A 57671-nucleotide genomic window follows, 5' to 3' on the forward strand; every position below is an offset into this window, starting at 1 on the left:
TGACCGCGGATGAATTGGGTTTGGCTTTCGGACGTCAAACTGTGATACATGGGGCGCTCGCCTCTGGTGGACTCACGCATCGTGTTGTAGAGGAAGCCCAACGACTACGAGGCGTGCGCAAAAACGAGACTGGCAAGGGTCAGTCGAAAGGATAGACGAGCTAGATGAGCGATAGTGACGGCAAGAAAACATTGGGTCTGCGCGGTGGCGCACGTCCGGGGAACGTAAAGCAGAGCTTTAGCCACGGGCGGACCAAGAACGTTGTGGTCGAAACCAAGCGCAAGCGCGTTGTGGTGCCCAAGCCGGGTGCCGGAAAGAGCGGATCGAGCGGGGCTCCGGTAGGGGATCCTTCGAAACGCCCTGCCGGGATCACGGATGCCGAAATGGATCGCCGCCTGAAGGCCGTGCAGGCCGCGAAGGCCCGGGAGGCCGAGGAGGCCGCCGCCCGCGAAGCCGAGGAGAAAGCGCGCGCCGAGGAGCGTGAGCGCCGCCGGGCCGAGCAGGAAGAGAAAGAGCGCGAGGAAAAGGAACGCGAAGAAGCACTTCGCGCCAAGGCCGAGGAAGACGCACAGAAGAAGCGTGACGCGGAAGCCGCTGCCGAAGCGGCTGCGGCTGCGCCTTCGGAGCCTGCCGTCGCACGCAATCAGAACGCCAAGGCAGCGCCCGCGCAGACCCCCCGCAAACCGGAGCGGGACCGCGAGGAGACCAGCAAGAAGAACCGTGGCAGCGACAACCGCCGCTCGGGCAAGCTGACGGTTAACCAGGCGCTTACCGGCGGCGAAGGCGGCCGCCAGCGGTCCATGGCCGCGATGAAGCGCAAGCAGGAACGCGCCCGGCAGAAGGCCATGGGCGGCCCTGTCGAGCGGGAAAAGGTCGTGCGCGACGTTCAGTTGCCCGAGGCCATCATGGTATCCGAACTTGCCGGGCGCATGTCGGAAAAGGTCGGTGCCGTGGTCAAGGCGCTCATGCAGAACGGCATGATGGTGACGCAGAACGAAACCATCGACGCGGATACTGCCGAGCTGATCATCGAAGAATTCGGCCACAAGGTTGTGCGCGTATCCGACGCCGACGTGGAAGACGTGATCAAGGAGATCGAGGACAAGGCAGAAGACCTTGAGCCGCGTCCGCCGGTCATCACGATCATGGGTCACGTCGACCACGGGAAGACATCCTTGCTGGATGCGATCCGCAACGCCAAGGTCGTGGCGGGCGAAGCCGGTGGGATCACGCAGCACATCGGCGCCTATCAGGTGACCACCGACACCGGTGCGGTGCTGTCGTTCCTCGACACGCCCGGTCACGCGGCCTTTACATCGATGCGGTCTCGCGGGGCGCAGGTGACGGACATCGTCGTCCTTGTTGTCGCCGCGGACGATGCGGTGATGCCGCAGACGATCGAAGCGATCAACCACGCGAAGGCGGCCAAGGTGCCGATGATCGTGGCGATCAACAAGATCGACAAGCCAGCGGCGAACCCGGACAAGGTGCGCACCGACCTGCTGCAACACGAGGTCATCGTGGAGAAGCTGTCGGGCGACGTGCAGGACGTGGAAGTCTCCGCAACGACGGGCCAGGGTCTGGACGAATTGCTGGAAGCCATCGCGCTGCAGGCGGAAATCCTCGAACTCAAGGCCAACCCCAACCGCGCCGCGGTTGGTGCCGTGATCGAAGCACAGCTCGATGTGGGTCGCGGCCCGGTGGCGACGGTTCTGATCCAGACCGGGACATTGCGCCAGGGTGACATCTTTGTCGTGGGCGAGCAGTACGGCAAGGTCCGCGCGTTGATCAACGATGCCGGCGAACGCGTCAAAGAGGCGGGGCCGTCGGTGCCTGTCGAGGTTCTTGGCCTGAACGGCACACCCGAAGCGGGCGACGTGCTGAACGTGACGGAGACCGAGGCGCAGGCGCGCGAGATCGCGGCGTACCGCGAGAAAGCCGCGAAAGACAAACGCGCCGCAGCCGGTGCCGCCACGACGCTCGAACAGCTCATGGCGAACGCCAAGGCGAACGAGGACGTGAGCGAACTGCCGATCCTGCTGAAGGCGGACGTCCAAGGCTCCGCCGAGGCGATCGTCCAGGCGATGGAAAAGATCGGCAACGAAGAAGTGCGCGTGCGCGTCCTGCACTCTGGCGTCGGTGCGATCACCGAAACCGACGTGGGTCTTGCCGAAGCCTCCGGCGCACCGATCATGGGGTTCAACGTGCGTGCCAACGCATCGGCCCGCAACACGGCCAACCAGAAGGGCGTGGAAATCCGGTATTACTCCGTGATTTACGACCTTGTGGATGACGTGAAGGCTGCGGCGTCCGGCCTGCTGAGCAACGAGATCAAGGAAAACTTCATTGGTTATGCAACGATCAAGGAAGTGTTCAAGGTCACGGGCGTCGGCAAGGTGGCAGGCTGTCTGGTGACCGAAGGCGTGGCGCGCCGGTCGGCGGGTGTGCGTCTGCTGCGGGACAACGTGGTGATCCACGAAGGCACACTGAAAACGCTCAAGCGCTTTAAGGACGAAGTGTCCGAAGTCCAGTCCGGGCAGGAGTGCGGCATGGCGTTCGAAAACTATGACGACATCCGCCCGGATGACGTGATCGAAATCTTTGAACGCGAGGAAGTGACCCGTACGCTGACCTGATCGCGATCAGCTTCGAGAAATGTCAGAGGCCCGGTTGAATTGCCGGGTCTCCGTCGTTTCAAACGACCCGCTTTCTTCGTTGAAACTTTGGCGCGCGACCGCCACCGACCTTTCGGAAATGTCGATCACGTTGAAATCATTGGGCTGACCGCGTACCCGAGAGGACAAGCTGGTGCCCGCGTGCAGTTGGATTGCATTGCGTTGGTCGCGGTCGCCTGCACGGTGGGCGAATTCGCCCGCGTGCCACAGGTGCAGATGCCCCGACAGGATCAGATCGGCACCGCAGCCGATCAGGCGTTCCAGCGCCTCGGCCGCACCGGGTATCGGTTTCTTGCTGACCCCTTCGGGATGTTCCAGCGGATGATGGGCGACCAGCACGCGCAGCTTGTGTGCGGGCGCCGCCCCCATCGCCGAACAGGCACGGCGCAGGCGCGACGCGGACAGGCGACCGGCCTGCCAGCGAAAACGGTCGACGGTATTCAGACCGACCATCACCATTTCCGGTGTTTCGACCGTTGGCGTGAGGTCGCGCGAAATGTGGCTGCGGTAATGCCTGAAAGGCCACAGGAACCGTGTGAAAGGTCGATGGATGGGGATATCGTGATTGCCGGGAATACAGAGGACCGGGGCCGCGATTTTGTCGATGAAACGGCGCGCGCTTTCGTACTCGCGCCGCCGCGCCCTTTGCGTCAGGTCACCCGAGATCGCGACGTGATCGGGGCGCAATAGGTCCAGCGCGGTCAGCAGCGGCTGAATCAGATCCACGCGATCCTTGCCGAAGTGCAGATCGGACAGATGGACAAGTCGGGTCATCTGACAGCCTTGGACGCGTCCGGCGCAACGAGGATGCGTAGCGGATGATGCGCATGGCGAATGGTAAAGGGGCCGCCCATGCGGGTGATCTCGCCATCACGCGCGACCGGCCGTCGCTTGCGCTTCATCGAAATCTCGATCTTCTTGCCACTGATCATCTCGTAGTCCGTTTCCGCTTTTGCGATCCCCAGCGCCAGTGCCGCCGCGTGGCGCAGCAGGCCCAGCCGCCCCGAATTCGGCGCGATCAACGTGACGAGATTGCCTTCTGCGATGGCCTCCGCCCCGTCAAGGCCCATCTCTTCGAGCTGGTAGGCATTGTTTATCACGAACAGCAGCGGCGTGCGGCGTGTCAGCTTCTTGCCGTCAATGTCCACGTCCAGCTTGAGCGGTGCGCGAAAGGTGACGAGCGTCTTCATCACGGACCAATAGGCCGCCAGCCGGCTGCGGCCCCACCGCTTGTAGGTGCCCTCACGCGTCTGCAGGATCGCGGCGTAGGCGCCGATGCTCGCGTTGTTCAGGAACATCCGACCATTGACCGTGGCGACATTGACGTCGCGCGGAACACCCGAAAGCACGACTTCCACGGCGGCGTCGATTTCTTCCGGCAGCCCCAGCGAACGCCCGAAGTAGTTGAAGGTACCCGCCGGAATAATGCCGATTTCCCGACCGCTGCCGGCGAGGACCGACGCGGTGCCGCAAATGGTGCCATCCCCACCTGCGACAGCGATACGGGCATCCGTGTGTGTCAAAGCCGCCTTTGCAGCAGCTTCGACACTGTCATGATCCTGTACATTCACGAAATCGACAGCTTTGCCGCGTGCATTGAAAGCATCGCGGATGGCTGCGATTTTCTCTTCTCCGCCCTGGCTTCCGGACGCGGTATTCAGGATGACGATGGTACGCTGTTCCGACATATTCTGCCCCTTGCTGGTCAGGGGCAGAAGCCCCGGGGCCAAACGCCCAAGCAGCAGCGAAGTTCGTCGGCAGCCGAAATATTACGTCAGCTGGTGCGGTTGACGGGCTTGCCCGAATAGATCTTGTCATCGACCTGAACGGTCATCTGACCGTTAGGCGTGTTCCCCACAAAAATCCCCTGCACGGAAATACAGGATCCGATGGTAATTGTGCGCAACATACTGCTTCCTCCCCAGAAAGATGAGAACAGTGTACCGGACAATGCCGGCCGTACCACAAAATTGTTTCACAAAAGCTTAACATTCACGCACAAATTAGAGGCGATTGCGCATTTAAGCTTCACAACCAATCCCTGAGTATCGGCACCAGAGGGATATCGGCGGCGGGCATGGGAAAGTTTCTCAGGTCGTTGGGCCGCACCCACTTCAGCGATTGACCTTCACGCGACATCGGAGTGCCCTCCCACTTGCGGCAGGCAAACAGGGGCATGAGAAGGTGAAACGTCTCGTAGCTGTGGCTGGCAAAGGTCAGTGGTGCGAGACAGGAAGCCCAGGTATTGATGCCCAGTTCTTCCTGCAATTCGCGGATCAGCGCGGCTTCGGGTGTCTCGCCCGGCTCGACCTTGCCACCGGGAAATTCCCAAAGGCCTGCCATGGACTTGCCTTCGGGCCTTTGCGCCAGCAGCACACGACCGTCCACGTCGATCAGCGCGACGGCGGAGACGAGGACAACCTTCACCTTCGGCAACCCCGACCTATCAGGACCGGTAGTCGGCATTGATGGCGATGTAGCCATGCGTCAGGTCACAGGTCCAGACCGTGCTCGTACCTGAGCCGAGGCCCAGGTCCACGGTGATATTGATGTTCTCGCCCTTCATGTGGGCCGCTGCCGCCTCTTCCGAGTATTTGGCGCTGCGCCAGCCGTCCTTGGCCACCTCGACATCGCCGAACCGGATGGACAGGCGGTCGCGATCCGCTTCGGCACCGGATTTCCCGATCGCCATGACGACCCGGCCCCAATTGGGGTCTTCGCCGGCGATGGCGGTCTTGATGAGCGGCGAGTTCGCGATCGCCATGGCGTGCGTCTTGGCATCGGTATCCGATGCCGCCCCGGTCACCGTGACCTCGACAAACTTGGTTGCCCCTTCGCCATCCCGAACCACCTGGTGGGCAAGATCCAGCATCACACCGTGAAGCGCCTCGTCAAACTCCGGATGATCGGTCACGTCCGCGCCGGAAGCACCGGTCGCGGCAACGATCAGGCTGTCCGATGTGGATGTGTCGCTGTCCACCGTGATGCAGTTGAACGTCCTGTCCGCGCTGCCGGCGACCATGCCCTGTAACGCGTCCCGACCGATCATCGCGTCGGTAAAGATATAGACGAGCATGGTCGCCATATCCGGTGCGATCATGCCGGACCCCTTCGCGATGCCCGCGATCCTGACCGTCCGGTCACCGACCGCGACCTCGGCAGAGGCCCCCTTCGGAAAGGTGTCGGTGGTCATGATGGCCTTGGCCGCAGCGGCGATTCCGCTTTCGTCAAGACCGGCCGTCAGGTCGGACAGGCTGGCGATGACACGATCATGGGGCAGCGGTTCGCCGATCACGCCGGTCGAGGACGTGAAAACACGGCTCGCGGGGATGCTACAGGCTGACGCGACCGCGGCGGTGATCTCCTGAACCGAGGCAACGCCGTTCTTGCCGGTAAAGGCATTGGCGTTGCCCGAATTCACGAGAATCGCCGCGCCGGCATCGGAGTCGCCGCCGATCTTGTCCTGGCAGTCCAGCACCGGTGCCGCACGGGTCTTGGACCGTGTGAACACACCGGCAACGGTCGTGCCCGGAGCCAGTTGTGCCAGCATGACATCGGTGCGGCCCTGATATTTGACACCGGCCGACGCGGTGGCAAAGCGAACGCCAGCGATCACCGGCAGCTCGGGGAAGGCTGCCGGTGCCAGCGGTGAGACTTGCGTGATCTTGCCCAAGGCTTACTCCAGCCAATCAAGGTTCTGGAGGACGGAAGGATCGATCCCTTCCGCGGCGGACTGATCGACCTCGGCCTGCGAGGTGATCTCCTCGATGGCGGTCTGAACGCGGGTCTGCCGCAGCTGGAGTTCGATCTCCTCCCTGACCGCGTCCAGTTCCGGCGCTTCGGTGTCGCGCACGTCGTTCAGCTTGATCACATGCCAGCCGAACTGGGTCTCGACAGGGTCCGAAACCTGGCCCGGCTCCATGTTCATCACGGCATTTTCAAAGGCGGGGACCATCATGCCCTTGCCGAACCAGCCAAGCGCACCGCCACCGGGGCCGGAGGGGCCGGTCGACTTTTCGCGGGCGACCTCGGCGAAGTCCGCGCCCTCATCAAGCTGTGCCTTTACTGCCTGTGCTTCCTCTTGTGTTTCGACAAGGATGTGGGAGGCGTCGAATTCCTGTTCCGGTTCCGCGTTCGCGTATTCGGAATCGTAGGCTGCCTGAACGTCCGCTTCATCCAGCGGTTCGGCCATGATCCGCTCGATTACCTCTCCGGCCTTCAGGGACCGGGTCTCGTTTTCCAGCGACAGTTCGACACGCGGTGGAAGATCCCCTTCGAAGGAATCGCTCAGCGCGGTCTGCTGAACAAGCTGTTCCAGAATGCCCTTGAACAGGACCTCATCGGGAAGCTGCTGATATTGTTCGGGCAGGCGCGCCCGCGCGATGATCATGTGGCCCAGCGTGATGTCGGTGCCGTTGACGGTTGCCACGACGGTATCGAGCTGCGGCGTGTCCTGTGCGGCGGCGGGCAGCGCGAAGCTGGCGGAAACGGCCAGGGCGGCCGCGAATGCGAGTTGTTTATGCATGGATTGTCCTATCGTTACGCCCCGCGAGGGGCTGCTACATTGACAGTGTTATGTGCGGCCCTTACATCGCCTTACAGGCAAGGCTCAGGCATTTCCCCATACATCTATGGTCTGACTGGGCGGTGGGCAAGCAGATCGCTGCCCGACAAGGAAAATCGGCTGGAGAACACATGCTGGGTATCGGAACAATCGCCAAGAAGGTGTTTGGCACGCCAAACGATCGTAAAATCAAGGCGACGCGTCCGCTGGTGGACAAGATCAACGCTCTAGAGCCCGAGTTCGAAAAGCTGAGCGACACCGCGATCAAGGACAAGACGGAAGAGCTGGCCAAGCGTGCCATGTCGGGCGAGAGCCTGGACGACCTGCTGCCGGAAGCCTTTGCCAACTGCCGCGAGGCGGCGCGACGCACGCTGGGCCTGCGCGCGTTCGACACGCAGCTGATGGCGGCGATCTTCCTTCATCAGGGCAACATCTCGGAGCAGAAAACCGGCGAAGGCAAGACGCTGACCGCCGCTTTGGCGGCCTACCTCAATGCCCTGTCCGGCAAGGGCGTGCACGTGGTGACCGTCAACGAATATCTGGTCAAACGCGACGCCGACTGGATGGGCAAGGTGTTCAACGCATTGGGCCTGACCTGCGGCGCCGCCGTGTCGATGATGCCCGAGGACGCAAAGCGCGCGGCCTACGAATGTGACATCACCTACGCCACCAACAACGAACTCGGTTTCGACTACCTGCGCGACAACATGAAGTCGAACCTGAGCGAGATCCTCCAGAAGAATCACAACTTCGCCATCGTGGACGAGGTGGACAGTATCCTCATCGACGAGGCGCGCACGCCGCTCATCATCTCCGGCCCCGCACAGGACCGGTCCGAGCTTTATGTGACTGTCGACAAGGTGATCCCGCTTCTGAAGCCGGAACATTACGAGCTGGACGAGAAAACCCGCAACGTGACCTTCACCGACGAGGGTAACGAGTTTCTGGAGGAGCAACTGCGCGCCCGGTCCCTGCTGGAAGAAGGTCAGACGCTCTATGACCCTGAAAGCACCACCATCGTGCACCACGTGAACCAGGGCCTTCGGGCCCACAAGCTGTTCCTGAAAGACCGCGATTACATCGTGCGGGATGGCGAAGTGATGCTGATCGACGAATTCACGGGCCGCATGATGCAGGGCCGCCGTCTTTCGGACGGGTTGCACCAGGCGATCGAGGCCAAGGAAGGTACGTCGATCCAGCCGGAGAACGTCACCCTAGCCTCCGTGACCTTCCAGAACTACTTCCGCCTGTACGACAAGCTGGCCGGGATGACCGGCACCGCCCTGACCGAAGCCGAAGAATTTCAGGAAATTTACGGTCTCGGTGTCGTCGAGGTGCCGACCAACCTGCCCATCGCCCGTGTAGACGAGGATGACGCCGTCTATCGCACCGTGCAGGAAAAATACGCTGCGATGATCGAGAAGGTGAAGGAAGCGAACGCCAAGGGGCAGCCTTGCCTCGTGGGGACCACCTCCATCGAGAAATCGGAACAGCTCAGCCAGTTGCTTACCGCGGCAGGGATCGAGCACAACGTCCTGAACGCGCGCCAGCACGAGCAGGAAGCCCAGATCATCGCCGAAGCGGGGAAGCTTGGCGCGGTGACGATCGCGACCAACATGGCCGGCCGTGGTACCGATATCCAGTTGGGTGGCAACGTCGAGCTGAAGGTGCTGGATGCGCTGGACAAGGATCCGGAGGCTGATCCCGAAAAGGTCCGGGCCGAGATCGAAGCACAGCACGCCGATGAAAAGCAGAAGGTGCTGGAAGCGGGCGGCCTCTATGTCCTTGCCTCGGAACGTCACGAAAGCCGGCGCATCGACAACCAGTTGCGCGGTCGCTCCGGCCGTCAGGGCGACCCCGGCCGCACTTCGTTCTTCCTGTCTCTCGAAGACGACCTGATGCGCATTTTCGGCTCGGAACGGCTTGAGAAGGTTCTGACGACGCTTGGCCTGAAGGAAGGGGAGGCGATCATTCACCCCTGGGTCAACAAGTCCCTTGAGCGTGCGCAGGCAAAGGTTGAAGGGCGCAACTTCGACATTCGCAAGCAACTGCTCAAGTTCGACGATGTCATGAACGAGCAGCGCAAGGTCATCTTCGGCCAGCGCCGTGACATCATGGAAGCGGACGACCTGCACGAGATCGTGACCGACATGCGCCATCAGGTCATCGACGACCTGATCGACACCTACATGCCGCCTCGTACCTATGCCGACCAATGGGACACGCAAGGTTTCTATGCAGCGGTGATCGAACAACTGAACATCGATCTGCCGATCATCGCATGGTGCGAGGAAGACGGCGTTGACGACGAAGTCATTCGCGAGCGCCTTGTGGAGGCGACCGACAAGATGATGGCCGAAAAGACCGAAGCGTTCGGCCCCGAGAACATGCGCACGATCGAAAAGCAGCTCTTGCTCCAGTCGATCGATGGCAAGTGGCGCGATCACCTCATGACGCTGGAGCACCTGCGTTCTGTCGTCGGTTTCCGCGGTTATGCGCAGCGCGATCCCCTGAACGAGTACAAGAACGAAAGCTTCCAGCTTTTCGAAACCATGCTCGACAGCCTTCGTCAGGACGTGACGCAAAAGCTGGCCCAGGCACAGCCGATGTCAGAAGAGGAGCGCAAGGCGTTCATTCAGGAAATCGCCCAACGCCAGGCCGCCATGCAGAAGACGGCGGAAAATGCGGAAGAGGAACCGCAGGTTCCTGCGGCCTCTCCGGTCGCCGCTGCGGAGGGCTTCGTGGAAGACGATCCGACCACGTGGGGCAATCCGTCACGCAACGATCCGTGTCCCTGCGGGTCGGGAAAGAAGTTCAAGCACTGTCACGGGCGCTTGTCCTGAAATGGTCCGGGGCCACGCCCCGGATTTGCCCAATTCCCCGCACCGTCGCGTCATACCCTAGCCCCGATCTGTCGCCATAACTGCCCCGAACGATTCCTTTTGAGAGGGCAGCGTCATGATCCGGATGCAGCAAATTCTGACGGTAGCGGGGACACTTGCCTGCGCCATCGGTATCGGCTTTGTCATGCAGAACTCCGATACGGCCAAGCAACGGTACGGCGATGAGGGCACAAAAGCGCCCAAGGAACTGGAAGACAAGGCCACCAGTGCGATGCTGGATGTGCAGCAGATCAAGCTGACATCGGGCGCGTTCAAGATGGACGGTGATCTGCCCGAGTCGCCTGCCTTGTCCGTGTCGACACCCGACGAGAACCTGATCGAGGTCCGCGCGCCCCGGAGCGTGCTTGAGGGCCCGCCTTCGACCGGGGCGACGGATGCTGCGACCGGCTGCGAGATCACGGCAGAAGCCCAGGCGGTGGCTGCAGCGATGGTCGATCTGCGGCTGAAGGCTCCGTGCCTGCCCAACGAACGGGTGACCGTCCACCATAACGGCATGATCTTTACCGAAACCACGGATGCGCGTGGGGAACTGGAAACCACCGTTCCCGCGCTGGCGACCGAAGCAATGTTCATCCTTGCCTTCGGAAACGGCGACGGTGCGGTCGCACAGGCCGAGGTCGAGGAGCTGAACGATTACACCCGTGCTGTCCTGCAGTGGAAAGGCAAAGCCGGCTTTGAAATCCACGCGCGCGAATTCGGTGCGAACTACGGGGATGCCGGCCACCACTGGAAAGAAGCGCCGGGCGAGGTTGCGAATGCGGTCACCGGGCGCAGCGGTGTGCTGACCCGCCATGGAGACAGCAGCGCGCCGGATCCTCTGCTGGCCGAGGTCTACACCTTTCCGAAGGCCGCTTCCCAACAGACCGGGAACATCCTGCTCAGCGTCGAGGCGGAAATCACCGATGCCAATTGCGGGATCGAAGCCGAAGCACAGTCGCTCCAGCTTGAGGAGGATGGCCAGATCAGGACACAGGACCTGATCCTGTCTGTGCCGGAATGCGAGGCCGTCGGCAGCTTTCTTGTGTTGAATAATCTGCTTCAAGACCTGAAAGTCGCGGCACAGTAAAACCGCAACTCGGGGTCTCATGATCTTGCTCAGATGTGCGGCGGTCTTCGCCGCACTTTTCCTTTTCTGGCACCAACCCGCAAGCGCGCAGGATGTCACGCTGACGTCGCGCGATGGCAAGGTGGAACTCAGCGGCATGCTGCTGGGGTTCGATGGTGAATTCTATCGCCTCCAGACCGAGTACGGCGAACTGACCGTGGATGGTTCCGGGGTGCTGTGCGCCGGGCCCGGCTGCCCGAACATCGAGGATTTCGTCGCCGAGGTTCAGCTATCCGGCTCCGCAACGATGGGCGCGGTCCTGATGCCGGCGCTGATCAATGCCTATGGCGAACGGGCGGATTACGAGGTGACGCGGGAGGATTCCGACGATCCGACGCGGTTCACCTATCTGCTCACCCGGCGGGACACCGGCAAGCTCGCGGCGCGGTTCTTTTTCCGGGCGACCAACACGGACGAAGGCTTTGCCGACTTGCTGGCGGACGAGGCAGACATCGTCATGGCCCTGCGTGAGATAGCCCGCGACGAACGCATCAACGCCCGCGAGGCCGGAATGGGGGATCTCACCGGTGCGAACCGAAGCCGTGTTCTGGCGCTGGATGCTGTCGTGCCGGTCGTCGCGCCGACAAACCCGCTGCGGGCCATTTCACCCTTGATGCTCGCCCGGGCCTTTGCCGGCGAGATCACCAACTGGAAGGATCTCGGCGGGCCGGACGCCCCGATCGAACTGCATCTGCCGGACGAATCCAGCGGGTTGAGCCAGGCGATCATCGACCAGGTGATGAAACCCGCGAAACTGACCCTGACCGAAAACATCGTGCGCCACGCGCTGCCCGGTAATCTGGCCGAGGCGGTCGCGCGCGACAGTCTTTCATTGGGGATCACCAGCTATGCCGAGCAACGCAATACACTGGTGCTGACGCTGGGCGGCACCTGCGGGTTCAACCTCAATGCGGCGCGGCGCACGATCAAGACCGAGGATTATCCGCTGACGGCGCCGATGTTCCTGTACTTTCCCGCCCGGCGCCTGCCGCTGATCGCACGGGAATTCCTCGCCTTCACACGGGGGCCGGCAGCGCAGAACGTCATTCGCCGCGCCGGATTCGTGGACCAGGCGCCGGAGGAGATCCCGGTTGAACAACAGGGCAATCGTTTCGCAAACGCGATCACCGTGGCGGGCAAGGAAATCTCGCTTCAGGAACTGCAGCGCATGACGGCGACGTTGAGGCCGATGGCGCGGCTGACGACATCGTTTCGGTTCGAGGCCGGGTCCATCCGGCTGGATGCTCAAAGCCGGTCGAACGTGCAGCAACTGGCCCGTGCGCTGGAACAGGGGCAATACGATGCCCGTCGCATGCTGTTCGTCGGGTTCAGCGACGGCGATGGCGCTGCCGCGCCCAACCGTGACATCGCGCTGCGGCGGGCCGAAGCGGTCCTGCGCGCCGTCTCCGCCGCTGCGGTGACCGCCAACCTCGAGCGTGTGGACCTGGGCGTGGATGCCTTTGGCGAGGCGATGCCGATGGCCTGCGACGATACCGCCTGGGGCCGCCAGGCGAACCGGCGGGTCGAAGTCTGGGTGCGATGAGCCGACACAGCCCGGGTGCCTAGAGATACCCTTCTGACCGGAAGCTCAGTTCGGTCGATTTGCCGATGATCAGGTGATCGTGGAGCGTCAGGTTCAGGGCAGCGCAGGCGGCTGCGATCTGTGCCGTCATGTCGATGTCCGGTCCCGATGGCGTCGGATCCCCTGAGGGATGATTATGCACGAGGATCAACGCGGACGCGTTCAGTTCCAGGGCGCGCTTCACGACTTCCCGCGGATAGACGGGCACGTGATCGACCGTGCCTTTTGCCTGTTCCTCGTCCGCGATCAGGACGTTCTTGCGATCGAGGTATAGAACGCGAAACTGCTCTGTCTCACGGTGGGCCATCGTGGTGTGGCAGTAGTCCAGCAGCGCGTCCCAGCTGGAAACAACCTGCTGCTTCAACACCTTGGCGCGGGCCAGTCGTTGGGCCGCCGCCTCGACGATCTTCAGTTCGACGATGACGGCATCGCCCACGCCGGGCACATCGCGCAAACGCGCCTCGGGGGCCGAGACAGCCCGGTTGAAATCGCCGAAACGCTGCATCAGCGCATGGGCAAGCGGTTTGACGTCGCGGCGCGGAATTGCCCGAAAAAGCACCAGTTCGAGCAACTCGTAATCCGGCATCGCCGCCGCGCCCCCGGCCATGAAACGGGCACGCAAACGCTGGCGGTGATCCTTGATGTAAGAGGGTTGCTTGCCGGTCAGAGGTACCGTTTCAGGGGCCTCGTCCAGAAGGAACGGCAATGGTTTTTCGTCGAATTGATCCATGCCGAAGGATCATCGGAGTCTGGTTACGATCTGGTTAACAGTCGCAATCCTCGCAGCACGTGCTGCGATGGGTGTCGGCCCGGGCACCGCCCGGACCGACGCTCAGCCCTTCATCGAGTCCCAGAAACTCTTCACGCTGGAAAAGAAGCTGCTGCTCTCGGGATTGTTGTCCGCCGACAGATCCTCGAACTCCTGAAGCAATTCCTTCTGCCGCGCGGTCAGGTTGACCGGTGTTTCCACGGCAAGTTCGATGATCATGTCGCCGGTACCACCGCCGCGCAACGGGGGCATGCCCTTGCCGCGCAGGCGCATCTGGCGGCCCGACTGGCTGCCAGCCGGGATCTGCACGCGACCGCGGCCGCCGTCGATCGTCGGCACCTCGATGTTGCCGCCCAAGGCTGCCGTGCTCATCGACACGGGAACGCGGCAGAACAGGTTCGGACCGTCACGGTCGAACAGCTCGTGTTCCTTGACCTCGATGAAGATGTAGAGGTCGCCCGAAGGGCCGCCACGCATGCCCGCTTCGCCTTCGCCCGCCAGGCGGATGCGCGTGCCCGTTTCCACGCCCGCCGGAATGTTGACGCTGAGCGAACGGTTCTTTTCAACGCGACCCGCGCCACGGCAGGTCTTGCAGGGGTTCTTGACGATCTGTCCCATGCCGGAACAGGTCGGGCAGGTCCGCTCGACGGTAAAGAAGCCCTGCTGCGCGCGCACCTTGCCCATGCCCGAACAGGTGGGGCAGGTCGTCGGCTCCGCGCCGCCTTCCGCGCCCGAGCCATCGCAGGCGCCGCATTGCACCGATGTCGGCACGTTGATGGACTTCTGCAGCCCCGAATAGGCCTCTTCGAGCGAGATGCCGAGGTTGTAGCGCAGATCGGCACCGCGTGCTGCGCGACGTCCGCCGGCACCGCCGCCGCGGCCGCCCATGAAGTCGCCGAAAAGATCGTCGAAAACGTCCGAGAAAGCGGAGGAGAAATCGCCCTGGCCACCGCCAAAGCCGCCGCCGGGGCGCCGCCCGCCACCGCCGCCGCCCATGCCACCTTCAAACGCGGCATGGCCGAAACGGTCATAAGCGGCTTTCTTTTCCGCGTCCTTGAGTACCTCGTAGGCTTCGTTGGCTTCCTTGAATTTCGCCTCGGAGTCCGGGTTGTCCTTGTTCCGGTCGGGATGGAACTCCTTGGCCTTCTGGCGATAGCCCTTCTTGATCTCGTCGGCCGATGCACCTTTGGAGACACCAAGCACGTCGTAATAATCACGTTTTGCCATGGATCATGTCCTTTTGCTGGAACGTGAAGGGCCGGCCCGCCTGAATCGGACCGGCCCTGTCATTGGTTCCCTCGCGCGGGATTACGCGCGCTTGTCGTCGTCGAGGTCTTCGAAATCGGCGTCGACGATGTCGTCGTCATCGCGGCCGCGCTTCGGTTGCTCGTCCGCCGCATCCGCGACGTCCTCGCCCTCTTCCTGGGCGGCCTTGTAGATCGCCTCGCCCAGTTTCATGGCCGCTTCGGTCACGTTCTGGATGCCCGACTTGATCTTGTCGGCGCTGTCACCCTCAAGATCATCCTTGAGCGCGGCAATCGCCAGTTCGATCGCTTCCACGGTGGTCGGGTCGACCTTGTCGGAATGCTCTTCCAGCGACTTCTCGGTCGAGTGGATCAGGCTTTCGGCCTGGTTTTTCGCATCGACCAGCGCGCGACGTTCCTTGTCGGACTCCGCGTTCTCCTCGGCGTCCTTGACCATTTTCTCGATGTCCTCTTCGGACAGACCACCGGACGCCTGGATCGTGATCTTCTGTTCCTTACCGGTGCCCTTGTCGAGCGCGCCGACCGACACGATGCCGTTGGCGTCGATGTCGAAGGTCACCTCGATCTGGGGCATCCCCCGCGGCGCGGGCGGAATGTTTTCGAGATTGAATGCCCCCAACAGCTTGTTGTCGGCCGCCATCTCGCGTTCACCCTGGAAGACCCGGATGGTCACGGCGTTCTGGTTGTCCTCGGCGGTCGAGAACACCTGGCTCTTCTTGGTCGGGATCGTGGTGTTCCGATCGATCAGGCGGGTGAACACGCCACCCAGCGTCTCGATGCCCAGCGAAAGCGGGGTCACGTCCAGAAGGACCACGTCTTTCACGTCGCCCTGCAGCACGCCGGCCTGGATCGCGGCGCCGAGTGCGACGACCTCGTCCGGGTTCACGCCCTTGTGCGGCTCCTTGCCGAAGAACTTGGTCACTTCCTCGACCACTTTCGGCATGCGGGTCATACCACCGACCAGCACGACCTCGTCAATGTCGGAGGCGGAGATACCGGCATCCTTCAGGGCGTCCTTGCACGGCTTCAGCGACGCCTTGATCAGGTCACCCACCAGGCTTTCCAGCTTGGCTCGGGTCAGTTTCATGACCATGTGCAGCGGCTGGCCGTTGGAGCCCATGGAGATGAACGGCTGGTTGATTTCCGTCTGGCTGGAGCTGGAAAGTTCGATCTTTGCCTTTTCCGCAGCTTCCTTGAGGCGCTGCAGGGCCATCTTGTCCTTGGTCAGGTCGACCTGGTGCTCTTTCTTGAACTCGTCCGCGAGGTAGTTGACGATCCGCATGTCGAAGTCTTCGCCACCAAGGAAGGTATCGCCGTTGGTGGATTTCACTTCGAAAAGGCCATCGTCGATCTCGAGGATGGTCACGTCGAACGTACCGCCGCCAAGGTCATAGACAGCGATGGTCTGGGAGTTTTCCTTGTCGAGGCCATAGGCCAGCGCGGCGGCCGTCGGCTCGTTGATGATCCGAAGGACTTCAAGGCCCGCGATCTTGCCTGCGTCCTTGGTGGCCTGCCGCTGCGCGTCGTTGAAGTAGGCCGGCACGGTGATGACAGCCTGGGTGACTTCCTCACCGAGATAGCTTTCCGCCGTTTCCTTCATCTTGCCCAGAATGAACGCCGAAATTTGGCTGGGCGAATACTTGTCACCCTTGGCACGCACCCATGCGTCGCCGTTGCCGCCGTCGATGACTTCGAACGGCATGTTCTTGCGGTCCTTGGCAAGATCGGAGTCGTCATTGCGGCGTCCGATCAGACGCTTGACGCCGAAGATGGTGTTCTCGGGGTTGGTGACGGCCTGGCGTTTCGCAGGCTGACCGACGAGCCTTTCGTCGTCGGTGAAGGCCACGATGGAAGGCGTGGTCCGCGCACCTTCCGCGTTTTCGATCACGCGCGGTTGGCTGCCATCCATGATGGCGATGCAGGAGTTGGTGGTTCCAAGGTCAATGCCGATTACTTTGGCCATGTTTTCGATCCCTCATACTATTCAAGGCGATGACACGAGGCGCAGGCCCGTTACGGCACCCTTGCCCCGATCCGGTGACACCGGATGCGTCTGCATCCAGCGGTTCGGTGGGTATATAGTGAGCAGCCAAGGCCCTCGCAACCATCTGGATGAGAAGGCACAGCGGATTCTGCGATGATTTTTCAGGAATCGGGAACGATGACGTCCCGCAGGTCGCCGGGGCCGTGGCCCCTTGGCGACATCGAGCGTTCAGCGCCGCGCGTTCCAACTGATCGAGGCGTGTCTGCGCGTGTAGAATTCACCCATCAGGCCGATAACGACAAAGGCCAGTCCAACCCACATCGCGTATTCCCAGTTGGTGTATCGCGGATTGTAGTTGATGAAGGCAAAGCCGCGACACTGGTCGATCACGTGAAACAGGGGGTTCCAGTCGAACATCGCCAGCATGAAGCTGGGCAGGGTGTTGGCAACGAACATCTTGCCGCTCGCGATCATGTTTGCGCGCTGGTAGATCATGCTGAACATGCTGACGACGGTGGGGAACCACGGTTTCATCGCCAGCAGCACCAGCCCGAGTGCGCAGCCGGTGAACCAGGCAATCAGCAACATCCCGAACGCGGCGATCGGCTGATCAATCTCGAGCGGGGTCCAGGCCACGTGGTAGGCGAACAGGATCACGAAGAGCGACAGGACCTGAATGTAGAGCGCGCCCACGGCCGCCGATGCGATGGCGATGATCGTGTTCATCGGCGCGTGCTGCATCATCGGGCTTGCCGGCCCTTCGGACCCCGCCACGGCGCCGAGCGCCTTCGTATGCGTGAGATACAGGAAGATGCCGGTCATGATGTAGACAAGGAAATCGCCGCGCAGCGCCGCGCTGCGCATCCCGAGAACCGAAAACATCACATAGAACGCCAGCACGAACATGATCGCCTGCAGCATGTTGGTGAAGATCGCGACAAAGGCGTTGTTGTGCTGCTTGCGGACAGACCGGACGACCGAGTGGTAAACCAGTTCGGCCATGGCCATGGCGGAACTGAAACCGCCCTTCGGCTTGCGTGTGGACTGGAACATCTGGACTGCCTTCTGATCTGGCCATGCTGTCACGGAATTCTTGCCGTTCCGTTGGTAGCGCAGCATAAGGGGGGCGCGCCGACTAATCAACGAATGCGATATGGGCAAATTATTATGGACTATGAAAAATTGGTGACTGTGATGCGGAAACTGTCCCTGGAGGCGGGTGACATGATCATGGAGATCTACGGTCGGGACGATTTCGACGTTAAGGCAAAATCGGACGACAGCCCGGTAACCGCGGCAGATGAAGCAGCCGACGCGATCATTTCGGAAGGACTGCGCGCGGCGTTCCCCGAGATGACGCTGGTCACGGAAGAGCAGGCAGCGACCCACGCGGCACAGGGGGACACTTTCCTGATCGTCGATCCATTGGACGGAACCAAGGAGTTCATTCACCGGCGCGGCGATTTCACGGTAAACATCGCGCTGGTCGAAGGCGGCGTGCCGACCCGCGGAGTTGTCTATGCCCCGGCAAAATTGCGGATGTTCTTCACCCGAGCCGACGGGCAGTCTGTCGAGGAGACGGGCGCGTTCGACAAGGACACCGTCGGCGCGGTCGAACCGATTGCGGTATCTGATGCAGACAACTCGGCCCTGATGGTGGTGGCATCGAAGTCCCACCGCGATCAGGCAACCGATGACTATATCTCGAAATACGCAGTCAAGGACATGAAGAGCGCGGGGTCGTCCCTGAAATTCTGCCTCGTCGCCACAGGGGAGGCGGATCTTTATCCGCGCCTTGGCCGCACGATGGAATGGGACACGGCGGCAGGTGACGCCGTGTTGCGCGGTGCCGGTGGCGCCGTCGTCCGTTTCGACGATCTCACACCGCTGCGCTATGGCAAGGAAGGTTTCGCCAATCCGTTCTTCATCGCCCACGCGCCGGGTGTCGACCTGAAAACCGCCTGATGTCCGTACTGGTAGTCATCCCCGCGCGCTACGCCTCGACACGCTATCCGGGCAAGCCGCTCGCCCAGCTCAGGGGGGCGGGCGGTGTGTCCCGCAGCCTGATCGAAAGATCATGGCTGGCGGCCTGCGCGGTCAACGGCGTGGATCGCGTGGTTGTCGCAACGGACGACGACCGGATCAAAAGCGCCGCCGAGGTTTTCGGAGCCGAAGTGGTCATGACGTCGGCAGACTGTGCCAACGGCACCGAAAGATGTGCCGAGGCCCATGCGGCGCTGGGCGGCGCATTCGACATCGTCGTGAACCTGCAGGGCGACGCGCCGCTGACGCCGCACTGGTTCGTCGAGAGCCTTGTGGAGGGGCTGCGGAGCGCGCCCGAGGCGGGAATCGCGACACCGGTCCTGCGCTGTGACGGTGCGACGCTCAACAGTCTTCTGGCGGATCGCGCTGCGGGTCGTATCGGTGGCACAACGGCGGTATTTGCGGCGGATCATCGGGCCCTCTACTTCTCGAAGGAGGTGATCCCCTTCACCTCGAACGCCTATGCCGAAGGCGACCGGACCCCGGTCTTTCATCACGTCGGTGTCTATGCTTATCGGCCCGACGCGCTTGCGGCCTATCCGTCATGGCCCACCGGGCCGCTCGAGCAGCTTGAGGGACTGGAACAACTGCGCTTCGTGGAGAATGGGCGCGCCGTTCTGTGTGTAGAGGTAACGTCGCGGGGCCGGGCCTTCTGGGAGCTGAACAATCCGGAAGACGTGCCCAAGATCGAAGCGATGATGGCCCAGATGGGACTTGAATGAATGATCTGACGGTCAGCGTCGTCATCGTCAGCCGGGGGCGACCCGAGGCGCTGCGACGCTGCCTGCTGGGCGTATCGCAGCTTCAGTACCCCAGTTTCGAGGTCGTCGTGGTTGCGGATCCCGGCGGCGTCGAGACGGCGCGCCGGAGCGGGTTTGCCGAGGACCTTAAAATAGTACCCTTCGACGAGCCGAACATCTCTGCGGCGCGCAACCTCGGTATCGCGCAGGCCGCGGGGGAGATCATCGCTTTCATCGACGACGACGCCGTGCCCGAGCCGCAATGGCTTCGGCATCTTGTCCAGCCTGCTTTCCGGTCGGACGTGGCAGCGATGGGAGGGTTCGTCCGGGGGCGGAACGGCATTTCCTTTCAATGGCGCGCCCGCAGGCTCGACCGCTTCGGAGAAGCCCGTTCGATCAAGGTCGATCCCCGCCGTCCGACGGTTCTTTCCCCGCCCAAGGCGAGTGCGGTCAAGACGGAAGGGACGAACATGGCCTTTCGCCGCGAGGTATTGGTCGAGTTGGGCGGGTTCGACCCCGCCTTTCATTACTTCCTTGACGAGACCGACCTGAACATGCGGCTGGCACGCGCGGGTCTGGCCACCGCGATCGTGCCGCTGGCAGAGGTGCACCATGGGTTCGCCGCCAACAGGTTGCGCGGGAGCAACCGGGTGCCGAAAGACCTGTTCGACATTGGTGCAAGCTGGGCCGTGTTCCAGCGCAAGCATGTGCCTCCTGCCGAGTATGAGGCGCAATGGGCGCGCCTCCGCCGGGCCGAACAGGAGCGGCTGTTCCGGTATCTCGTCAGCGGCCCGCTCGACCCGTTTCAGGTCCGCCACCTCATGGGACGGCTCGATCAGGGTTATGCGGAAGGGGCCCGTCGGCCGCTCCTTCCGGCCCGTCTGCCAAGTCATCCGCAGGCCCCGTTCCACCCTTTTCCGTCGGCACCGCGCTCATCTTCGGTCCTGCCGACCCGTCCCATCCGGCTGCGGCGGGACAGGCGCAAGGCGGCTGAGCGGGCGCGGAACGGCGAAATCGTGACGCTGATTTCGCTGTCTCCCTCCGCCGCTTTTCACACCGTCAGTTTCGAACCGGACGGAGTATGGCTGCACCAAGGCGGCATTTTCGGAAAAGCCGACCGCGAAATGCCACTTTTCAGCGTTATCTCGCGCATGGGGCGGCTGAAAAAGGAACGGAAGCGCGTTGCCAGTCAGCGTGGATTGCGCGAAGAGTAGGTAGCGATCCAGACAGAAGGCTGGGAATTATTCTGCTCATGCTGATCTGGATCAGTTATTGGCGACGCAAATTCGTATAACAGGTTGGCAAAGGCCACTTCGAAGGGACTTAGGATCAAGATGCGCAAGAAAGTCACAAAGGCAATTTTTCCCGTTGCCGGTCTGGGAACCCGGTTCCTTCCGGCGACCAAGTCGGTGCCCAAGGAAATCATGACCCTCGTGGACAGGCCACTTGTTCAGTACGCGATCGACGAGGCGCGCGCCGCCGGGATCAAGGAATTCATCTTCGTGACCTCACGCGGCAAGGGTGCCTTGGAGGATTACTTCGACCACGCGCCGCAGCTCGAGCAGGAACTTCGCAAGAAGGGCAAGGAAGACCTTCTGAAGGCGCTTCAGGACACCAACATGGACAGCGGTGCCATCGCCTATATTCGGCAGCACCGGGCGCTGGGGCTGGGCCACGCGGTATGGTGTGCGCGGCGTCTTATCGGTAATGAACCTTTCGCCGTGATGCTGCCCGACGATGTGATCGCCGCCGAAAAACCCTGCCTTCAGCAGATGGTCGAGGCCTACGCCGAGACCGGCGGAAACATGGTCGCCGCGATGGAGGTTGAGCCGGAGCGCGCTTCGTCCTACGGGATGCTCGATGTATCCGAGGACATGGGCCACATGGTCAAGGTCAAGGGCATGGTCGAAAAACCGCGCGCGGAAGATGCGCCGTCGAACCTCGCGGTGATCGGCCGCTACATTCTCGAACCCTCCGTGCTGCGCAACCTGAACCAGATAAAGTCGGGATCGGGCGGCGAGATACAACTGACCGATGCCATTGCCCGCGACATCGAACAGGACAACCCCGTCTACGGCTATCGTTTCCGGGGCCAGCGCTTTGACTGCGGTTCCAAGTCCGGTTTCCTGCAGGCGACCGTCGCCTTCGGCCTGGCCCGCGATGATCTGCGGGATGATCTGCATTCCTATCTCAGCAGCATCATGCAGGTCGACAAGGCAGCGCAGTAGGCGCATCGGAGAGGGTGAGCATGAGCAATGTCCTGGTCACCGGCGGCGCGGGCTATATCGGGTCGCATGCCTGCAAGGCATTGAGAAACGCGGGCTTCACGCCGGTGACATACGACAATCTCGAAACCGGCTGGCGGGACGCGGTGAAATTCGGCCCGTTCGAGCAGGGGGATCTGCTGGACCGTGCGCGGCTCGATGAAGTTTTCGCCAGGTACAGCCCCGTTGCCGTCATGCATTTCGCCGCGCTCAGCCAAGTCGGCGAAGCGATGGCGCACCCCGGTAAGTACTGGCGCAACAATGTCGCGGGGTCGCTGACACTGATCGAGGCGGCGGTCGAAGCGGAGTGCAAGGATTTCGTCTTTTCCTCGACATGCGCCACCTACGGGGATCAGGACAACGTCGTCCTGGATGAAAACTCGGCCCAGTATCCCTTGAACGCCTACGGAGCCTCGAAACGCGCGATCGAAGATATCCTGCGCGATTTCGAGGCGTCCGACGGTCTGCGGCACGTCATATTCAGATACTTCAACGTGGCGGGCGCGGATCCGGAAGGAGAGGTGGGCGAGTTCCACCAACCCGAAACCCATCTCGTACCGCTGATGCTGGATGCCATCGCGGGCAAGCGCGACGCGCTCACCATTCACGGCACGGATTACGATACACCGGATGGCACCTGCATCCGCGACTACGTGCACGTCTGCGATCTGGTCGATGCGCATGTTCTGGGGCTCGAATGGCTCAAGAACGGCAAGGGAAGCCGGGTCTTCAATCTGGGCACCGGAAGCGGCTTTTCGGTGCGCGAGGTGCTGGAGCACAGTCGCGAGGTAACGAACAAAGAGGTACCCCACGTCGCGGGGCCCCGCAGGGCAGGGGATTGCACCAAGCTGGTATCGGGCTCGGAGCGGGCAAAGAAGGAACTGGGATGGACACCGCACCGGTCCACGCTCAGGCAGATGATAACCGACGCATGGAGATGGCACCAAACTGGACACTACGAGGCATAATCCAACGCCCGCGCGTCTGCTGGACCTGACCCGCAGCCTGCGCCGGGCCGGACGTGTCGCCACGGGAGTGGACCGTGTCGAGTTGGCGTATCTGCGGCAGTTCCTGCACGACGACGTACCCTGTTGGGGCTTGGTGCGCACCGCGTTGGGCTACGTCCTGTTGGACAGGTTCGGGCTGGCCTGTTTCATCGACCGGGTGGAGGGGCGCGACGCATGGGGCCGCGCCGATCTGCTCTCCCGACTCGCACGGCGACGGCCCGGGATCGTCCGGCGTGCCGAAAGCGATCTTCGACGCTTGGCCGTGGCGCGGGTACGGCGGGCGGGCCTGCCGCGCCTGCTGCAACGGCAATTCCCGGACGGTTTCGATTACTTCAATGTGGGTCACAGCAACCTGACGGATCGCGTTCTGGGCGGCGTCAAGGGGGCCGGGGGGCGCGTCCATGTTCTGGTTCATGACGTCATTCCGTTGGAGCATCCCGACTTTCAACGCGCAGGGACCGTCGCGACCTTCGAAGCAAAGATGCGTCGGGTCAGCGCATGGTCGGATTGGGTGATCTACAACTCGGAGGATACCCGCAGCCGCGCGCGGAAAGCCTTGAACGCCATGGGTCGCGTGCCGCCCGACGTGGTGGCCTATCTGGGCACGGACCTGCCAACGCCCGATTCCTCTGCGCTTCCCGACGGGCTGCCACCTTCGGGGCCGTATTTTGTGACGGTCGGGACGCTGGAGCCGCGCAAGAACCACGCGTTCCTTCTGGATCTGTGGGAGGAAATGGGCCCGTCCGTCCCGCCCCTTTTCCTTTGTGGCAGCCGCGGCTGGAACAACGACAGACTGTTCGCGCGGCTGGACGCGCTGCCGCCAGATCACCCTGTGCGGGAACTGCCGGGCCTCGGAGATGCGGCGCTTGCCGCGTTGGTCCAGGGCGCATCCGGCGCATTGTTCCCCAGCCTTGCAGAAGGCTTCGGATTTCCTCCCCTGGAAGCGGCACAGTTGGGAACGCGCGTTTTATGCAACGATTTGGAAGTCTTGCACGAGTTTTTGGGTGAGAATGCCGTTTACGCACCTGTTTCTGATCGGTATTTGTGGATAAACGTGCTTAATGAGTGGGCGGAGAAGCCGAAAGGTGCATACGGGGCGATGTCCTTTGTCGGTCCGGGCTGGGACCAACACTTCAAGACCGTGTTAAGGTCAAGATGGTAGCGCCTTGCATCGCGGCCTGATCGGCGAGGTAGAGGGCGGTCTTTGGGAGTTTTGCAGTCATATTGGCTGAGGATTCAGCGCAAGCGCTGGCGTATTCGCGCCCTGCGCAAGCGGCGTGAACTGAAGCGGGTCGCGAACCGGACCGGACAGATCCGCCCGGATGACCTTCTGTTGTTCTGCACGCAGCGAAACGAAGGCATCCGGCTGCCCTATTTTCTCGATTATTACCGCGACATGGGGATCGGCCATTTCTTCTTTGTCGACAATGACAGTACTGACGGATCGCTCGATTACCTTGCGGATCAGCCCGACGTTTCGGTCTGGAGCACGACAGCCAGCTACAAGCGCGCGCGCTTCGGCGTGGATTGGCTGAACTGGCTGGCGCGCAAGTATGCCCACGGCCATTGGGCGCTGACGGTCGATCCCGACGAGTTTCTCATCTACCCCTTCTGCGATACCCGCCCCTTGCGGGCATTGACGGACTGGCTGGATGCGTCCTCCATCAAATCCTTTTCGGCCATGCTGCTGGACATGTACCCCAAGGGCCGACTGGACGAGCAGCCCTACCATCCCGGCCAGAACCCGATGGAAATCGCGGCGTGGTTCGACAGCGGAAACTACACGATCTCGCGCAATCACCTGTTCACCAACCTCTGGATACAGGGCGGACCACGCGCACGGGTGTTCTTTCCCGAGACGCCGGAGAAGGCACCGGCATTGAACAAGGTGCCGCTGGTTAAATGGGACAGGCGGTACACCTATGTCAGTTCAACCCACATGTTGCTGCCGCGCGGCCTGAACCAGGTCTACGACGAATGGGGCGGCGAGAAAGCTTCGGGCGTGCTTCTCCATGCCAAGTTCATAGATACCTTCGGGGCCAAGGCCGCGGAGGAGCTTGAGCGCTCGCAGCACTATGCCGGCTCGGTCGAGTACAAGGCCTATGCCGAGCGGCTCAAGGAAGACCCCCAGCTCTGGTGCAAGTGGTCCGAGCGCTACATCAACTGGCGCCAGCTTGAGATTCTGGGCCTCATGTCCAAGGGGAACTGGGCATGACGGTCGGGATCGCCATGCTGGTGCATACCGCGCTGGGGCGCGCGGAACAGGTTGCGCGCCATTGGTCGGCAGCGGGCTGCCCGGTGGTCATTCACGTGGACAAGGTCGTACCGCGCAAGACCTACGACACCTTCGTGGCCGCCCTTTCGGATCTCAAGAACGTGTCCTTCTGCGCGCGCTTTCGCTGCGAATGGGGGACGTGGGGGATCGTCGCCGCATCGCAAAGCGCGTCCGAACTGCTGCTGGCCAGCCATCCCGAGATCAAGCATGTCTACCTGGCTTCCGGCTCCTGTCTGCCCTTGCGCCCGGTGCAGGAGCTGATCGACTATCTCGACGAACGGCCCAATACCGATTTCATCGAAAGCGCGACAACGGCCGATGTCCCCTGGACCGTCGGCGGCCTGGACGAGGAACGCTTTACCCTTCACTTCCCCTTTTCGTGGAAGAAGAACCGATACTTCTTCGACAAGGCGGTGGCGTTCCAGCGCACACTCGGCCTCAAGCGCAAGATGCCGAACGGGATCATCCCTCACATGGGGTCGCAATGGTGGTGTCTGTCCCGTCGCACGCTCTCCGCGATCCTTCAGGATCCGGAACGGCCCACCTATGACCGGTTCTTCCGCCATGTCTGGATTCCGGACGAAGCCTATTTTCAATCTCTCGCGCGGCTTTACTCCGAAAGGATCGAAAGCCGGTCGCTGACGCTTTCCAAGTTCGACTTCCAAGGCAAACCACACATCTTCTACGATGACCACCTTCAACTCCTGCGCCGGTCCGACTGCTTTGTCGCGCGCAAGATCTGGCCATATGCCGATCGTCTGTACGAGGCGTTTCTCACCGATGCTGCCGGCGCGATGAAGAAGACCGAGCCGAACCCCGGGAAGATCGATCGCATATTCTCCAAGGCGGTGGAGCGGCGGACGCGTGGTCGGTCCGGCCTTTACATGCAAAGCCGCTTTCCGAACGAGGACTGGGAAAACGGCGTCACCGCGGCGCCCTATTCCATGTTTCAGGGGTTCGCGGAGCTTTTCGAAAATTTCGAGCCGTGGCTGGCCAAGGCAACGGGTGCGCGGGTCCACGGGCATCTTTTCGCCAAGGACGGTGTGCATTACGCCGATGGTCAGACGGCGATCAACGGCGCCCTGTCGCGGTCGCCCACGCTGCGCGACTACAACAGCAAGGCGTTCCTGACCAACCTGATCTGGAACACGCGGGGCGAGCGCCAGTGCTTCCAGTTCGGACCCTCCGACAATCAGGACATCAACTGGCGCGTCGCCAAGGATCCGAACGCACAGGTTTCGGTAATAACCGGCGCATGGGCGGTGCCCCTGTTCCGTTCCAACATGGACTTCTCCGAGATTCGCACGATTGCCGCGCATCTCCAGAAGGTCGAGAGCGAGCACATGGATATCCTGCGGTCGCCATATACCAAGGCAAGAGTGCGTATCTGGACAATGGCCGAATTCATCGAGGCACCGATGGAGCCCTTGCAAGGCATTCTGGACGAGATCGGCCGCACCAAGCTTCGCCGGCTTTCGGAGGCGCCCAAGATGGTGGACCTCAGCGGGTTCGGACAGTTCCTGCAGAATCTCAAGAACCAGGGGATGCACCCCTACCTGATGGGCGATTTTCCAGCCGAGCGGGGCGTGACCTCCAACCAGAAGACCCAACGGAAACCCTACCTGGTGCAATAAGGCATGACCGACAGATTCCACAGCTTCGTCGTGTTTGCCGAAATGCGGACAGGGTCGAATTTTCTTGAAAGCAACCTCAACGCCTTCAAGGGACTGAACTGCCACGGCGAGGCGTTCAATCCGCATTTCCTGGGCTATCCGCACAACGAACCGATCCTCGGTATCGACCAGAAAACGCGCGACCGCGACCCCCACGCCTTGCTGGACGCGATCCGGAAAAACACCGCGCGACTGAGCGGTTTTCGGTATTTCCATGACCATGATCCGCGCGTCTTCGACGCCATCATGGACGATCCTAGATGCGCCAAGATCATCCTGACCCGGAACCCGGTGGAGAGTTACGTCAGCTGGAAGATCGCGCAGGAAACCGGCCAATGGAAGCTGACGGACGTCAAGGCGCACAAGGCGGCACAGGCGGTTTTCGATGCCCGCGAGTTCGAGGCGCATCTGGAAGCCCTGCAGGCGTTTCAGATCGAGTTGATGAATCGGCTGCAGGTCAGCGGGCAGACGGCATTTTACGTGGCCTACGAAGACCTGCAGAGCGTCGATGTCATGAATGGCCTCGCGAAATTTCTTGGTGTGAACGAGACACTGGAGAATCTCGATACCAACCTGAAGAAACAGAATCCCAGCCCGATCTCGGCCAAGGTCAGCAACTACGAAGAGATGATCGGCGCGTTGGCGCGGCTTGACCGGTTCGATCTGACCCGCACGCCGAACTTCGAGCCGCGACGTGGGCCGAATGTTCCCTCCTATGTCACGGCGGCCGAGGCGCCACTGCTATACCTGCCGCTTCGATCTGCGCCTCGGGTCGAGATCATGGACTGGCTGGCGGCTGTGGACGGCGTGGGCCGCGGTGCGCTCAACACGAAGATGTCGCAAAAGGAGCTGCGCCAGTGGCAGCGCGACCGTCCGGGGCATCGCAGCTTTACCGTGATCCGTCATCCGCTGGCGCGCGCGCACGATGCATTCTGTCGGCATATCCTGAGCACGGGCAAGGGCAGTTTCGTACAATTGCGCAAGACGATGATACGCCGATACAACATGCCGCTGCCACCCGACGGCCCCGATACATCCTACACCGTGGCAGAGCATCGGGCCGCATTTGCCGCCTTCTTGTCGTGGCTGAAGGGAAATCTGGCCGGGCAGACGGCCATACGTGTCGATGCGGCGTGGTGTTCGCAGGCACAGGCAATCCAGGGCTTCGGCGAACTGTGCCTGCCGGACCGGATCATCCGCGAAGCCGAAATGGCGGTCGAACTACCTGCCTTGGCCGCCTCCGTGGGGCTCGCCGACGCGCCGCCGCCATCACCGGCGGAACCGGATCAGCCCTTCACGTTGGACGATATCTACGACGACGAGATAGAGAAGCTGGCCGCACAGGCCTATCAACGGGATTATCTCACGTTCGGCTTTTCGCGCTGGAAATAGCGCCGGATCAGGCGGCCTGAACCGAAGGTTCCTCGGTCAGGATGGTATAGAGTGTCGCCGGATCGGGATTCGCGCGGAGCTTGCTGCAAATCGCACTGTCCCGCAGCGTGCGCGACACCAGCGCAAGCGCCTTGAGGTGTTCGACCCCAGCCTCTTCCGGAGCGAAAAGTGCGAAAGCGATGTCCACCGGCTGGCGGTCGACAGACGCGAAATCGACAGGCCGGTCGAGCAGGATGAACGCCCCGACAACGGCATCCAGTCCATCCAGTCTGGCATGGGGGAGGGCCACGCCGTGGCCCACACCCGTTGGCCCGAGGGCCTCTCTTGCCATAAGGGCTTCAACGACGGAGTTGGCCTGGAACCCGTAAACGGATTCGACCAGATCACCGAGGTCCTGCATCAGGCGCTTCTTGCTCGAGGCCGCATTCACGACTTTCACCGCTTCCGGCTTGAGTAGTTTTGCAAGTCCCATTCGGTTTTCCTGCCCTTTGTCTCCGGGAGAAACCCGGTTCTCGATCAGGGGTCTATCCAGCCGATGTTGCCGTCTTCGCGGCGATACACGACATTGAGCCCCTCTTTGCCTTCCTTGCGAAACACCAGCACGGGGGCCCCTGCGAGTTCCATCTGCATGACAGCTTCACCAACAGACAAGGTCGCGATCTTGGTCTGCATTTCGGCAATAATCATGGGTTGGAGAGTGTCGGGTTCCTGAGCGTCAGAATCGTCTGTAGAGGCAAGGATATACGAGGAGGCGCCAAAAAGTTCAACCGGTTCGGCGCGGACCTGGTGGTGATCCTTCAACCTGCGCTTGTATCGGCGCAGTTGCTTTTCCATTTTCTCGCAGCAACCGTCAAAGGCGGCGTAGATCTCGGCGTTGTGGGCTTTCGCGGATGCCGTGAGGCCGGTGGAAAGGTGCACGGTCGCCTCGCAGACAAACTCGTGCCCCGACTTGGAAAAGACGACCTGCGCGTCCGTCGGCCGCTCCGCGTATTTTCCGACAGCCGCGCCAAGCTCCTCCTTGACGTGGGTCTGCAACGCTTCGCCGATGTCGATCTGTTTGCCGCTGATTTGATACCGCATAGCTTCTCCTTGTTATCACTTCTTCGGGCAATGGCATATGGGCCACCGGGGTGGTTACTGACATTGCTCAAATGCGGAAAGATGGCTCTGCGCTCGGGCTATTCTCGACCGTGCCTTGACGTGAAGGCGGGTGCAGTCTCGAACGGGAACGCAGTGTTGCCATGGGTCAATGAGGCCAAGAACGCGCTTCAAAGTCAATGGTGAACCCGTGTCGGGCAGCCAAATATCGCCGTGCGGCGTTAACCAATTTTCAAGATATGCGGAAGTTCTCACCGAGGTAGACCCGGCGAACGTTCTCGTTCTGGACCACCTCGTCCGGCGTGCCCGACATCAGCACCTTGCCTTCGTGCAGGATATAGGCGCGATCCACGATCTCGAGCGTTTCACGAACGTTGTGGTCCGTGATGAGCACGCCGATCCCGCGGGTTTTCAGATCGGCGACCAGCAGACGGATATCTCCGACCGAGATCGGGTCGACGCCGGCGAAGGGTTCGTCGAGCAAGAGATACTTCGGGTTCGCCGCGAGACAGCGTGCGATTTCGACCCGGCGGCGTTCGCCGCCGGACAGGGCCAGTGCGGGCGCGCGGCGCAGATGTTCGATGGAAAACTCCGACAGCAGCTCCTCCAATCGTTCGCGCCGCTTGTGTCGCTTCGAGACCGCGATGTCGAGGATCGCGGCGATGTTGTCCTGAACGCTGAGGCCGCGAAAAATGCTCATCTCCTGCGGCAGGTATCCGATCCCCAACTGCGCGCGCCGGTACATGGGCAGCAGGGTCACATCCTTGCCGTCCACTGTCACGCTCCCGCCTTCGGGCGTCACCAGCCCGGCAACAGCGTAGAACGTGGTCGTCTTGCCGGACCCGTTCGGTCCCAACAGCGCGACGACCTCGCCCCGATTGAGGTGCATCGAGAAATCCCGGATCACGGTCTTCTTTCGATAGGACTTGCGCAGGTGTTGTATCCGCAGGCCGGAGTGGCCCTCAGATACACTCAGCTCGGGCGAGGACATCAGTTGTCGCTGCCGGTCTGCAAGATGGTCCGTACCCGGCCGGACATTTCAGCGGTCCCGTCGGACAGGCGCACGCTCATCTTGTCCGCAGACAGGGCGCTGGGCCCCTGCGCCAGCAGAACGTTGCCCGTCATCACGATCGTGCCGTTGTCGATGTCATAGTCGGCGCGATCGGATTCCGCCGCATCCGGGCCGGACACCAGCGTCACGCCGCCCGTCGCCTCGAGCCGGGCGATGCCCTGCTTCTGTTCACGATAGACCACGAGGACACGGGCCGCGGTGAGGCGCAGGTCGCCCTGACCGATCATGACATTACCGGTAAAGATCGCGGTACCCGTCTCCTGATCGACCGAAAGGTTGTCGGCGGTTACTTCGACCGGCTGGTCCGTATCCTGCCGTATGGTGCCGAAGGCGACATTGGCGCCCTGTGCCAGCGCAGACCCTGCGAACAGGATGAGAAAGACGGGCAGCAAAAGGGATCTTAGATGGCTCACGTGCGTCACTCTTCTGATACTTTGGGATCGTATACCAGTTTCACGCCGCCTGTGAAATTCAATTGGGCGGCTCCCCCCTCTTGAGGGGAACTTATCGTCATGCTGCCTGCGTCAAGGGTTCCCATCGGACTTTGTGCGCGGACCGGGCCGGGCGACTGCACATCCAGCTCGGTCATCTGGGTGATCAGCCGGTCACTGCGAATCCTGTAGTCGGTCGATGTTTCGATCACCACTTCGCCTTCGAGATCAGCGAGATCCTTCTGCATCTCGAAATGGGCGACGTCGGACTGGAGAGTCAGGTTGGTGCCGCCGATCAGCTCCATGACGATACGCACGTCTTCGGCCCGGTTCGCGCCGACCTCGTTCTGGGGCGTGGTCAGTTTTTCCGCCGAAAACGAGATGAGATCGCCCTGGGCCGTCGTTCCTGAGAAAAACGGGCCCGTGACCTGCTGGTCCCGCAGGCGATCCTGAATTTCCTTGTCCGCGAAGGGGATCGCCGAATCCGGATCGACGGCCCGGGACAGCAGGAACAGCGTCGATAGAAGCGCCAGCGCCAGCAGCGGGAACAGAACCTTGAGAAGGGACACCATGCGCGAATGGCGATCGGCCTGCATGACGGTCAGCCCAATCCTACACGCAGGCAGTCGTGGATATGCAGCAGACCCGCCGGCATTTCCGGGGCGACCGGATCGACCACCATCAGGCAGTTGATCTTGCGCGCATTCATGATGCCGACCGCACGCTCGGCCAGGTCGTCGGGTCTGATGGTTACCGGCGCACGGGTCATGACGTCGCGCGCCTTGAGAGACATCAAACCGTCCATGTGCCGGCCCAGATCGCCCGTGGTGATGATACCGGTCAGGCGCCCCATGTCGTCGATCACGCCGGTCACGCCGAAAGCTTTTGCGCTGATTTCATCCAATGCACGCGGCATGCCCGCGTCCTCCGGCACCAGCGGCACCGCATCGCCCGTGTGCATCAGGTCGCGCACACGGCTGAACTGGGCGCCCAGTTTGCCACCCGGATGGAAGTTGCGAAAATGCTCGGCGGTAAACGCACGATTTTCCATCAGCGCGACCGCCAGCGCGTCACCAAGTGCGAGTGTCATGGTTGTCGAGATCGTCGGCACCGCCCCGGTGCCGCAGGCTTCTCCAAGCTGTGGCAAGGCAAGGATCACGTCCGATTGGCTGCCAAGCGCACTTTCCGGGCGGCTGGTCATGCCGATCAGGGGAATGTCGAAGCGTCGTGAATAGGCGATCAGGTTGCCGAGTTCGGGCGCCTCGCCCGAATTCGAGATGGCAAGCACCACATCCACCGCGGTGATCATCCCCAGATCCCCGTGGCTGGCCTCGGCGGGATGGACGAATTGTGCGGGCGTCCCGGTGCTGGCCAGCGTCGCCGCGATCTTCTTGGCGATGTGGCCGGACTTTCCGATCCCCGTGACGATCACCCGTCCCTTGCAGGCGCGCATCATGTCGATGGCGGTGCGGAAGCGGTCATCCAGTCCGTCGGCCAGTGTTTCCAGAGCGGCGGCTTCGGCGCGGATCACCCGCCGGGCGGTATCGAGAAATGGTGTGGTCATGAATGAGCGAAGATATCCGTATCGGCCCATCCGGCAAGGTCCAGCCTTGCACGCATCGGCAGAAAGTCGAAGCAGGCCTGCGCGATCTCCGTCCGGCCCTCGCGTGCCAGCATCTCGTCCAGCTTCTCGCGCAGCTTGTGAAGGTACAGAACGTCGGAAGCGGCATAGTCGAGTTGGGCCTCGGTGAGCTTTGCCGCACCCCAATCGCTGGATTGCTGCTGCTTGGAGATGTCGACCTGCAGAAGTTCCTGCAACAGTTTGGCCAGCCCGTGCCGGTCCGTGTAGGTCCGCACCAGACGGCTCGCGATCTTTGTACAATAGACCGGCGTGGCCAGCGCACCGAAGGCATTGAACATCGCGGCGATGTCGAACCGTCCGAAGTGAAAAAGCTTGAGAACGTCGGGATCGCGCAGCAGCCTCGACAGATTGGGTGCCTCGGTCTGACCCTTGGAGATCTGGATCATGTGCGCGTTGCCATCCCCGCCAGACAGTTGCACCACGCACAGCCTGTCCCGATGCGGGTTCAGGCCCATGGTTTCGCAGTCGATGGCGACGACAGGCCCGAGGTCCAGGTCGCCAGGCAGGTCTTTCTGGTAAAGCGTGTTTGTCATGAGTGATCCTATATCCCGACAACGCCTCTTGGGAAAGCGCGTTGCGTTCCGGATCAGCCGGCGGGGCGTCCGGCAAGATCCCGCAGGGCCGGCCGGGGAAACGCAGCCAGCAGTTCCGTCACCAGAAGATGCGACTGGCGGGCCGGGCCTCCCCGCTCGGTCAAGGCCAGCGGGAGCGGCGGGTTCTTCAGGACGATGCGCCGCCAGTTGTGCACGATCAGCCCGCGCAGGACCGCCTTTTGCAAAGGGGAAAGCGCGCGCGCTTTCGTCAGCGCGTTTTTCAGGTCGTTCAGGCTCTGGGCCAGGTCGGCATATGTACGCTGCATGGCTTCGTCGCGCAGTTGTCCCAGCAGCCAGTCCGGCACGTGGCCGCCGGCAAGCGACAGGCCGTTGCCGGGCGCCGGAATATCCGCTGGCCCCACGAACATCCGCGGGGAGAGTGCGGTAAACCCGTGCGCCGCCATGTCCGCGGATACCGGATCATCGACCGACTCCAGAAGGACCATCTGCCACCCTTCCGAGCCATCAGGGGGTGGGGCATAAATGCGGGGCGTGGCCGCCGCGCTTTCGGCGCGCCCCTTTTCACTCAGGCTATGGCGGCTGATGCGTCCGACCTTTTCCGAGATGATCCATCCGTCGTTGCGCAGCCGATGAAGGGCAACGCGCGCGGCTTCGGGTCTGATCTCCAGAAGCGCCATCATCGCGGACAGGACCGGCCCGTCAATCGCGGTGCCTTCTTCCTGGGCAAGGTCCCCGAACAGGCTGATCATCAACGACCAGACACGCCCGCCCCCGACCGCGCGCAGAGGGGCGGTCAGGGTGATGAAATCCTCAGTAAGCATTCATCGTCAGCAGTTCGTATTCTGCGACAGGCTTGTCGTCCTGATTGGTGAGGGTCACGTGCCACCTGACCTCTCCGTATTCCTCGTTGCGCGGTGTCTTGTGCTTCACCGTCAGGCGCACCTTGATGCTGTCACCCGCTGCGACAGGTTCCATGAAGCGCAGGTTGTCGAGCCCGGTATTGGCAAGCACCGGCCCCGGATCGGGCTGCACGAACAGGCCGGCGGCAAAGCTGAGCAGCAGGTAACCGTGTGCGACGCGCCCGGGAAAGAAGGGATTCGCCTTGGCCGCTTCGTCGTCTATGTGGGCATAGAAGGTATCGCCGGTGAAATGGGCGAATGTCTCGATATCCTCCAGCGTCACCGTCCGGGACGGAGAGTTGAAGGTCTCGCCCAGATCGAGGTCGCCGAACGTCCGCGTGAAGGGATGTGCGCGGTCCGATATCTCGGTCGCGCCCGGCACCCACTGCTGACCGATGGCCGTCAGGATGTCGGGGCTGCCCTGAACGGCGGTGCGCTGCATGTAGTGCATGACGCCCCGGATGCCGCCCAGTTCCTCGCCCCCGCCCGCGCGGCCCGGCCCGCCGTGAACCATGTGCGGCAACGGCGCGCCATGGCCCGTCGCCTCGGCCATGGACTCGCGGTTGTTGAAGTAGAGCCGCCCGTGGAAGGCCGCCGATCCCAGCGCCAGCTCGCGCGCGACCGCGCCATCGTTGGTGATGACGGAGGCGACAAGCGACCCCTTGCCCCGGTTCAGCAGGTTCACCGCGTGGTCCAGATCGCGGTAGGCCATGACCGTAGAGACTGGGCCAAACGCCTCGGTGTCATGTACGCGCTGCGCGGTGTCGGGCTCGCGGCAGTAGAACAGCATCGGCGGGACGAAGGCGCCCTTTTCCGCATCCGCGCCCGCGACCTCGAAATTCTCCGGATCGCCGAAGACGCGCTCGGCCTCCTTGCCGATCAGCGCGGCCTTTTCCAGCACGTCGGCCCGCTGCGCGGTGGAAACCAGTGCCCCCATGCGCGTGTCTTCCGCGCGCGGGTCGCCCACGGTGGTCTTGAGCAGGCGGGTGGAAATCGCTTCCAGCACCGCGCCGACGTGATCCTCGGGCACCATGATGCGGCGGATGGCCGTGCATTTCTGCCCCGCCTTCGCGGTCATCTCGCGTTGGACTTCCTTCACGAAAAGGTCGAACTCCGGCGTGCCCGGTGCCGCATCAGGTCCGAGGACGGAGGCGTTCAGGCTGTCCTGCTCCGACGCGAAGCGGACTGAGTTTTCCATCAGGTTGCGGTTGCCGCGCAGCTCGAGCGCGGTGTCGGCGGAACCGGTGAAAGCCACGGCATCCTGGCAGTCAAGGTGGTCCAGCATGTCGCCCAGCCCGCCCGAGACAAGCTGCACCGCCCCTTCGGGCAGCACCCCGCTGTCGAGCATCATGCGCACGCAGGCCTCGGTGACATAGCAGGTCGCGGTTGCGGGCTTCACGATCGCGGGCACGCCGGCCAGCAGGGTCGGCGCCAGCTTCTCCAGCATCCCCCAGACCGGGAAGTTGAAGGCGTTGATATGCACCGCGACGCCCTGCAGCGGCGTGCAGATGTGGCGGCCCATGAACTGTCCCGACCGGCCCAGCTGTTCCGGTGGGCCGTCGAGGAAGACATGCGCGTCCGGCATCTCGCGCCGGCCCTTGGACGCAAATACCATCATCGTGCCAATGCCGCCGTCCACGTCGATCTTGTGGTCGTTCAGCGTGGCGCCTGTGTCATAGCTGAGGTCATAGAGCGCCTGTTTGCGCTCCTGAAGGAAGCCTGCCAGCGCCTTGAGCATCCGCGCGCGGTCGTGGAATGTCATCTTGCGCAAGGCGGGGCCGCCGACCTCGCGGGCGTGGGACAGCATCTCCTGCACGTCCAGCGCATCGTTGCCCGCGCGGGCGATGACCTCTCCGGAAATCGCGCTTGCGATGTTGCGGGCACCCGAACCGGGGGCAACCCAGCGACCGGCGGCGAAACTCTGGACGTCCAGCATGTCGTCTCCTCAGTGTGTGTCGTAGTCGATGACCAGCTTGTCGGTCAGCGGGTAGCTCTGGCAGGTCAACACGTAGCCGCGTTCGACTTCGTAATCCTCGAGCGCGTGGTTGCTGATCATTTCCACCTCGCCTTCCAGTACCTTGCCCATGCATGTCGAACAGACGCCGGCCTTGCAGGAAAACGGGGCGTCCTGCCCGTTTTCGAGCGCGGCTTCCAGCACGGACTGGCCCTTCTGCATGGTAAAGCTTCGCTCGGCGCCCTCGATGATCACCGTGATCTCGGTGCCCTTCTGGCCTTCGCTGCGCTTGGCCATTTCCTTTTTGGCGAGCTGGCCTTGCTGGCTTTCACTGAACAGTTCGAACTTGATCTGATCATGCTCCAACCCGTGGCCTTTCAGGCTGTCCGCGATGGCAAGCATCATGGGTTCTGGGCCGCAGATGAACGCGGTGTCGATGCTGTTTACGTCTATCCAGTGCTTGAAGAGCTGCTCGCATTTCTGCTGGTCCACGCGACCCGTGAAAAGCTCGATATCCTGACCCGATTCCAACATGTGGATGATGGTCAGCCGCCCCATGAAGTGGTTCTTCAGATCTTCCAGTTCCTCGCGGAACATTATCGTGTTCACCGCGCGATTTGCATAGACAAGGGTGAAGGTCGATGAGGGCTCGCGTTTCAGCACGGTCTTGAGAATGGACAGCACCGGTGTGATGCCCGAGCCGCCGGCAAAGCCGAGGTAATTCTTGGCGCGTTCAGGTTCTATCGCCGTGAAGAACTTGCCCTGCGGCGGCATGACGTGCAGCGTGTCCCCAACCTTGAGCGTCTCGTTGGCAAAGGTGGAGAAAGCACCGCCCTCGACCTTCTTGATTCCCACCTGCAGCTTTCCGTCGTCCAGACCGGCGCAGATCGAATAGTTTCGGCGCAATTCGGTGCCGTCGAAGTCCTGCCGGAACGTCAGGTACTGGCCTTGGGTAAAGGAGAAGGCGTCAGGATTCTCGGGTTCGAGCGTCAGCACGACCGCGTCGCGGATCGTGCGGTGAATGTCGGTCACTTTGACGGGATGAAACTGGCTCATGTCAGCGCCTCAGATGCATTTGAAATAGTCGAAGGGTTCAAGGCAGGACAGGCACCGCCACTGCGCCTTGCAGGGGGTCGATCCGAACTGGCTGATCTTCTCGACTTCGGTGGATTTGCAGTGCGGACACTGCCGAGGCCCGCCCGCCGGCTGCGGGGGCGCGATGCCGTAGGCTTCGAGCTTGGCCTTGCCGGTGTCGGTCATCCAGTCGGTGGTCCACGCTGGCGAAAGCTGTCGCTTCAGTTCCAGTTTTTCGATCCCCTTGGCACGCAGTGCCGTTTCGATATCCATGTTGATGATGCTCGTGGCCGGGCATCCGGAATATGTCGGCGTCACCGACACCTCCAGCGTATCACCCCGCCATTGCACGTCCCGGATGATGCCGAGATCGGTCAGGGAGATGACCGGAATCTCGGGGTCGGGCACGGCTGACAGCCAGGCCCACACCGTTTCCACGTCGGGTTTGTCGGTCACCATGTGGCGTCGGGGTAGGCGCGTTGCAGCCATTGCATCTGGGTCAGCATGTGGCCCAGATGTTCGGTATGCCGCGCGCCGGACTTCCCGCCCCTGTGGGCAAAGTCGTCTTCCGGTTTCTTCAGTGTCGCTTCGGCCAGCACCTTGTCCAGCAGCGCATCGTAGCCGGGCCTCAGCGCGACGGGATCGGGTGCGATGCCTTCGCTCACCATTTCTGCGTCGACCGCGTCCGGGATGAACATCTCTCCTACGAAGGGATAAAGCCTGTCGAGGGCCGCCTGCATCCGGTGATGGCTTTCCTCGGTCCCGTCACCCAATCCGATCACGGTGTCGGTCGCGCGTTCAAGGTGATAGGTGACTTCCTTTACGGACTTTTCCGCAATCGCCGCGATCTGGTCGTTCCGCGATTCCATCAACCCCTTCAACTGGGCCAGATGCCAGCCGTCGAACAGGAACTGGCGCATCATGGTGCGGCCGAAATCACCGTTGGGCTGTTCCACCAGCAGCAGGTTCCGGAAGTCCCAGACATCGCGATGAAATGCCAGCCTGTCGGCATCGCGACCCTTGCCCTCGACTTCGCCGGCAAGGCCCAGCCACAGCTGCGTCTGACCGATCAGGTCCAATGCCGTGTTGGCCAGCGCAATATCTTCTTCCAGCACCGGCGCCACGCCGCACCATTCCGAAATCCGGTGACCGAGAACCAGCGTGTTGTCGCCCATCCGGCAAAGGTATTCGAACAGGGCGTCGCTCACATCGCACCTACTTCGTCGGGGATGTCGAAAAAGGTCGGATGACGGTAGACCTTGTCGTTCGCGGGTTCGTACAGCGCGCCCTTCTCTTCGGGAGAGGAGGCCGCAATGGCGCTGGCGGGAACGGCCCAGATGCTGACACCCTCGTTGCGGCGGGTATAGACATCGCGTGCGTTCTTGATCGCACTCTCCGCGTCAGCGGCATGAAGGCTGCCGACGTGGCGATGGCTCAGCCCGTGCTGGCCACGGATGAAGATTTCCCACAGCGGCCACTCGGTGGAGCGCGCCTTGCCGTGAGGTGCGGCGTCCGTTTCTGAATAGGGGCTGGATTCAGGGCTGCTCATCTGGCGTCCTCCTGTCGTGGATCTGGTCCGGAAAGCGGGGGCGCGTCCGGTCTGCAAATGTGTCTCGGATCATTCCGCCGCGATTGGCGCATTCCGCTGCTTCTTTTTCTCGGCGTGCGCCAGCAGACCTTCCCGCACCCAGCGGCCTTCGTCCCAGGCGCGGTTACGCGCTTCGAGGCGTTCCGTGTTGCAGGGGCCATTTCCCTTGAGCACGTCGAAGAACTCGTCCCAGTCGGGTTCGGAGAAGTCGTAGTGGCCGGTCTCCTCGTTGAACTTCAGCTTGTCGTCCGGAATCGTCAGGCCAAGGTATTCTGCCTGCGGCGCGGTCTGGTCCACGAACTTCTGGCGCAGCTCGTCGTTCGTGTTCATCTTGATCTTCCACGCCATCGACTGCGCGGAGTGCACCGACTCGGCATCGGATGGGCCGAACATCATGAGCGACGGATACCAGAAGCGATTCAAGGCATCCTGGGCCATCTTCCGTTGCGTTTCCGTGCCCTTCGCCATCTTCATCATGATGTCGAAGCCCTGGCGCTGGTGAAAGGATTCCTCCTTGCAAATCCGCACCATGGCGCGGGCGTATGGACCATAAGAGGTCCGCTGCAACGGCACCTGGTTCATGATCGCGGCACCGTCGACAAGCCAGCCGACCGCGCCCATGTCCGCCCACGTCAGGGTCGGATAGTTGAAGATCGAAGAGTACTTCATCTTTCCCGAAAGCAGATCGCGGGTCATCTGGTCCCTGCTGACACCCAGTGTTTCGGCCGCGCAATAGAGATAGAGGCCATGCCCGGCTTCGTCCTGAACCTTGGCCAGCAGGATCGCCTTGCGTTCCAGTGTCGGCGCACGCGTGATCCAGTTTCCTTCGGGCAACTGGCCCACGATCTCGGAATGGGCGTGCTGGCCGATCTGCCGGATCAGGTTCTTGCGGTAGCCGTCCGGCATCCAGTCCTTCGGCTCGATCTTGCCGCCAGCATCGATGCGCTCCTGAAAGGCGCGTTCGTCCGGTTCCATCTCGTCGAGCGATTTGACGCCTTTACCGGTAGACTTGATCATCTGTGCGTACATTGAATCCGTCCTTTCAGGTTGAGCTTCAGCTTGCGCGTTCGAGGATCAGGGCGACCCCTTGCCCGACACCGACGCACATGGTGCACAAGGCATAACGTCCACCCGTGCGTTTCAGTTGCAGCGCGGCAGTCATCACCAGCCGCGCGCCGGACATGCCCAGAGGGTGTCCGATGGCAATGGCGCCGCCGTTCGCATTGACATGTGGTGCATCATCCGGGACGCCAAGCGCCCGCAGCGTGGCCAACCCCTGCGAGGCGAAGGCTTCGTTCAGTTCGATGACATCCATCTGGTCGATGGTCAGGCCGGCACGGGAAAGAACCTTGTGACATGCCGGGATCGGGCCGATACCCATGACGCGGGGCTCGACCCCCGCCGCGGACATGGCGACAACGCGGGCGATCGGTGTCAGGCCATGATCCTTGGTCGCCTGTTCGGAGGCGATCAAAAGGGCAGCGGCACCGTCGTTCACGCCCGAGGCATTTCCCGCGGTGACCGTCAGGTCGGGGCCATTTATCGGCCGCAGCTTCTCAAGCGCTTCGGCAGTGGTCTGCGGACGGGGATGTTCATCACGGTCCACGACGACGGGATCACCCTTGCGCTGGGGAATGGTGACGGGGGCAATCTCGTCGGCAAAGACACCGGCGGCATCGGCAGCCGCCCAGCGTTCCTGGCTGCGCAGGGCAAAGGCATCCTGATCGGCGCGGCTCACGTCGTGGTCGGTCGCCACGTTGTCCGCTGTTTCGGGCATCGAATCGATGCCATACTGCGCTTTCATCTTCGGATTGACGAAGCGCCATCCGATGGTCGTATCATATACGGCATTGGTGCGGGAAAAGGCGCTGTCGGCCTTGGGCATGACAAAGGGCGCGCGGGTCATGCTTTCGATGCCGCCCGCGATGGCAAGGTCCATATCCCCCGCCCTGATCGCCCTGGCGGCCGCCCCGACAGCATCCATCCCGGACGCGCAAAGCCGGTTGATGGTCGCGCCGGGAACGTCTACCGGCAGCCCCGCCAGCAGTGCGGCCATGCGCGCGACATTGCGGTTGTCTTCGCCCGCCTGGTTGGCGCAGCCCAGAATGACGTCATCGACCCGGGGCCAGTCCACGTCGGGATTCCGTGCGACGAGGGCCGCGATGGGGACCGCCGCGAGGTCGTCGGCGCGGACGGATGCCAAGGCGCCGCCGAAACGGCCGATGGCGGTGCGCTGCGCGTCACAGATGAATGCCTGCATGTCGTCCTCCTGTTTCGGGAAAGGTAGCGCTGGAGGCGATTCGAAACAAGTTAAATGTTACCGGATACTAACCGAAACCACTTTTTGGTAACGCTTTCGCTGTGTCCTAACCCGGAAGGTGCGCTTGCATTGCCGTCTTGGTGGCAGGGCGTTCCAGCATCAGGCGGGAATGGGCCTCCATCCTTGGGAAGGACGCAAGCGTCAGATCATGCGCCTTCATCCAGCGTCCGACAAGAAAGAGGTAGGGATCGCAGTAGCCGAAGCGCGGTCCCAGGGCCCATGGCCCTTCCAGCAGGTGGCGCTCCAGCAGGTCGGCGCAATCAAGGAGGTTCTCGCGTACCTTGGTCCGCATCGCATCGCGCGCGGCGGGATCGTCGGCCCAGCGGTCCGCGCGCTTTCCGTGCGCAAAAGCGACGTGGACCGTCGCGCAGATATAGGCACAGAGCGACCGCGCGCGGGCCTGATCGTAGGGCGAACCGGGGATCAGGCCGGCGTGGGGATGTGTCGCCGCGATGTATTCCAGTATCGCGGGGTTCTCCGTCAGGATCCCTTCGGGTGTGCCCAGGGCGGGAATGCGGCCCTTGGGATTGAGCGCCGTGAACTCGGGCGTACGGTGCCGCCCCCCGGCGATGGAAACCTCGACCGTGTCGAATGCCGCGCCGACCTCGATCAGGAGGATGTGCGCCGCCAGGGCGGAGGATCCTCGCGAATAATACAGTGTCAGCATCTGCCCCGTTCCTTTGGATGGGTGGTCTAGGAGCCGGCCAGTTCCTGCAAGAGGATACCCAGCCCGACCAGCAAGGTCAGGCCGATCAGCACACGGCGGAACATGTCGTCTCCGATACGCCGAAAGACGTAGATGCCGATCTGGGCGGCGACCAGCCCGACCGGCAGGATCACGGCCAGCGCGCGGAGCGCGTCGGCGTCGTATGCGCCACGCATGGCCAGCAAGGTGACCGTCGTGCCCAGAATGGCGATGTTGTAGGGTTGCAGAACGGCACGGGTTTCCGCCCGCGGCCACGGCCTGAGGGAAACCCACATCACCGGCACGGCGCCCGATACCGATGCGGCACCGCCCATGATCCCGCCGACGAGCCCGACGACACCGTCCAGCACCGGCGTGGACCGCTCGAACCGGGGCAGGGCGCTGCGGAAGCTGAAGTAGCTTCCGTAGAGAACGAGAAAGACGCCGATCCCGATACGAAGGGTGCGGGCATCGATGGCGTGCAGGGTCAGCAGGCCGACGGGAACCCCGATGAGTCCGGGAAGGAGGAAACGCAGAAGGCGACGCTTGTTGGTGCGGATCTCGTGCCGCACGATCCACAGACCTTGGAGGCCGATCAGGATCGACATCAGCGCGACGATGGCAACCGCGGTGACCGGGTCCAGCACGATCAGAAAGAACCCGAGCGCGAAAAGTGCGGTACCCGTGCCGGACATACCGTTGATGAACCCGCCGCAAGCAGCCCCGGCGACGAGATATAGAACGGTCGTCAATGTCACGATGTCGTCGCTCCCGCGTCGCGCTCCTCTGGTGCGTTAGACCATACGCAACAATGCAAAGCCACATGGTGCTGCACCACGCGCCGACAGGCGGCCGGATGCTTGGGCGGATTACTTCGCGCCGTTTTCACGGTAACGGGACAGGATCTCGCCCACGTTGTCCCCGCCGCCGTCGCCCCTGTTCAGCAGCGCGCGATCCTGCACCCCATGCAGATGGCTGTGCATGAAGCCCATGGCTTTTTCCGCGTCGCCCGCCTCGATCGCCTTGATGATCTCGGCGTGTTCCTCCACCCCGCACTCGGCGGAGTGTACCTGCGCAAACCGGGCAAGGATCAGCGAACAGCGCGACACGATCTCGTTCACGTAACGTGCGAGAATCCGCGATCCCGTCAGTTCGGACAGCAGGATATGAAACTCTCCCGCAAGCCGGATCGACCGCGTCTGATCGTTTCCCAGGGTGGCCTGTTCCTCGGTCAGATGGGCCCTCAGCTTTGCGACGATGGGGGCGGGATCCATGGCGCAGAGCCGCTGCATCACCTCGCGCTCGAGGCACTGGCGCATGTCGAAGATGTCGTAGGCTTCTTCGATGGTCGGTTCGGCAACCGATGCGCCGCGGTTCGGCTGCATGTCGACCAGCCCTTCAGCGTCGAGCCGCACCAGGGCGTTGCGGACGACGGTCCGGCTGACGCCGAAGGTTTCCCCGATCGAATCCTCGGGGAGCTTCACCCCGGGCTTGAGGGCTTGCTCGATGATCGCGCGGCGCAGCGAATCGTATACGGGAAATGTACGGGTCGAAGACTTGTTCATGTTTTGCCATTTAACAGGTTGTGGGACATAAACCACAGATTTTATGCACGCAAAGTGACCGAATATCCAATTATTTAGGCATAATGGATACAAGATTGTATCCTTTATTATAACATTTTTGTAGACAGTAGCGAAATCGACCTTCTAATGTGGGCTCACCTCGACGCCAATCGCCTTGGGCCACCGCATGACAAAGTGGGCCCAGCGCATGTCGAGCGAAGAAAACTGAAAAAGACGGGATGCGGCTGCTTGCAGCATTGTATCCTCAAACGGGAGAATTCGTATGATCATCACGTCAGGCCGAAAGGTTGCGTTCTCGGTCGGGGTGGTTGCTGCATTGCTTGGCAGCAGTGCCATCGCCGAAACCATCAAGTGGGGTGCGCCGCGCGATATCGTGTCCCTGGACCCGTATTCCTACGGCGATAGCTACACCATCAACTTCCTCAATCACATCTACGAGGGGCTGGTCCGCTACAACCGCGATCTCGAGATCGAGCCCGCTCTGGCAACCGAGTGGGAGATCGTCTCTCCGACCACATGGCGCTTCAAGCTGCGCGAAGGCGTGACGTTCCATGATGGCGCGGCCTTCACCGCCGAGGACGTACTTGCGTCGCTCGAACGTGTCAGCGACGACAGTTCGCCGCTCAAGGGCAACCTGCCAGCCTACAAGAGCGCCACGGTCGTGGACGATCATACCATCGACATCGAACTCACCGGCGCCTATCCGCTCCTGCTCAACGACCTGACGAACATCCATATCTTCGACAAGGATTGGCTGGTCGCCAACAACGCCGAGAAGCCGACCGACGTCAGTGCCGGGGTCGAAGGGTATGCAACCTTCAACACCAACGGCACCGGCCCCTTCAAACTGGAATCGCGCACGCCGGAGGCGCAGACCATCCTCGTCAACTACGAAGGTTGGTGGGACGAGCCCGCGCACAACCTGACGCGGATCGAGTTCCAGCCGATCGCTTCGGCAGCGACACGGGTCGCCGCGCTGCTTTCGGGCGAAGTGGACTTCGTCGACAGCGCCCCGGTCCAGGATCTGCCACGTCTCGAAGCGGCCCCGAATGTTTCGGTGCTGGAACGCACCGACCTGCGGACCGTGATGCTGGGCTTCAATCGCCGCGACGAACTGGTCGGCGGCGGCGAGAATCCGATGAACGACTTGCGGGTCCGTCAGGCGATGCAGATGGCGGTCGACATGGAACTCATCCACGACAAGGTCATGCGTGGCAAGTCCCGCAATGCCGGCACGCTGGTCGCCCCATCCATACCCGGATACTCGGAGGCGCTCGACACGCCCGCCGAATACAATCCCGAGAAAGCCAAGGAGCTGCTTGCGGAGGCGGGCTATCCGGACGGCTTCGCGTTCGATTTCGTCTGCACCAACGAAAGCTACGTGAACGAAGAGCAGTTCTGTCAGGCGATCGCATCCATGTGGTCACGTGTCGGCCTGTCGCCGAAACTGGATATCGGCCCCACCGCGAAACAGACGCCAAAGCGCGCCAATGGGCAGGCCGATGTCTATACCATCGGCTGGGCGACGCTCCCGATGCTCGACACCTACTCGATCCTCGTACAGATGCTGCACACCAAGGAGGGCAACTCGGGCGTATTCAACTGGGGCGGCTGGTCCTACCCGGAGCTGGACAAGCTGACCCAATCGGCTTCGGTGGAGCTGGACCGGGACACCCGGCTTCAGATGGAAACCGACGCGCTCGAGATCGCGAGGAACGAACTGATCATGATGCCGCTGCACCAGCAGCCGATGGCCTGGGCGATCTCTTCCGATATCGGCGACATGCCGCAGTTCCCGGATAACAAGCCGCGCATGTGGTACGTGACAAAGTAGACCCGACACCCGCCGGGCAGCACGGTGGTGCTGCCCGCAATTCCTGCGAAAGGGGACCGCATGCTGGCCTTTCTCATCAAGCGCAGTGCCAACGCCATCTTCGTCATGCTGTCGGTGAGTTTTATCGCGTTCATGATCTTCCGCTTCGTCGGCGACCCGGTCGAGCTGATGCTGAACGAACAGGCGACCCAGGAACAGCGTGACGAGCTGCGCACGCGGCTGGGGCTGGATCAGACGTTCATCGCCCAATACGGCACATTCGTCGTAAACGCGGCACAGGGCGACTTCGGCATCTCCTTCCGCAACCAGCAGGACGTTCTGGCGATGATCGCCGAACGCTTTCCCGCCACCTTTGAACTGGTGATCGTCGCGACCATCATCTCGCTGGTGGTCGGCATCCCGATGGGGGTGATCACCGCGATCAGGCGCCAGACATGGTACGCGGAAACGATGCAATTCACCTCCATCATCGGCGTGTCGCTGCCCAGTTTTGTCGTGGGCATCGGGCTCATCCTGATCTTCTCAGTCTGGCTGGGCTGGTTCCCCGCCTTCGGGCGGGGGGACACCGTGCAGATCGGGTGGTGGTCAACCGGGCTTCTGACCCACTCGGGCCGCATGTCGATCATCCTTCCGGCGCTGTCGCTGTCGCTGTTTCAGATCACGCTGGTGATGCGACTGGTCCGGGCGGAGATGCTGGAGGTTCTGCGCTCGGACTTCATCAAGTTCGCCCGCGCCCGCGGCGTGCCCGCGCGCATCCTTCATTTCCGCCACGCTCTGCGCAACTGCCTGATGCCGGTCGTCACCATGACGGCGATGCAGATCGGTGGCCTGATCGCCTTTGCGCTGGTGACCGAAACGGTCTTTCAGTGGCCCGGCATGGGGCTGCTGTTCATCCAGGCGGTGACTTTCGTCGATGTGCCGATCATGGCCGCCTACCTGTGCATCGTGGCACTCATCTTCGTCCTGCTGAACACCATCGTGGACATCACCTACGCGATGATCGACCCCCGCCTGCGTGGAGCTGAAAAATGACCGATACGCCTTCTCCAGACATGCACCGCGCCGCACGGCCCGGTCGGCTGCAACGCATGCTCGAAAGCGATCTGTGGTGGAGCTTTCGCAAGTCCAAGGCCGCGGTGGGTGCTGCCATTGTTCTCGGCATCGTGATCGTTACCGCCTTTCTCGCGCCGGTGCTGTCGCCGCAGAACCCCTATGACCTGGCGGCGCTCGAACTCTGGAATGCCGAATTGCCGCCGATCTGGATGGAAGGGGGGCAGATGCCCTTCCTTCTTGGAACCGACGTGCAAGGCCGGGATATCCTGTCGGGAATTCTCTATGGCACGCGGGTCTCGATCTTCATCGGTCTGGCATCGGTGATCGTGTCGCTGGCCGTGGGCGTGATGGCCGGGCTCATGGCAGGCTACTACGGCGGATGGGTCGATAGCTTGCTGATGCGGGTGGGCGACGTGTTGCTGTCGATCCCGATCATCCTGGTCGCCATCCTCGTCAGCTCCGTGGCGCAGGCGATGCTGCCACCCCAGTTCCGCGAAGCCGGCGTGTCGATGGTGCTGGTCCTCGCGATCGCCCTGTATTCATGGGTTCAGTATGCCCGTGTCGTGCGCGCGCAGACGATGGTGGAACGCCGCAAGGAATACGTGCAGGCCTCCCGCCTTGTCGGAACGCCCGCGCGGCGGCTGATGCTCAAGCACATTCTGCCGAACACGCTGACACCCGTTTTCGTTGCCGCGACACTGAATTTCGGTCTCGCGATCCTGATCGAGGCCACGCTTTCCTTCCTTGGCGTGGGGATGCCGCCGAACCAGCCGTCGCTCGGTACCCTCATTCGGGTCGGCAATCAGTACCTGTTCTCGGGGTCGTGGTGGATCGTGCTGTTTCCGTCGATCCAGCTTTGCATCCTCGTGGTTGCGGTCAACATGCTGGGCGACTGGCTGCGTGACGCGCTGAACCCCAAGTTGCGATAGGAGCCCATAGATGAGCAATCTCCTGATAAGAAACGTCCGCATCATGGACGGCGATGCCGCGGACATCCGGATACGCGACGGTGTGATCGCAGACATTGCCCCGGAACTGGAGCCCGGTGACGCGGAGACGGTGGACGGCGGGGGGCACATCGCGATCCCGGCACTGGTTGATGCGCATACGCACCTCGACAAGTCCCTGCTGGGTCTGCCGTGGTACAAGAACGATGTGGGCGGTGGCAGCCTGATCGGCATGATCGAAAACGAACGCCGCATCAAGAGGGCGCTCGATTACGATGCGCATGTCCAGTCCATGCGACACGCGCTCAGAACCGTGGCCTACGGTGGTACGATGATCCGCAGCCATGTGGACATCGATACCGAGGGCGGGCTTCGTGCGCTGGAAGGCGTGCAGCAAACCGCGGAGAAGCTTGCGCAGGTCGTCGAGATCGAGACGGTCGCCTTTCCGCAGTCGGGTCTGATGATCCGCGAGGGGACAGCCGAGCTGATGGACCGGGCGCTGGAGATGGGCGCGCATCTGGTGGGCGGCCTTGATCCCTGCGCGGTGGACCGCGATCCCAAGGGCCACCTCGACACGATCTTCGCCCTGGCCGAGAAGCACGGCAAGGGCATCGACATTCACCTTCACGAGGGCGGCGAGATGGGGCTGTTCTCGATGGACATGATCCTCGAACGGACCGAAGCGCTCGACATGAAGGGGATGGTCACGATCAGCCATGCCTTCTGTCTCGGCATGCCGGACTTCCGGCGCGTGGATGCGATGCTCGGTCGGCTTGCCGCACTCGACGTTGCGATCATGACCACCGCGCCCAGCTCGTCTCCGGCGCCACTGGTCCGCGAACTGGATGCGCGCGGCATCCGCATCGGCGCGGGCAACGACGGATTTCAGGACACTTGGGGGCCTTATGGCAATGGGGACATGCTGGAACGGGCAAAGGTCGTGGGCCAGCGCAACAACCTGCGGATGGACAGTGAAGTGAAACGGGCGCTCGATATCTGCACGGGGGGTGGTGCGGTGGCCATGGGCAAGCCGCGGTTCGCCCTCGAAACCGGCGCGCCCGGCGATCTCGTCCTCGTGTCGGGGGACACCGTGGTCCAGTCCGTGGTGAGCCATGCCCCGCGCAAGCTGGTGGTCAAGGCTGGACGCGTCGTCGCACGCGACGGCAAAACCCTGATCGACGCGCCGTGACGCCGTTCGACCAGATACCCCTTGGCACCCGCCCGCAGGGCCGTTGGGCCGTCACCGCGCAATGGGTGCTGGCGGATATGCCTGCGGGCCGTCGGCTGATCCCATATGGAGAAGTGGTTGTCGAAGGGAACAGCGTCATCCACGTCGGATCCCGGTTCGAAGGAGACGTCGCCGCCCGCTTCGACCTGGGAAACGCGCTGATCGCGCCCGGCTTTGTCGATCTAGACGCACTGTCGGACCTCGATACGACCCTGCTTGCCTTTGACAACTGGCCTTCCAAGGCAAAGGGCCGCGTGTGGCCGCGCAGCTATGTCGACCGTGGTCCTTACGAGATGTACGAGCCCGACGAACTTGAATTCCAGAAGAAGTTCGCTTTCGCGCAGCTCCTGCTGAACGGGATCACCTCGGCGGCGCCCATCGCCTCGCTCTTCTACAGGGCGTGGGGCGAGACGGTGGCGGAATTCGATGCGGCGGCGAAAGCGGCCGAGGAAATGGGTCTGCGTGTATGGCTCGGGCCTGCGTACCGTTCCGGCGGTATGGTGGTGGAAACCGACGGCTCTCTGACAGCGGAGTTCGACGAGGCCCGCGGCCTGCAGGGGTTGGAGCAGGCGATCGGCTTTGCCAGCCGGCACGCGGGGGGCGATCTGGTCCGTCCGATGCTGGCGCCGGACCGGGTGGAAACCTGTACCGAGACCCTCCTGCGGCGGACGATGGCAGCGGCGGAGGAACTGGATTGTCCGGTACGCCTGCACATGGCCCAGGGGGAAATGGAGCGTGACACCGTCAAGGCGCTGCACGGCGCGACCGCGCCGCAATGGCTGGACGGGATCGGTGCGCTTGGCCCGCGCCTTCTGGCACCGCATGCGACAGTCGCGACAGATGACGATCTGCGGCGCTACGCGGACAACGGCGTCAGCGTCGTGCATTGCCCGCTGGTCAGCGCCCGGCATGGCGGCGCGCTCAGGTCCTTTGCCGGTCTGCGACGCAAGAAGGTCCGCGTCGCGATGGGCACCGATACCGCGCCGCCGGACATGGTGCTGAACATGGCCGTCGGGGTGATGATGTGCCGCACCGTGGACAACGACATCGCGGCCTGCACCGCGGCGGATTTCATGAACGCGGCCACGCTGGAGGGCGGTGCGGCGCTTGGACGGGATGATATCGGTGTGCTGCGCGCCGGGGGGAAGGCGGACTTTGCGGTCTTCGACCTGAACGATCCTGCCATGGCCCCCACGATCGACCCGGTTCAGACACTCGTTCTGGGTGCGTCGGGCCGCGTGACCCGCGCGACGGTCGTGGATGGGCGGCTGTCCATGCGGGATGGATCGGTGGCAGGGATCGACATGGCGGCGGCCCGCCGCCGGGCGCAGGCCCAGTTTGACGGGTTGCTTGCCAAGTATCCGGAACGCACGGCAGGTCATCCGCCGCTGTCCGAAATTTTCCCCCCTTCCTATCCCCTGGCGGAAGGTGCCGAGACATGAAGGAGCATCCAGTGAACATGCAGACCTTTGACCACAGCAATGACCTGCGCGACGTCCGATCCTCCCCCGGCCAGCCCGTGCTCGAGGTGAGCAATCTGAGCGTGGAGTTCCCGACACGGCGCGGTGTGCTGACCGCCATCGACGGCGTGTCGATGCGGATCGAACCCGGTGAGATCCTCGGCGTTGTCGGGGAAAGTGGGGCAGGCAAGTCCATCACCGGGCTCGCGGTGCTGGGACTTCTGGAAGCACCCGGACGCATCGCAGCGGGCGAGATTCATCTCTCGGGCCGGCGTATCGACCGGCTCAGCGAGAAGGAACTGACCCGGATCAGAGGATGCGAGATGGGCGCGATCTTTCAGGATCCCCTGACGGCCCTGAACCCGCTATTCACCGTCGGCGCGCAGCTCGAGGAAACGATCCGCCTGCATTCGGACCTCTCTCGCGAGGCTGCTCGGGAGCGTGCACTGCATCTTCTGAAAGAGGTGGGCATTCCCGCCCCGCGCGAACGGCTCTCGCAGTATCCGCACCAGTTTTCCGGCGGGATGCGGCAGCGGGTGGTGATCGCGCTGGCCCTCGCGGCCGAGCCTGCGCTGATCATCGCGGACGAACCGACGACGGCTCTGGACGTGTCGATCCAGGCGCAGATCACGACGCTGTTGCGGCGTCTGTGCAAGGACCATCGCACCGGCATCATGCTGGTGACGCATGACATGGGCGTCATCGCCGAAACCGCGGACAGGGTGGCGGTAATGTATTCCGGGCGGATCGTCGAAACCGGGCGGGTAGAGGACGTCATTCACAATGCGCAACATCCCTATACCAAGGGTCTGATGGCGGCGATCCCCAGCCTGCACGAGAGGGTCGACAACCTGAGCCAGATCGACGGATCGATGCCCCGGCTGAACGCGCGGCCCTCGGGCTGCGCATTCAACCCGCGTTGTCCCATGGCCGGCCCCCGGTGCCGCAGCGAAGCACCGCGGCTGGTGCCGGCCGGTCCGAACGAGGCGGCCTGTTTCCTGCATGACGGAGGGGTGGCATGACACATTCAGAACCGATCCTGACCCTTGCGGAGGTGTCGAAATCCTTTGACGTTTCCGCGCCTTGGCTGAACCGCGTGCTGGAGCGCAAGGACAAGCTGTATGTCCAGGCGGTATCCGAAGTCAGCTTCGAGGTGCCAAGAGGTAGCTGCTTCAGCATCGTGGGCGAATCGGGATGTGGAAAATCGACCATCGCCCGTCTGGTCACGGGGCTCTACCGGACGACAGCGGGCGATATCCGCTTTGGCAAGGGTACCGGGGACCAGCCCGTGCGCGTGCAGATGATCTTTCAGGACCCGCAGTCGAGCCTGAACCCGCGGTGGCGCGTCGGCGACATCATCGCCGAACCCATCCGCGAGATGAAGCTGCGCGACACTGACGAACAGGCGCGGGACCGTGTCGCGGAACTGCTGGGTATCGTGGGACTTGCCGCGGACGATGCCGCGAAATATCCCCACGAATTCTCGGGTGGGCAGAGGCAGCGCATTTCGATCGCACGTGCCCTGGCCTCCGAGCCCGAGCTGCTGGTCTGTGACGAGCCGACGTCGGCGCTCGACGTTTCCGTACAGGCTCAGATCCTCAATCTGATGCGGCGGCTGCAAAAGGAACTGGGGCTCACCTATCTTTTCATCAGCCATGACCTGAGCGTGGTGCGGCACATGTCGGACACGATCGCGGTCATGTATCTGGGCCGGATCGTCGAGATGGGCCCGGCGGAGCGGCTGTTTGCCCAACCCCGGCATCCCTATTCAAGGCTGCTGCTGGGCACCATACCGGACATCCACGACCCCAACCGTGACCGCGTCCTTGCAGCCGGGGAGCCACCCAGCCCGCTGAACCCGCCGCCGGGGTGCACGTTTCACCCGCGCTGTCCGCTGGCAAACGAACGGTGCCGGGCCGAGATGCCCGAGCTGATCGCGCAGGACAGGACAGCCGTGCGCTGCCACGCCGTGGCCGAAGGCCGTGACGGGGACACCAGGATCAGCGAGGCCGTCTGATGCAGTTCGATTTCACGGATCTTCCGGCGGCGGACCGCTATCGCCTGCTGACGAACTTCATCGGGCCGAGGCCCATCGCGCTGATCACGACGCGCGCCGAAGCGGGCCACGACAATGCGGCCCCGATGAGTTTCTTCAACGTCTTCGCGCATGAACCCCCGATCGTGATCGTCGGTTTCAGCGCGCGTCCCGATGGCAGCGAGAAGGACACGCTGTCGAACCTGCGCCGGACCGAGGAGTTCTGCGTCAACATGGTGGACATGGAGCTGGCCGATCAGATGATCCTTTGCGGTGTCAACTTTGCCGCCGACGTGGACGAGCTCGATTTCGCGGGGCTGGAGGCCGCCGCGTGCACCCAGATCAACGCGTCGCGCCTGCAGCGGACGCCGTGCGCCATGGAATGCCGGATCGAGCGGATCATCGACTTTCCGGGGCGGGCCATCGTCCTAGGGCAGGTGGTCGAAATGCATGTACGTGACGATTGTCTGGATGCGCAGGGCCGATACGTGGACCCGTCGGTCTATCAACCCATCGCCCGCCTGCACGGTGACAATTACATCGTCAGCGACCGGCAGTTCGAGCTCAAGAAACCGGCGGAGATGTCCGCCCACGAGGTGGCGCAGTTGGCACCAAGTGAACCGGAGAAGCCCTGATGCGCATACATATCGTAAATCCCAATTCGAGCACCGGCATGACCGAGCAGATCGCCAAGGTCGCGCGGCGGTATGCATCGGCGGGAACGACCCTGGATGTCACCTGCGGGACGGGGGCGCCGGCATCCATCGAGGGATATACGGACGAAGCGATCTCGGTACCGATCATGCTCGACCAGATCCGGGCGGCGGAAACACGCGGGGCAGATGCCCATGTGATCGCCTGTTTCGACGATCCCGGGTTGGCGGCCGCGCGCGAGATCGCCCAAGGCCCGGTGATCGGCCTGTGCGAGGCGTCGACCCGCGTGGCCATGATGCTGTCCAGCAGGTTCTCCATCGTGACGACCCTTGCCCGTTCCGTCCCCATCATAGAGGACCTGGCGGATGCATACGGTGCCGGACGGCGGTGTCGCCGGGTCAGGGCGATCGATATGCCGGTGCTCGCGGTCGAGGAGGAGCCTGAGCGTTGCGCCGAACTTCTCGCGGCCGAGATCCGCCGCGCGCGGAAGGAGGACAACGCCGAGGCCGTCGTGCTGGGCTGTGCCGGGATGGCCGACCTCTGCATCCGGCTCACCAAGGAAACCGGGGTGCTGGTGATCGACGGTGTGACAGCCGCCGTCCGGCTGAGTGAAGCGCTGGTCGGGATGCGCTACGCGACGTCGAAACTCGGTGCCTACGCGGCACCACGTTCAAAAGCCGGCGGTTTCCCGCGAGAGGTGGCATGATGCGGTCGCAGGCGGCCGCTCTGCCTTTGCGTAAGAAAGCGGACCGCGCAAGGTTATGCGCGATCCTGTAGTGACTCAGAAGTCCAGGTTCTCGACGCTCAGCGCGTTCTGCTGGATGAATTCACGACGGGGCTCGACCACATCGCCCATCAGCTTGGTGAATAGGTCGTCGGCTTCGGCCATGTCTTCCACCTTGACCCGCAGAAGGGTGCGCGCCTCGGGGTCGAGCGTGGTTTCCCACAACTGATCCGGGTTCATCTCGCCCAGCCCCTTGTAGCGTTGGAGGGACAGGCCTTTCTCGCCTTCGGCAAGGATCGCTTCCAGAAGGTCCATCGGTCCATGGATCAACTGGGTTCGGTCCTTCCTGACAAGGGTCGCGGGCAGGTCGTAGACATCCTGCAGATGCTCCGTGAAGGTGCCGGACTTCTTTGCCTCGCCGGAGCGGAGCATCTTGCCGTCCAGCGTCCGCACCTCTTCGACACCGCGAAGAATGCGGGCCAGGCGGATACCATGATCCTGGGTGATCCGCCCCTGCCAGCCGCGTTCGTATTCCAACGCGATCAGGTCCAGCCGCTTGGCCACCTTGTCGGCGACACCTTGCAGGTCGCGATCCACCGCACCCGGCACGAACGCCCCCGCAATCGCCGCCTGCTCCACGATGTGCCGGGGATAATGCGTCGGAAAAGCCTCCAGCACGCGGCGCATCTGGCGGGCAAGGTCGACCACGCGGGCAAGGTCCTGCCCCGTGATCTCCTCGCCGTTGCCCTGACGCAGCATCGCCCCATCGATACCCTGCTGGATCAGGTAGTCCTCCATCGCGGCCTGATCCTTGAGGTAGACCTCGGACTTGCCCCGCGTCACCTTGTAGAGCGGTGGCTGCGCGATGTAGAGGTGCCCGTGTTCAATGAGTTCGGGCATCTGGCGGTAGAAGAACGTCAGCAGCAGCGTACGGATGTGCGCCCCGTCGACGTCGGCGTCGGTCATGATGACGATCTTGTGGTAACGCAGCTTGCTCAGGTTGAACTCGTCGCGCCCGATCCCGGTCCCCAGTGCCATGACGAGGTTGCCGATCTCCTGGCTTCCCAGCATGCGGTCGAACCGCGCGCGTTCCACGTTCAGGATCTTGCCCTTGAGCGGAAGGATCGCCTGCGTCTGCCGGTCCCGACCGGTCTGGGCCGAGCCGCCGGCGCTGTCCCCTTCGACGAGGAAGACTTCGGTCTTGGCGGGGTCTTTCTCAGAGCAGTCCTTGAGCTTGCCGGCAAGGAAGTTCACGTCCATCGCCGTCTTGCGCCGGGTCAGGTCGCGCGCCTTGCGGGCGGCCTCGCGGGCATGGGCGGCTTCGATGATCTTGCCGACGACGATCTTGGCTTCGTTCGGGTTTTCCTCGAACCACTCCGCCAGTTTCTCGTTCATCAGACCCTCGACCGCCGGTCGCACCTCGGACGAAACCAGCTTGTCCTTCGTCTGGCTCGAGAACTTGGGGTCGGGCACCTTGACCGACAGTACGCAGGTCAGCCCCTCGCGCGCGTCGTCGCCGGTGAAGGACACTTTTTCCTTCTTGGCGATGCCGCTGGACTGCGCGTAGTTGTTGATGGTTCGGGTCAGGGCCCCGCGAAACCCGGCCATGTGCGTGCCGCCGTCGCGCTGCGGGATGTTGTTGGTGAAGGGCAGCACGTTTTCGTGGTAACTGTCGTTCCACCACATCGCGACTTCGACGCCGATGTCGTCCTTTTCACCGGTGATGAAGATCGGTTCCGCCATGACGGAAGACTTGTGCCGGTCGAGGTACTTGACGAATTCCTTTACGCCGCCCTCGTAATAGAGTTCGGTCTGCAGGCTTTCGACCGGGCGCTCGTCGCGCAGGATGATCCGAACGCCTGAGTTCAGGAAAGCCAGTTCACGCAGGCGTTTCTCCAGCGTTTCGAAACTGTAGTCGAGGTTCGAGAACGTGGCGGTGGACGCCATGAAGCGGACTTCGGTTCCGGTGCGGTCCGTGGGTCCGACGACGCGCAGATGTTCGGTAGTGAAGCCGCCCTCGAACCGCGCGACATGCTCATTCCCCTCGCGCCAGATGCGCAGTTCAAGCCAGTCGGACAGGGCGTTCACGACGGATACACCCACGCCGTGCAGACCACCGGACACCTTGTAGCTGTTACTGTCGAATTTGCCGCCCGCGTGCAGCTGGGTCATGATGACCTCGGCCGCGGACACGCCCTCTTCCTCGTGGATTCCGACCGGAATCCCGCGGCCATTGTCGCTGACGGAAACCGAGGAATCGTCGTGGATCGTCACGGTAACGGCGTCCGCGTGGCCCGCCAGCGCCTCGTCGATGCCGTTGTCCACGACCTCGTAGACCATGTGGTGCAGGCCCGACCCGTCATCGGTGTCGCCGATGTACATGCCGGGGCGCTTGCGGACAGCCTCTAACCCTTTGAGAACCTTAATGGAATTGGCGCCGTATTCTTCCGGCGTCTGCTCAGTCTCGGACATTCGGGAAAACCTTTTTCTATTGCCCGATTTATAGTGTTTTCCTGCAGGAATGTCACGCGTTCGACACCAGATTTTGTGTCAGATCAACGGGATCAGGAGGCCCACGCAAATGAGCAGCAGGCCGGAGACGACATTGATCCGGCGCAGGATGCGGGGGTTGGTCAGAAGCGTTCGGATCCGGTCAACGCCGGCCGCGAGGATCAGGTTGCCGACCAGCGGAATGATGACCGAAACCGCAACGATCGCGGTCAGATCCTGCCATGTCACCACCCGAAGGTCGAAGAACCCCGGCAGCACGCCGACATAGAAGAGCACCGCCTTTGGATTGCCAAGGATCGCGATCAGCCCGGCCACGAAACCGGCCCACATGCCGGGCCGCGTCAGGCGGCTGTCACGGTCCGGGGTCGCCTCCCGATGGCGGATCAGCAGGATGCCCATGACAAGGAAGACGAGGCACGCGACGCCACGCAGGACGACCATGAAGACATCGAATACCGACAGGATCCAGGTGATCCCCAAGGCTGCCACCAACGGCCATAGCAAGTCGCCGATGGACACGCCCAGCGCGAGCGGCCAGGCCGCGCGAAATCCGCCCGACATCGCCCTTGCCATCATCGCGACCATCACCGGTCCGGGGGTGATGAACAGCGCCACCATGGCACCGGCATAGAGCAGAAGATCATGCAGAGAGACGGTCACGATCCCGGACCTATCCTTGAAGCACCCTCTTCATCGGTCACCTCGAAAACCTGCGCGCGGTCGCCGAGATCGGTGAAAAGCTCGGCGCCTGTGCCAGTCATCCAGGCCTGCGCACCCAGCGCCGAAATCTCGTCGTACAACGCGGCGCGCCGACCCGCATCCAGATGTGCTGCGACTTCGTCCAGCAACAACAGCGGCGGTGCGCCGAAATCGGCGGCAAGCGCGCGGGCATTGGCGAGAATCAGCGAGACGAGGAGCGCCTTCTGCTCGCCGGTGGAGCAGTCGCGGGCGGGCACACCCTTGGCCGCAAACACGCCTTCCAGGTCCGCCCTATGCGGTCCGATCAGGGTCCGTCCCGCCGACAGGTCACGCATCCGGTTGGCCGCAAGCGCATTGCGCAGGCCCTCGGCGGTGTCCGGCATGTCGCACAGCAGATCGAGCGTGGCCGTGGGAAAGGCGGTCTCGGCCTGGTCCTGCGCTTCCGCGATCGCCTGCAGGGCGTTCTGGCGGTTCGCATGGATCGCCGCACCGGATTCCGCCATCGCGCTTTCCAGCGCCAGATACCACGACGGTTCGCGGACCATGTCCTTCAACAGACGGTTACGTTCGCGCATCGCTTTTTCGTAGCGCAGCGTATGCTCGGCGTGGTCCGGCAGAAAGCTGAGTGTCATGCGGTCGAGAAATCGCCGCCGCCCTTCCGCCCCCTCTATCCAGAGCCTGTCCATGGACGGCACCAGCCACAGAACCCGCGCAATCCGGCCAAGAGACGTCTGCGCCGCCGCCTTGCCGTCGATACGGGTCTGGCGGGCCGCGCCCTCCTCGGACCAGATTTCGATCTCGTGGGTCTGCAGGTGCGAATGCAGGATACCCGTCACCTTCCAGCCCAGTGCCTCCGGCCTGCGGGTCATGTCCTGCGCGCTTGACCGGCGCAGCCCCCGACCCGGCGAAAACAGCGATATAGCCTCGAGAATGTTGGTCTTGCCAGCCCCGTTTGGACCATGCAGCGCGACAGGGCGGTCATCGCAATCAATGACGCTGTGCCTGTGCGACCTGAAGTGCGACAGGGTGAGTTGCGAAATCGATAGCCCGGTCATGGATCAGAACCGATCATCTCGACGAACTCGGTCCGGGGTCGGCAAGTCCCCCGGTGCGTCACACCCGCATCGGCATGACGACGTAAACCGCGGACATGTCGTTGCCTTCGCGCATTAGGGTCGGATCGCCGGAGGAGTTGAAGAGGAACACGGCGTTCTCACGGTCGACCTGGCTTGCGATTTCGAGCAGGTATTTCGCGTTGAATCCGATCTCAAGCCGTTCGTCGCCATAGGCGACGGCCAGTTCTTCCTCGGCGGCGCCGCTGTCGGGGGCATTTACCGACAGGATCAGGCGGTCCTCGTCCAACTGCAGTTTGACGGCACGGG

Annotated in this window: 55 protein-coding genes (2 of these 55 running past the window's edge); 23 read left to right on the forward strand and 32 right to left on the reverse strand. The window is 62.6% G+C overall.

The features are described 5' to 3' along the window. Together BOO69_RS18440 and infB are read left to right on the forward strand one after the other, a co-directional pair. Positions 1-155: the end of an RNA-binding protein gene (locus tag BOO69_RS18440; protein ID WP_071973505.1), read on the forward strand. 466 nt of this gene lie to the left of the window's left edge; only the last 155 of its 621 coding nucleotides appear in the window; its start codon lies beyond the left edge, outside the window; it ends in the stop codon at positions 153-155. Positions 156-164: 9 nt separating this feature from the next. Further along, entirely contained in the window at positions 165-2636 is a 2472-nt protein-coding gene (gene infB / locus BOO69_RS18445) for a translation initiation factor IF-2 (protein ID WP_071973506.1), read from the forward strand. A 6-nt stretch (positions 2637-2642) separates the two neighbouring features. On the opposite strand, the gene BOO69_RS18450 is transcribed toward infB, so the two are convergent. The 6 genes from BOO69_RS18450 to BOO69_RS18470 all read right to left on the reverse strand — a co-directional run bounded on the left by BOO69_RS18450 (position 2643) and on the right by BOO69_RS18470 (position 7200). Continuing rightward, positions 2643-3449, reverse strand: a complete 807-nt coding sequence (locus BOO69_RS18450) for a metallophosphoesterase family protein (protein WP_071973507.1) — start codon at positions 3447-3449, stop codon at positions 2643-2645. Continuing rightward, a complete protein-coding gene (locus BOO69_RS18455; protein WP_071973508.1) occupies positions 3446-4363 on the reverse strand; it encodes a diacylglycerol/lipid kinase family protein in 918 nt (305 codons plus the stop codon). The genes BOO69_RS18450 and BOO69_RS18455 overlap by 4 nt, the downstream gene beginning before the upstream one ends. 86 nt (positions 4364-4449) lie before the next feature. Further along, a complete protein-coding gene (locus BOO69_RS23575; RefSeq protein WP_257786723.1) occupies positions 4450-4584 on the reverse strand; it encodes a hypothetical protein in 135 nt (44 codons plus the stop codon). A 119-nt stretch (positions 4585-4703) separates the two neighbouring features. Further along, positions 4704-5102 (reverse strand): (deoxy)nucleoside triphosphate pyrophosphohydrolase, encoded by a 399-nt coding sequence (locus BOO69_RS18460; protein ID WP_071973918.1) that lies wholly within the window; start codon positions 5100-5102, stop codon positions 4704-4706. 19 nt (positions 5103-5121) lie between these two features. Continuing rightward, on the reverse strand, positions 5122-6348 hold the full coding sequence (gene argJ, locus BOO69_RS18465; RefSeq protein WP_071973509.1) for a bifunctional glutamate N-acetyltransferase/amino-acid acetyltransferase ArgJ: 1227 nt from the start codon (positions 6346-6348) through the stop codon (positions 5122-5124). A 3-nt stretch (positions 6349-6351) separates the two neighbouring features. Then, positions 6352-7200, reverse strand: coding sequence for a peptidylprolyl isomerase (locus BOO69_RS18470; protein WP_071973510.1), 849 nt, complete (start codon positions 7198-7200; stop codon positions 6352-6354). A 170-nt stretch (positions 7201-7370) separates the two neighbouring features. Between BOO69_RS18470 and secA the strand changes: the two genes are divergently transcribed. From secA to BOO69_RS18485, 3 genes are all read left to right on the forward strand, one after another. Continuing rightward, the gene (gene secA / locus BOO69_RS18475) at positions 7371-10082 is read left to right on the forward strand and encodes a preprotein translocase subunit SecA (protein ID WP_071973511.1); all 2712 of its coding nucleotides are present in this window, start codon (positions 7371-7373) and stop codon (positions 10080-10082) included. Between the two features lie 115 nt (positions 10083-10197). Continuing rightward, the gene (locus BOO69_RS18480) at positions 10198-11208 is read left to right on the forward strand and encodes a hypothetical protein (protein WP_071973512.1); all 1011 of its coding nucleotides are present in this window, start codon (positions 10198-10200) and stop codon (positions 11206-11208) included. Positions 11209-11227: 19 nt separating this feature from the next. After that, a complete protein-coding gene (locus tag BOO69_RS18485) occupies positions 11228-12790 on the forward strand; it encodes a substrate-binding domain-containing protein (RefSeq protein WP_071973513.1) in 1563 nt (520 codons plus the stop codon). A 19-nt stretch (positions 12791-12809) separates the two neighbouring features. Here the strand turns inward: BOO69_RS18485 and radC are convergent, their stop codons facing one another. From radC to BOO69_RS18505, 4 genes are all read right to left on the reverse strand, one after another. Next, entirely contained in the window at positions 12810-13559 is a 750-nt protein-coding gene (gene radC / locus BOO69_RS18490) for a RadC family protein (protein ID WP_071973514.1), read from the reverse strand. A 102-nt stretch (positions 13560-13661) separates the two neighbouring features. Continuing rightward, positions 13662-14825 carry a molecular chaperone DnaJ gene (gene dnaJ, locus BOO69_RS18495; RefSeq protein ID WP_071973515.1) on the reverse strand — a complete coding sequence of 388 codons (1164 nt, stop codon included), beginning with the start codon at positions 14823-14825 and terminating at the stop codon, positions 13662-13664. Between the two features lie 81 nt (positions 14826-14906). After that, a complete protein-coding gene (dnaK, locus tag BOO69_RS18500; RefSeq protein WP_071973516.1) occupies positions 14907-16826 on the reverse strand; it encodes a molecular chaperone DnaK in 1920 nt (639 codons plus the stop codon). Positions 16827-17075: 249 nt separating this feature from the next. Beyond that, positions 17076-17900 (reverse strand): ABC transporter permease, encoded by an 825-nt coding sequence (locus BOO69_RS18505; RefSeq protein WP_071973517.1) that lies wholly within the window; start codon positions 17898-17900, stop codon positions 17076-17078. Between the two features lie 114 nt (positions 17901-18014). Here BOO69_RS18505 and cysQ point away from each other — a divergent pair, with 114 nt between their 5' ends. From cysQ to BOO69_RS18550, 9 genes are all read left to right on the forward strand, one after another. Next, positions 18015-18812 (forward strand): 3'(2'),5'-bisphosphate nucleotidase CysQ, encoded by a 798-nt coding sequence (gene cysQ, locus BOO69_RS18510; protein ID WP_071973518.1) that lies wholly within the window; start codon positions 18015-18017, stop codon positions 18810-18812. Continuing rightward, the gene (locus tag BOO69_RS18515; RefSeq protein WP_071973519.1) at positions 18812-19612 is read left to right on the forward strand and encodes a 3-deoxy-manno-octulosonate cytidylyltransferase; all 801 of its coding nucleotides are present in this window, start codon (positions 18812-18814) and stop codon (positions 19610-19612) included. Before cysQ ends, BOO69_RS18515 begins: the two co-directional genes overlap by 1 nt. Beyond that, entirely contained in the window at positions 19609-20844 is a 1236-nt protein-coding gene (locus BOO69_RS18520; protein WP_071973520.1) for a glycosyltransferase family 2 protein, read from the forward strand. Before BOO69_RS18515 ends, BOO69_RS18520 begins: the two co-directional genes overlap by 4 nt. A 120-nt stretch (positions 20845-20964) precedes the next feature. Continuing rightward, a complete protein-coding gene (galU, locus tag BOO69_RS18525) occupies positions 20965-21858 on the forward strand; it encodes a UTP--glucose-1-phosphate uridylyltransferase GalU (RefSeq protein WP_071973521.1) in 894 nt (297 codons plus the stop codon). A 20-nt stretch (positions 21859-21878) separates the two neighbouring features. After that, a complete protein-coding gene (gene galE / locus BOO69_RS18530; protein WP_071973522.1) occupies positions 21879-22862 on the forward strand; it encodes a UDP-glucose 4-epimerase GalE in 984 nt (327 codons plus the stop codon). Positions 22863-22944: 82 nt separating this feature from the next. After that, positions 22945-24063, forward strand: a complete 1119-nt coding sequence (locus BOO69_RS18535; protein WP_237267522.1) for a glycosyltransferase — start codon at positions 22945-22947, stop codon at positions 24061-24063. A gap of 66 nt (positions 24064-24129) precedes the next feature. Further along, complete coding sequence (locus BOO69_RS18540; RefSeq protein WP_172839574.1) at positions 24130-25116, forward strand: glycosyltransferase family 2 protein; 987 nt, start codon at positions 24130-24132, stop codon at positions 25114-25116. Continuing rightward, the gene (locus BOO69_RS18545; protein ID WP_071973525.1) at positions 25113-26810 is read left to right on the forward strand and encodes a DUF5927 domain-containing protein; all 1698 of its coding nucleotides are present in this window, start codon (positions 25113-25115) and stop codon (positions 26808-26810) included. The genes BOO69_RS18540 and BOO69_RS18545 overlap by 4 nt, the downstream gene beginning before the upstream one ends. A 3-nt stretch (positions 26811-26813) precedes the next feature. Further along, positions 26814-28241, forward strand: a complete 1428-nt coding sequence (locus BOO69_RS18550; RefSeq protein WP_071973526.1) for a nodulation protein NodH — start codon at positions 26814-26816, stop codon at positions 28239-28241. Positions 28242-28248: 7 nt separating this feature from the next. Here BOO69_RS18550 and BOO69_RS18555 read toward each other — a convergent pair whose 3' ends face one another. The 18 genes from BOO69_RS18555 to BOO69_RS18640 all read right to left on the reverse strand — a co-directional run bounded on the left by BOO69_RS18555 (position 28249) and on the right by BOO69_RS18640 (position 43123). Further along, positions 28249-28713 carry a PTS sugar transporter subunit IIA gene (locus tag BOO69_RS18555; RefSeq protein ID WP_071973527.1) on the reverse strand — a complete coding sequence of 155 codons (465 nt, stop codon included), beginning with the start codon at positions 28711-28713 and terminating at the stop codon, positions 28249-28251. Positions 28714-28757: 44 nt separating this feature from the next. Then, a complete protein-coding gene (gene hpf / locus BOO69_RS18560; RefSeq protein ID WP_071973528.1) occupies positions 28758-29321 on the reverse strand; it encodes a ribosome hibernation-promoting factor, HPF/YfiA family in 564 nt (187 codons plus the stop codon). A 250-nt stretch (positions 29322-29571) separates the two neighbouring features. Beyond that, entirely contained in the window at positions 29572-30330 is a 759-nt protein-coding gene (lptB, locus tag BOO69_RS18565) for an LPS export ABC transporter ATP-binding protein (RefSeq protein WP_071973529.1), read from the reverse strand. Further along, entirely contained in the window at positions 30330-30824 is a 495-nt protein-coding gene (gene lptA, locus BOO69_RS18570) for a lipopolysaccharide transport periplasmic protein LptA (RefSeq protein WP_418361298.1), read from the reverse strand. Before lptA ends, lptB begins: the two co-directional genes overlap by 1 nt. 5 nt (positions 30825-30829) lie before the next feature. Beyond that, positions 30830-31438: an LPS export ABC transporter periplasmic protein LptC gene (lptC, locus tag BOO69_RS18575; RefSeq protein WP_071973531.1), complete on the reverse strand. Its 609-nt coding sequence runs from the start codon at positions 31436-31438 to the stop codon at positions 30830-30832. A 5-nt stretch (positions 31439-31443) separates the two neighbouring features. After that, positions 31444-32406 (reverse strand): KpsF/GutQ family sugar-phosphate isomerase, encoded by a 963-nt coding sequence (locus tag BOO69_RS18580; RefSeq protein ID WP_071973532.1) that lies wholly within the window; start codon positions 32404-32406, stop codon positions 31444-31446. Next, the gene (locus BOO69_RS18585) at positions 32403-33017 is read right to left on the reverse strand and encodes a ribonuclease D (RefSeq protein ID WP_071973533.1); all 615 of its coding nucleotides are present in this window, start codon (positions 33015-33017) and stop codon (positions 32403-32405) included. The genes BOO69_RS18580 and BOO69_RS18585 overlap by 4 nt, the downstream gene beginning before the upstream one ends. A 53-nt stretch (positions 33018-33070) precedes the next feature. Continuing rightward, entirely contained in the window at positions 33071-33859 is a 789-nt protein-coding gene (locus BOO69_RS18590; RefSeq protein WP_071973534.1) for a PaaX family transcriptional regulator C-terminal domain-containing protein, read from the reverse strand. Then, positions 33849-35873, reverse strand: coding sequence for a phenylacetic acid degradation bifunctional protein PaaZ (gene paaZ, locus BOO69_RS18595; protein WP_071973535.1), 2025 nt, complete (start codon positions 35871-35873; stop codon positions 33849-33851). Before paaZ ends, BOO69_RS18590 begins: the two co-directional genes overlap by 11 nt. 9 nt (positions 35874-35882) lie before the next feature. After that, on the reverse strand, positions 35883-36947 hold the full coding sequence (locus tag BOO69_RS18600) for a 2Fe-2S iron-sulfur cluster-binding protein (protein WP_071973536.1): 1065 nt from the start codon (positions 36945-36947) through the stop codon (positions 35883-35885). A gap of 9 nt (positions 36948-36956) precedes the next feature. Then, positions 36957-37424, reverse strand: coding sequence for a 1,2-phenylacetyl-CoA epoxidase subunit PaaD (paaD, locus tag BOO69_RS18605; RefSeq protein ID WP_071973537.1), 468 nt, complete (start codon positions 37422-37424; stop codon positions 36957-36959). After that, a complete protein-coding gene (gene paaC / locus BOO69_RS18610) occupies positions 37418-38140 on the reverse strand; it encodes a 1,2-phenylacetyl-CoA epoxidase subunit PaaC (protein ID WP_071973920.1) in 723 nt (240 codons plus the stop codon). Before paaC ends, paaD begins: the two co-directional genes overlap by 7 nt. Positions 38141-38169: 29 nt before the next feature. After that, the gene (paaB, locus tag BOO69_RS18615) at positions 38170-38514 is read right to left on the reverse strand and encodes a 1,2-phenylacetyl-CoA epoxidase subunit PaaB (protein WP_083545596.1); all 345 of its coding nucleotides are present in this window, start codon (positions 38512-38514) and stop codon (positions 38170-38172) included. Positions 38515-38583: 69 nt separating this feature from the next. Next, positions 38584-39582, reverse strand: a complete 999-nt coding sequence (gene paaA / locus BOO69_RS18620; RefSeq protein WP_071973538.1) for a 1,2-phenylacetyl-CoA epoxidase subunit PaaA — start codon at positions 39580-39582, stop codon at positions 38584-38586. Between the two features lie 25 nt (positions 39583-39607). Further along, positions 39608-40813: a 3-oxoadipyl-CoA thiolase gene (gene pcaF, locus BOO69_RS18625; RefSeq protein WP_071973539.1), complete on the reverse strand. Its 1206-nt coding sequence runs from the start codon at positions 40811-40813 to the stop codon at positions 39608-39610. 106 nt (positions 40814-40919) lie between these two features. After that, positions 40920-41540 (reverse strand): glutathione S-transferase family protein, encoded by a 621-nt coding sequence (locus BOO69_RS18630; protein ID WP_071973540.1) that lies wholly within the window; start codon positions 41538-41540, stop codon positions 40920-40922. A 26-nt stretch (positions 41541-41566) separates the two neighbouring features. Further along, a complete protein-coding gene (locus BOO69_RS18635) occupies positions 41567-42316 on the reverse strand; it encodes a sulfite exporter TauE/SafE family protein (RefSeq protein WP_071973541.1) in 750 nt (249 codons plus the stop codon). Positions 42317-42427: 111 nt separating this feature from the next. Next, positions 42428-43123, reverse strand: a complete 696-nt coding sequence (locus BOO69_RS18640) for a GntR family transcriptional regulator (protein ID WP_071973542.1) — start codon at positions 43121-43123, stop codon at positions 42428-42430. 283 nt (positions 43124-43406) lie between these two features. Between BOO69_RS18640 and BOO69_RS18645 the strand changes: the two genes are divergently transcribed. Genes BOO69_RS18645 through BOO69_RS18685 form a run of 9 tightly spaced genes read left to right on the forward strand, consistent with a single transcriptional unit; the run spans position 43407 to position 53061 of the window. Further along, a complete protein-coding gene (locus BOO69_RS18645) occupies positions 43407-44978 on the forward strand; it encodes an ABC transporter substrate-binding protein (protein WP_083545597.1) in 1572 nt (523 codons plus the stop codon). Positions 44979-45038: 60 nt separating this feature from the next. After that, positions 45039-46010: an ABC transporter permease gene (locus tag BOO69_RS18650; protein WP_071973543.1), complete on the forward strand. Its 972-nt coding sequence runs from the start codon at positions 45039-45041 to the stop codon at positions 46008-46010. Further along, positions 46007-46960: an ABC transporter permease gene (locus tag BOO69_RS18655; RefSeq protein WP_071973544.1), complete on the forward strand. Its 954-nt coding sequence runs from the start codon at positions 46007-46009 to the stop codon at positions 46958-46960. The genes BOO69_RS18650 and BOO69_RS18655 overlap by 4 nt, the downstream gene beginning before the upstream one ends. A gap of 10 nt (positions 46961-46970) precedes the next feature. Further along, positions 46971-48167, forward strand: coding sequence for an amidohydrolase family protein (locus BOO69_RS18660; RefSeq protein ID WP_071973545.1), 1197 nt, complete (start codon positions 46971-46973; stop codon positions 48165-48167). Then, a complete protein-coding gene (locus tag BOO69_RS18665; RefSeq protein ID WP_071973546.1) occupies positions 48164-49648 on the forward strand; it encodes a chlorohydrolase family protein in 1485 nt (494 codons plus the stop codon). The genes BOO69_RS18660 and BOO69_RS18665 overlap by 4 nt, the downstream gene beginning before the upstream one ends. A gap of 17 nt (positions 49649-49665) precedes the next feature. Beyond that, the gene (locus BOO69_RS18670; RefSeq protein ID WP_071973922.1) at positions 49666-50688 is read left to right on the forward strand and encodes an ABC transporter ATP-binding protein; all 1023 of its coding nucleotides are present in this window, start codon (positions 49666-49668) and stop codon (positions 50686-50688) included. Next, positions 50685-51683 carry an ABC transporter ATP-binding protein gene (locus BOO69_RS18675; RefSeq protein WP_071973547.1) on the forward strand — a complete coding sequence of 333 codons (999 nt, stop codon included), beginning with the start codon at positions 50685-50687 and terminating at the stop codon, positions 51681-51683. Before BOO69_RS18670 ends, BOO69_RS18675 begins: the two co-directional genes overlap by 4 nt. Further along, entirely contained in the window at positions 51683-52336 is a 654-nt protein-coding gene (locus BOO69_RS18680) for a flavin reductase family protein (RefSeq protein WP_071973548.1), read from the forward strand. Before BOO69_RS18675 ends, BOO69_RS18680 begins: the two co-directional genes overlap by 1 nt. Beyond that, the gene (locus BOO69_RS18685; RefSeq protein WP_071973549.1) at positions 52336-53061 is read left to right on the forward strand and encodes an aspartate/glutamate racemase family protein; all 726 of its coding nucleotides are present in this window, start codon (positions 52336-52338) and stop codon (positions 53059-53061) included. Before BOO69_RS18680 ends, BOO69_RS18685 begins: the two co-directional genes overlap by 1 nt. Before the next feature lie 75 nt (positions 53062-53136). On the opposite strand, the gene gyrB is transcribed toward BOO69_RS18685, so the two are convergent. The 4 genes from gyrB to dnaN form a co-directional block, all read right to left on the reverse strand. Next, positions 53137-55551: a DNA topoisomerase (ATP-hydrolyzing) subunit B gene (gene gyrB, locus BOO69_RS18690; protein ID WP_071973550.1), complete on the reverse strand. Its 2415-nt coding sequence runs from the start codon at positions 55549-55551 to the stop codon at positions 53137-53139. Positions 55552-55629: 78 nt separating this feature from the next. Then, positions 55630-56250: a LysE family translocator gene (locus BOO69_RS18695; RefSeq protein ID WP_071973551.1), complete on the reverse strand. Its 621-nt coding sequence runs from the start codon at positions 56248-56250 to the stop codon at positions 55630-55632. Further along, positions 56247-57344: a DNA replication/repair protein RecF gene (recF, locus tag BOO69_RS18700; protein ID WP_071973552.1), complete on the reverse strand. Its 1098-nt coding sequence runs from the start codon at positions 57342-57344 to the stop codon at positions 56247-56249. Before recF ends, BOO69_RS18695 begins: the two co-directional genes overlap by 4 nt. Positions 57345-57402: 58 nt before the next feature. Next, positions 57403-57671, reverse strand: partial view of a DNA polymerase III subunit beta gene (gene dnaN / locus BOO69_RS18705; protein WP_071973553.1) — the final stretch only. The gene runs 850 nt beyond the window's last position; 269 of the gene's 1119 nt are visible here — the last part of the coding sequence; its start codon lies beyond the right edge, outside the window; the stop codon is at positions 57403-57405.

Source organism: Sulfitobacter alexandrii, from assembly GCF_001886735.1.
Taxonomy (GTDB): domain Bacteria; phylum Pseudomonadota; class Alphaproteobacteria; order Rhodobacterales; family Rhodobacteraceae; genus Sulfitobacter; species Sulfitobacter alexandrii.

Coding starts and splice junctions, on each gene's coding strand:
- infB (WP_071973506.1), top strand. CDS start 165: ATGAGCGATAGTGACGGCAAGAAAACATTGGGTCTGCGCGGTGGCGCA.
- BOO69_RS18450 (WP_071973507.1), bottom strand. CDS start 3,449: ATGACCCGACTTGTCCATCTGTCCGATCTGCACTTCGGCAAGGATCGC.
- BOO69_RS18455 (WP_071973508.1), bottom strand. CDS start 4,363: ATGTCGGAACAGCGTACCATCGTCATCCTGAATACCGCGTCCGGAAGC.
- BOO69_RS23575 (WP_257786723.1), bottom strand. CDS start 4,584: ATGTTGCGCACAATTACCATCGGATCCTGTATTTCCGTGCAGGGGATT.
- BOO69_RS18470 (WP_071973510.1), bottom strand. CDS start 7,200: ATGCATAAACAACTCGCATTCGCGGCCGCCCTGGCCGTTTCCGCCAGC.
- secA (WP_071973511.1), top strand. CDS start 7,371: ATGCTGGGTATCGGAACAATCGCCAAGAAGGTGTTTGGCACGCCAAAC.
- BOO69_RS18480 (WP_071973512.1), top strand. CDS start 10,198: ATGATCCGGATGCAGCAAATTCTGACGGTAGCGGGGACACTTGCCTGC.
- BOO69_RS18485 (WP_071973513.1), top strand. CDS start 11,228: ATGATCTTGCTCAGATGTGCGGCGGTCTTCGCCGCACTTTTCCTTTTC.
- radC (WP_071973514.1), bottom strand. CDS start 13,559: ATGGATCAATTCGACGAAAAACCATTGCCGTTCCTTCTGGACGAGGCC.
- dnaJ (WP_071973515.1), bottom strand. CDS start 14,825: ATGGCAAAACGTGATTATTACGACGTGCTTGGTGTCTCCAAAGGTGCA.
- dnaK (WP_071973516.1), bottom strand. CDS start 16,826: ATGGCCAAAGTAATCGGCATTGACCTTGGAACCACCAACTCCTGCATC.
- BOO69_RS18505 (WP_071973517.1), bottom strand. CDS start 17,900: ATGTTCCAGTCCACACGCAAGCCGAAGGGCGGTTTCAGTTCCGCCATG.
- cysQ (WP_071973518.1), top strand. CDS start 18,015: ATGGACTATGAAAAATTGGTGACTGTGATGCGGAAACTGTCCCTGGAG.
- BOO69_RS18515 (WP_071973519.1), top strand. CDS start 18,812: ATGTCCGTACTGGTAGTCATCCCCGCGCGCTACGCCTCGACACGCTAT.
- BOO69_RS18520 (WP_071973520.1), top strand. CDS start 19,609: ATGAATGATCTGACGGTCAGCGTCGTCATCGTCAGCCGGGGGCGACCC.
- galU (WP_071973521.1), top strand. CDS start 20,965: ATGCGCAAGAAAGTCACAAAGGCAATTTTTCCCGTTGCCGGTCTGGGA.
- galE (WP_071973522.1), top strand. CDS start 21,879: ATGAGCAATGTCCTGGTCACCGGCGGCGCGGGCTATATCGGGTCGCAT.
- BOO69_RS18545 (WP_071973525.1), top strand. CDS start 25,113: ATGACGGTCGGGATCGCCATGCTGGTGCATACCGCGCTGGGGCGCGCG.
- BOO69_RS18550 (WP_071973526.1), top strand. CDS start 26,814: ATGACCGACAGATTCCACAGCTTCGTCGTGTTTGCCGAAATGCGGACA.
- BOO69_RS18555 (WP_071973527.1), bottom strand. CDS start 28,713: ATGGGACTTGCAAAACTACTCAAGCCGGAAGCGGTGAAAGTCGTGAAT.
- hpf (WP_071973528.1), bottom strand. CDS start 29,321: ATGCGGTATCAAATCAGCGGCAAACAGATCGACATCGGCGAAGCGTTG.
- lptB (WP_071973529.1), bottom strand. CDS start 30,330: ATGTCCTCGCCCGAGCTGAGTGTATCTGAGGGCCACTCCGGCCTGCGG.
- lptC (WP_071973531.1), bottom strand. CDS start 31,438: ATGCAGGCCGATCGCCATTCGCGCATGGTGTCCCTTCTCAAGGTTCTG.
- BOO69_RS18580 (WP_071973532.1), bottom strand. CDS start 32,406: ATGACCACACCATTTCTCGATACCGCCCGGCGGGTGATCCGCGCCGAA.
- BOO69_RS18585 (WP_071973533.1), bottom strand. CDS start 33,017: ATGACAAACACGCTTTACCAGAAAGACCTGCCTGGCGACCTGGACCTC.
- BOO69_RS18590 (WP_071973534.1), bottom strand. CDS start 33,859: ATGCTTACTGAGGATTTCATCACCCTGACCGCCCCTCTGCGCGCGGTC.
- paaZ (WP_071973535.1), bottom strand. CDS start 35,873: ATGCTGGACGTCCAGAGTTTCGCCGCCGGTCGCTGGGTTGCCCCCGGT.
- BOO69_RS18600 (WP_071973536.1), bottom strand. CDS start 36,947: ATGAGCCAGTTTCATCCCGTCAAAGTGACCGACATTCACCGCACGATC.
- paaD (WP_071973537.1), bottom strand. CDS start 37,424: ATGGTGACCGACAAACCCGACGTGGAAACGGTGTGGGCCTGGCTGTCA.
- paaC (WP_071973920.1), bottom strand. CDS start 38,140: ATGGGCGACAACACGCTGGTTCTCGGTCACCGGATTTCGGAATGGTGC.
- paaB (WP_083545596.1), bottom strand. CDS start 38,514: ATGAGCAGCCCTGAATCCAGCCCCTATTCAGAAACGGACGCCGCACCT.
- paaA (WP_071973538.1), bottom strand. CDS start 39,582: ATGTACGCACAGATGATCAAGTCTACCGGTAAAGGCGTCAAATCGCTC.
- pcaF (WP_071973539.1), bottom strand. CDS start 40,813: ATGCAGGCATTCATCTGTGACGCGCAGCGCACCGCCATCGGCCGTTTC.
- BOO69_RS18630 (WP_071973540.1), bottom strand. CDS start 41,540: ATGCTGACACTGTATTATTCGCGAGGATCCTCCGCCCTGGCGGCGCAC.
- BOO69_RS18640 (WP_071973542.1), bottom strand. CDS start 43,123: ATGAACAAGTCTTCGACCCGTACATTTCCCGTATACGATTCGCTGCGC.
- BOO69_RS18645 (WP_083545597.1), top strand. CDS start 43,407: ATGATCATCACGTCAGGCCGAAAGGTTGCGTTCTCGGTCGGGGTGGTT.
- BOO69_RS18650 (WP_071973543.1), top strand. CDS start 45,039: ATGCTGGCCTTTCTCATCAAGCGCAGTGCCAACGCCATCTTCGTCATG.
- BOO69_RS18655 (WP_071973544.1), top strand. CDS start 46,007: ATGACCGATACGCCTTCTCCAGACATGCACCGCGCCGCACGGCCCGGT.
- BOO69_RS18660 (WP_071973545.1), top strand. CDS start 46,971: ATGAGCAATCTCCTGATAAGAAACGTCCGCATCATGGACGGCGATGCC.
- BOO69_RS18670 (WP_071973922.1), top strand. CDS start 49,666: ATGCAGACCTTTGACCACAGCAATGACCTGCGCGACGTCCGATCCTCC.
- BOO69_RS18675 (WP_071973547.1), top strand. CDS start 50,685: ATGACACATTCAGAACCGATCCTGACCCTTGCGGAGGTGTCGAAATCC.
- BOO69_RS18680 (WP_071973548.1), top strand. CDS start 51,683: ATGCAGTTCGATTTCACGGATCTTCCGGCGGCGGACCGCTATCGCCTG.
- BOO69_RS18685 (WP_071973549.1), top strand. CDS start 52,336: ATGCGCATACATATCGTAAATCCCAATTCGAGCACCGGCATGACCGAG.
- gyrB (WP_071973550.1), bottom strand. CDS start 55,551: ATGTCCGAGACTGAGCAGACGCCGGAAGAATACGGCGCCAATTCCATT.
- recF (WP_071973552.1), bottom strand. CDS start 57,344: ATGACCGGGCTATCGATTTCGCAACTCACCCTGTCGCACTTCAGGTCG.